A 53804-nucleotide genomic window follows, 5' to 3' on the forward strand; every position below is an offset into this window, starting at 1 on the left:
CGCGCGCTGCAGCAGGTGTGGCTGCGCGCGCTGCATCACGATGGCCAGTTCGACCGCGCCATCGGCTGGACCCTCGAGAACGAGCGGCAGGGACGACTCGACCCGCAGGCCGCCGGCGTGGCCGGGCTCATCGCGATCGATGCCGCCGATTTCGCCGCCGCGCAGCGCTGGTCCGGCCTGAGCCTCTCAAATGGCGACGCCAGCGACCAACCCGTCGAGACCTTCGTCACGCAGGCCTCGCTCGCGCTCGCCGCGCGCAATGCCGAGCGCGCGCGCCAGCTCGCCGAAGTGGCGTTGCAGCGCAATCCCGGCGACGGCCGTGCCTGGTCCACCTGGGGCTTCGCGGCCCTGCTGGGCGGCGACCTCAACGCCGCCACCGACGCCTTCCATCGCGCCCTGGCCGTCATGGGCCAGCACATCGGCACCTGGCATGGCCTGGGCTGGGCCCAGATCCTTCAAGGCAAGCTGCCCGAGGCCCGTGCCACCTTCGAGACCGCACTCAACCTCGACCGCAACTTCGCCGAAAGCCACGGCGGCCTGGCCGTCGTGCTCGCCATGCAATCGGAGCGCGAGAAGGCACAGGAACACGCCGAGCTGGCCCTGCGGCTGGACCGTGCGAACGTCTCGGGTCGCTATGCGCAGGCTTTGCTCTCGGGCGAGGTCAAGGATGCGAAAGACCTGCAGCGGCTCGCGCGCCGGCTGCTGGGCGGGCGGAGCTCGCCGCTGGGCGGGGACATGGGGGAGATGTTTCCGGAGCCGGAGGCAGGGTCGGATGGCACGCCCTCGTCGGCGGCCCCGAACGACGGGCACTGAGCCGCAGTTTCGAGTTCCGCTGGCAGTTACTTGCCGGCCGGCTGGGACTCCGACAACAGCAGCGCACCGGCCTCGCGCAAGGCCGCGTGCAGCTCGGCATCGCCTTCCATGCGCTGCAGCACCGCATCGACCATCTGGTCGAAGCCCTTGTCGTCGAGCCGGTCGCGACCGAAGGCCTGGACCAACACCGATTCGAGGAAGAGCCGGAAGGCCTTGCGCTCGCGCTGGGGATCGTTCGGGGACAGCGCGCGCACGCGCAATGCCACCAACTGCTGCAACTGAGCCGCATCGGCCGGCGCGCCGAAGCCGTCGACACCATCCGCACTGTCGCCAGCGGGATCGCGGCGCGCCTTCTCCGACGCGTCGGCGGGCTTGCGCTGGGCGCCCTGCCCCGCAATGCCGCCACGCCCCGCCGACTGCTGCTGCGACTGCGCGCGGAACTGCGCCGCGAACTGGGCGCGGATCATCGCGGCCAGTTGGGTGGAGGGATCGATCATGGGCGGGGCGAGTTCGGGGCGTGGGGACGGATGCCGAGTCTATCCATCGTCCCCTCCTGCCTCAGTGACCGGGGCCGCTTTGCCGATAGTTGGCCAGGAGCACGTGCGAGGCGGAGGCCTCGTCCGCGGAAGGATCGGCGGGCGCATCGTCGCGCTGGGAGGCCTGCAGCGAGCGGATGCCGGCGATCACCTTCTCGATATCACCCGACAAGGCGGGGTTCTCGGTGTTGCGCTGGAGGCCTTGCTCGTAATAGGCCAATGCTTCATCGAACTGGTCCTGGGCCAGGGCTGCGAAGCCGTTGACGAAGTGAGGCAGTGGGTCGGTGTCAGGCAGTTCGAGCAGAGGCTGCCAGGTCAGCAGGCCCAGCGCGGCGCGGCCCGAGCTGAATTGCAGCAGGCCTAGCTGGTAACGCGCCAGCGGGAAATCCGGTGCCAGTCGGGCTGCGTTGGCGAAGGCGGCTTCGGCTTGGATCATGTCGCCCAGGGCGGCGTATTCAGAACCCAATAGGAATTGCGGCAGTCCCGAGTTGGGATTGAAGGCCTGGGCTCTTTGGAAGTAGTCGATCGCACGCTCGCCGTCGTTCGCACGACTCGCGGCAATACCCGCAGAAAGAAGCTCATCGAGTTGCATTAAAAGTCCCTCTATTGGAAAGATCCGAATTTCTCGCCTTGGCCTTGTGCTGTTGTCATAACTGACGGCGTAACTGGCCTTTTATCTTTCATCGGAGAAGTTCTCTTTGAGATCGAAATTGTGATTGTGCCTACGGCGGGATGTTACCAACGAGACACCACATGCCCATGTACTTCTCGCGCAGAAACCATGCCTGACATCTACCGAAGCACTCCACCGATAGAGGCTATCCGAATTTTTTGTGCGCAAGGCATTACGTAGACTTTTCCACGGCAGCCAGTGTCGCTTGCGAGGAACGAAGCACACGACCCAAGGCCTTTGTGTCAGTTTCGCCAATGGCCGCACGCTGCTGGCACTGCTGTTTGCGGCTGAGCGCGGCCAGGTACGCGGCCAGCAGGTTGGTGTCTTCGCCGACCACGCCCAGGCTCTGCAGGTCGGCGACGATGCGCGCCGGCAGGTCCGGCGCGCGCAGCAAGGCCAGCGCCTGCGCTTCGTCGTCGGCCGAGAGCACGCGCACATCCGATGCATGGCGCTCGCCGCGCGCCTGCGTGAGCAGCTCGTCCTGCAAGGCTTCGAGTCTGAGCAGCACGGCGCCGAGTTCGCGCTTCACGCCGTCTTCGCCCAGGCCCAGCTCGATGGCGGCCTGGCGCACGAAGACCGCGCGTGCCCGTGCCGCGTACAGGTCCAGCGTGTCCATGTGGTAGCCCGCAATCGGCTCGGCATCCGGCTCACCAGCAGGCACACGGCGCACCTGCAGGTTCACGCGCATGGCCTCAGGCGAGGGATTTTTTTCCAGGCACGGATGCGCCACTCGCACGCGCCCGTGGGCATGCGCAGCTCGTCGGGCAGCTCCCCAGGCAGATCGCCAGGGTTGTCGTCGGCCAGCCTGGCCGTGGGCGCCGGCGCTGCGCCAGGCGCACCGGTTCGAGCGGCTAAGGAAGGACGGGCCTCGGGCCGGGTGGCATCGACGGGCTCGGCCTGTATCGACTCCACCGGCGCCGGGCGGCCGCTGCCCATCCATCGGGCCTGACGCAGCACCAGAGCCAAGGCCTGCGCCGCAGGGCTCATCTTCCTGGCGTATTCGTTGGCATCCATCCCCTTGGGGAACACCACCCGCAGCACCTCCAGGCCTTCGCCGATCAGCTGCGCAGCAAGCTTCTCGGCCGCGCGCTCGCCAGCCTCGTCGCGGTCGTAGGCAATGAGCACGCGTTCGATGCCGTGCGCCTTGAAGGCCGCCAGGATTTCGGCGGTGAAGCCCTCGATGCCGTAGCTGCTGGTAACGTTCTGGAAGCCGGCGCACCAGAAGGTGAGCGCGTCGATCAGAGCCTCGCACAGGATCACGTCGCGCTCGCCCTCGAGACACTGGCCAGCGGCCACCACGCCAACCAGGTTGAAGACGCCCGCATGCGGGCCGGGCAGATACAGGTGCTTCGGCGTGCCTGGGCGCAGGTCGTCGCGAAGCTTGCGACCATAGGCCTCGGCAATGTTGCCGGCCGCGTCGAACACCGGAACCACCAACGAACCATTGAAGTGCTCGTGGCCGCTCTCGCGGATCAGACCGATTTTCTGGAGACGCTCGCGGATGGCGGCGCCGTCTTTCCTGTTCTTCTCGGGCAGGCGCAGGCCCGGCGTGCGGTCGGCCACGCCCAGGCGGAAGGTGTCGATGAGCGTGGGGTGCAGCGCGGGGTCCAGGCCTCGGGTTTTGAGATACGCCAGCGCCTCCGGGCTTTCCTTCAGACGCTGGTGGTAGTAGTCCAGGGTCTGCGCGAGCAACGCATGGTCATCAGCATCGAGCGCCACCGGCGCCGGCAGCGCGCGCACCGTACTGCGCTTCACGGGCACCGCATCAGCGGCTAAGGAAGGAACGGATGCAGAGCCCGCCAGCTCTTCCTTGAGCAGTTCCACCGCGTGCCGGAAGCTCACGCCACGGGCCTTGATCACCCAGTCGATCGGACCACCGCCGATCTGGCAGCCGAAGCAGTGCCACAGGTTCTTGTGCGGGGTGATGACCAGGCTCGCGGTGTCGTCGGCATGGAACGGACACTTGCCCGTGAAGTCTTTGCCGCCCTTCCTGAGCGCCACCCCCGAGGCCTCCACCAGACGCTGCACCGAGATCTCTTCCTTCAGCCGCTGCAGGTCGGTATCGGGGATGCGGGGCATGGGCGGGGACGCCTTTTCCCGACCCCGGCGCGGGGGCATTGACGGTGAACAGGTCAAGAAATAAATTCTCGACCGCCACATTATCACGTAATGTGATAACGCCAATCGCATTTCCAGTTTCGAGGATTAAGATATGCGCTCCATTATTGCTTTAAGTCTCCCCACCGTGGCCATCAGTCAGGACGAGCGCGAGTTCTTCGTGGTGCTGGGCGCTCGCATCGCCCAGCTGCGCAAGGGCAGCCAGATCACCCAGGTACAGCTGGCGCAGACGCTGGGCGTTTCTCAGCCCACCGTGAACGCCTACGAGCTGGGGCAGCGGCGCGTGCCGGTGTCGGCGCTGCCGCTGTTGGCGCGCACGCTGGGGGCGAGTGTGGAAGAGTTGATCGGCGAGCCGCAGACGGCGGCGCGCAAGCGCGGGCCTGCGCCCAAGCTGATGCAGCATGTGGAGCGCATCAGCGCACTGCCCAAGACGCAGCAGCGCACGGTGATGAATGTGATCGAGGCCATGCTGGCCCAGCAGGGGCGCTGACCACCAACGACGAACGCGCCAACGAAGAAGCCCTCACGAACCTCAGCCGGCAGCGGCTGGGGTGGTAAGGGCTTTTTTCTTTTAGCAGCTAAGGATTGAGACAGGCGCGTGCACGAGGGCCATCATTTCTTTTCTTGTTGCTCTTGCAACAGCCAACCATCCGGGTCGGCCTTGAAGTCTTCGATGGTGGCGTTCGGGTTGTCTTTGAGCTTCTTGCGCATGGCCTCGTGGCTGCCTGACGCGCGGGCCAGCTCACCGCCGACATTGAGCAATAGCAATATCGCCTCTTCATCGTGTTCCGGGCCTTGACGTACCCATGCCTCGGCCTGCTTGAGCGCATCACGGCAGCGCTCATACATGCCGATGGCTTCGAGTTTGGGACGCACGGCTTCGAGTTCCTCGTAGATGCGGGGGTAGCCTTGAGACAGGTAAAACTCATTGATCCCCCGGCGATACAACGTGACGCCTGACATGCCCATAAAGCTGTTTTCGAACTGGCGCAAAGAGATCTTGGGTTTCATGACTTCACTCACTTCAAACGTTTGGGCGCTGGCGGCATGGGGAACACCCCTTGCGGGGTAGCCATGTAAACACGCGGCGTGACCCAGTTTTGTACACGCTGGATTTGTGCGCCAGAGGCCTGCACCGCCTCCATCGAACTCTTGCCTTCAATGGCCGTGCGCAGAATCAAACCGTTGCTGCGGTTCGGCCCCAAGTCCATCAACAAGTCGATTCGGTTGTACAGCCCGCTACCGCTCGGGTCATAACTCCAGCGATTCATACTCAACAACTGGCCAGCGCCCTCAGGAACGCCAATGTTACGGTTATAGGCAATCACAGTGTCTCTTGCTTGACCATCCCCGTATAGGCCAACCTGCAATTGCCCGGGCATATCCAAGGGGTAGCGGCGCAAATTGCCCGTGTCATATAAGCGCTGACCTTCTTCCAGGCCCGCAGCCAAAGCGCTCTGATACCGCCGCGTGTTCTCCGCCACCCACTGGTCGGGCGTAAGCTTGGCGGTGCCAATGGATGTGATGAGCATGCTGCGGAGGTCAAGCTCGATCACGCCGGCCTTCATCAATTCCACCTTGCGATTGGCATCGCTGTAGCGGTCGATCAAATCCTGCTTGTCATAGCGCGGCACACCGTCCGAACCCAAGCTTCGAACCGCACCCAGATCGGCCTCTGACGGCAGCACCCGCATCATCCCCAACTTGTCTTGCAGGGTACCCTTGAGCCGATCAATCGTGTTCTGCTGCTCCATGTCGCTCATGAGCGGACCAAGGAGTTTGATATCCCGGTAAAGGTCTCCAGCACCTGACAAGGTGGCTCCGAGCTGGAACAGCGCATCGGTGCGCTGGTTCACGCTGACACCGTTAACGGTGGAGGGTACTGGGTCTAACACTTCGACGCCGCCACGACCGACAGCGTTGCCACGCATCACCCGGACGGAGCCTGCGGCGAACTGGTCACCCACATCCCCGCCTTCCAACGGATCACCGAAGTCGTAGACCGGCTTCCGGCCGGTCACGTAGACACGCTGCTGAGCCTTTTCGATGTCGAGCGTCGTACTGCCCGGCGAGGTCGGCGCAACACCACGGAAGTCAGACAGGTTGTAAGGGTCGAGGGCCATTTTCCGCATGGCCGCATCCTGCGAAAAATCCAACCCATTGACTCGCGGAATGCCATCCCCCGGTCCATCTACGAAGTACCCCAGGATGCGCGACCTCTCATCGGCGCTCACCGGCCCAGGGACGCTTCCGTTCGTGTTGGCTGCCGCAATGCTGTCGCCCAACGCATTGCCAATCGTTGACCCGACCACATCCGCCATGATTCCGGGTAGTGCCCTGCTCACACTCCCCCCACGAACCGCCGCATTCACGACCCCGCCGGCCATCTGCGAGGCCAGAGTACGACTGAACGCATCGAGAGACTTCGGCAACACCTGCTGCCCCACCCATGCGGACACGGCACCGCCTGCGGCGGCGGCGGCCACACCCCGCCAGTCGAATTTCTGCTGCAGCCCCGTGACAACAGCGAGCCCCTGCGTGGCTACGCTGCCGACCGCGCCACGAATGGCTCCATCGACAAACAAGTTATCCACCTTCGGCAGCAATCCCTCCACATTCAATACACCCCCTACCGCGCCTCCGATAGCCGCCAGCCCCACAGCCTTCCAACTAAAGCTGTCCTGAACACCCATCGCAATGCCTGCGGTCTGTCCCGCGATGGAGCCTGCCGCGCCAGCCGCCGCCCCACCGGCAACACCCCATCCAAGGTAATAGCCCGTGAAGTACGCCACCACAGCCGTCACCACGACCTGGATGATCTGCCCAAACCCCCCGCATTTCTCCTTGTCCTTGCTAGGCGGGAAGAACGGCTCCGGCAGCGTCGGACTCGTATCCCCCATCGCCTTGCCCGGGTCATAGGGCCTGAAGGTCTCGCTCGTGTTGTGGACGTTTGTGACCCGGTTGGGCACCACCAGCACGGTATTCGCCACCAGCGGCGCCGAAGGCTGCCCGTCGAGGCCGTTGGCGTCGGCCAGCATGTACCACAGTGACGCATCGCCCCACACCGCGCGCGCGATGCTCTCGAGCGTGTCGCCCGCCCGCACCGTGTAGTTGCCCGGCGTGGCGCTCGGGTAGTACGAGTTGATCGGCTGGTAGTTCTCGTCGAAGTCCGCCGAGTTCGTGGGCGTGAACTTCTTGTACTTGCTGTCGGGGCCGGACGCATTGGGCTCGCGCGCGAGTTGCTGCGCATAGTCCTCGCGCTCGGTGCCGTCGTTGCCGACGTTGCCCACGCGCTTGCCATCGAAATAGAAGTAGCGATGGGAGCGGTTCTTGTTCGGCAGCCCCAACGGCATGTAGGCCCCGCTCATGTACTCGTCGCGCTGCAGCACCTGGCCTTCGGCATTGGTCCAGTAGGTGAAGGTGCGCCCGCCGTTCGGATCGCTGGCGGCCTTCACATGGCCATTCACGTCGTACACGAATACCGAGTACCCGGGCATCCACAGCGTGCCCACCGGCACGCCCGTGCTGCCCGCCGCCACCAGGATCTCCTTCTGCTTGGCCGAATCCCACCATTCGTAGGTGTAGCCGGTGTTGCTCTTGCTGACCGTGCCACCCTTGAAATCGTAGTTGTCCGACTTCGTGAACTCGAGCGTGCCATCGGCCATGCGCAGGTACTGCGTGCTCGAGGTGGTCACGCTGTCCACGTCGAAGGTCAGCAGGTTGTCCTTGTCCCAGTACCGGGTCTGGCTCAGGGTCGCTGTCTGGTTCTGCGCGAGTTCCTCGTACAGCGTGACCCGGCCCGCGAGGTCATTGGTGCGACGGCTGCGCAGCACGCCGTTGATCTTCATCGTGGTCAGGTTGCCGGCACCGTTGTAGTCGTAGTCCTCGCGGTGGCCGTCGTTCGCATAGGTCGCGGCCTTGCGCTGGCCGGCGTTGTCGTACTCGATGGTCACGCCGTCGCCCGACGAACCGCGCACGATCTGCCCGTTGACCAGCTGGCCCATGGTCACCGTGAAGCGGTTCATGTTGTCGTAGGTGTACCAGTAGTCCTGCGTCTCGCCGCCGCCGGTGACGGCGTTCTTGTACTGGCTCTTCACGCGCCGGCGGTTGCCGTTCGCGTCGTACTCGTACTCGATGACGTAGCGGTCGTCGACGATTCTCTTGACGCGGTTGAACTCGTCGTAAGTAACGTTGGACTGCTGGAAAACCATCGCGGTGGCGTTGGTCGCGGACTTGTAGCCCTCGAACGTGCGATTGCCGTTGTTGTCGTACTCGAAGTAGCTTTCGGTCGAGGTGCCCGCATCGATCACCTGGCGCAGGTAGCCGTTGGCGTAATAGGCGTAGGTGATGTTCTGGCCCGAGGTGCCGGTCTGGCTGGCGATCAGGCCCGACCAGTTGTAGCCGTAGGTGAACTGGTGACCGCCCAGGTCCTGCTTCCACATCGTGCGGCCGAACACGTCGTTCTTGAGCGTCTGAACGCGGCCGTTGGCATCGGTGGTGGTGTAGACCCAGCCGCCGGTCTTCACGCCGCCAATGGAGCCGATCGTGTTGTCGTAGGTATAGGCATAGCTGGTGGCGCGCCCTTCCGCGGAAACGTAGCGCGTGACCCGGCCCTGGCTGTCGTAGTAGGTGCGCTCACGGAAGCCCAGCGCATTGGCGTGCGCGATGCGCTGGCCGAGTGCATCGTACTCATAGGTGTCGAAGGAACGGCTGCCGTCCGAGTTGACGGGACGATCGATACGCACGAGACGGTTGTTGGCGTCGTAGCTGTTGTTGGTGATGCGTCCGATCTCGTCGGTGACGGTGCGCAGGTTGCCGAACACGTCATAGGCCTTGCGTACAGCGACGGAGCTGCCAGCTGCGACGCCCGGATGCCACTCCGCGGTGGCACGCCCCGCGGCATCGAGCACCAGGGTGCTCTGGTTGCCATTGGCATCGCGCTTGCCGACCAGCTGGCCATTGAGGTTGTAGCTGTAGTGCTCGGTCGGCGTGACCGTCACTGCCTGGCCATTGGCCTGCGTGATGCTGGTGGCCGGTCCGATCTTGTCGACCAGCTGGCCCAGCGCGTTGTAGCTCAGCGTGGTGGCATTGCCGTTGCCATCGGTCTCCTTGGTGATCTGGCCGAAGGCGTCGTAGCTCTGGCTGCGCTGGACCTGCCAGCTGCTGTTGATCTGCGAGGACTGGCCCGGCACGGTGGGGCCGCCCGGCAGGTTGGGGATGATCCATTGCAGGCGGATGTTGGCCGCGTCGTTGCCCGTGCTGTTGTCGGGCCGGAAGTAACCCTCGCCGCTGCCGATGATGGCGCCGGCGGCGTTGTAGATGTCGTAGAGGTATTCGTATTCCTTGTCCTGCTTGAGGCCGGCGGCGGTGGCATCCCACTTGAAGACGCCGCTGGCCGTGCGCGTTGCGACGACCTCCGAGAAGTTTGCCTGAGCGCCGGCGCCCTTTTCGCGATAGCGCAGTTTCAAGGTCTGTGCGCTCGCAACGCCCGGGTCGAAGGTCAGCACCTGCGGCTTGCTGCTGCCGGAGAGCGTTGCGCTGGTGCCTTGCGACATGGCGCCCACGGTGATGTTGCCGGTGGCCTTGATCACCTCGAAGCCGTCGGCGTCCTTGGCCACGAACTTGATCGCATAGCTGTAGAGATTGCGGAAGTCGGGGATCAGGCCCGCGCCGCGCGTGTCCCATTCGAAAGTGGTGGCACCCGGGGCGCGCGTGAGCGTGACCGAGCCGGCCGGCTTGCCCGGGCCCTGCGGCGTGTACTCGATCGTCAGCGAAGTGGCGTTGGTGGGGATGCCCTGGAAGTTGATGGTCGAGGGCAGTTCACGCACGAACTGGAGTTCGTAGAGCGAGGTGCCGGGATCGATCTTGCCGCGCACGCGGTCGATGACGATCCCATCTTTGTCCAGCATCTCGATATAGAGGTCCTTAGTGCCCCAACCGAGATTCATGTCGAAGAGACCCTCGCTCAGCTTGCCAACGGAGACGGAAGTGAAATTGCTGTTCGGCTCCCACCACGAGCGCTGGCTGACCCGGATCGAGGCCGGCCGCAGGCTGCCCGAGGTCTGCATTCCAGAGAAATGCACGATGCCGTCGTGCGTGAAGATCGGCTTCTCGGGCGCGACCGAACCCGACACACCGGTCGGCGGCCAGACCTGGATCGAATCTCGGCGCACAACCGCGCCATCGCTTTTCCGAGTCACGACGAACAGCAACTCCGTCGCTGCACCATTGAGGTTCTCGAGTCGGGTCGTATACCACCCATTGACGCCGACATCGTTCAGGCTCTCGCCCCACTTGCCAGCCTTGAACACTGGCAGGGATGTGCCAAACGGACCGTTCGATCCCAGGGGACGGTCGTAAAGCGTGATCGACATCTCCTCTTCGGAAATACCGCCTTGCGTCAGACGCAGGAAGTTGCCGGTTGGAGACACCACGATGCCGTTCACCACCTGCGCCATCGTGGCGGCTGCGGCTTGGATGTGCTCCCCGCTCGCGGTAATGGCGTAGATCATGGCGCCAGTCGAGTAGCCATCGGCCGCCCCTGTGAGGATGGCCTTCGGCCACGGCCCTCCGCCTTGTGCATAGATGTCGGTGGGCTGGCCTCCGAAGGGCTGAAGAACGATCTTCCAGGTGGAAATCTGTCCGTACAGCGCCTCGAAGGCATTCGAGAACTCGTCGCTTCCGAATGACAAGACCCCTGGTAAATAACCCATGGGGAAACCGGGCAGTTGCACCGCGGTGACATTGCTTCCATGGAGCGCCCCGGTGATCACCGGCGTTCCAGTGGTTCCCTGCGAAGACCCGATCGCGAGATTCAATCCCCCGAACTGCCCCGAGTCCACACTCAGCGGCGTCGCCAGCAGCACGAGGTTGGGCCTGGAGGCCGTGACCTTGGGCTGGATGACGCTGAGGGCCTGGTTGCGCTTGTCGTAGATCGTGATGGTCTGCAGGATGTCGGTGCGCCCGACCAGCGCGCTCATGGTGAGCGTGCGCAGGTCCACGGTCTGCGACTGCATCAGCAGCGTGGCATTGCCCGCGAGGTCGTAGAACCATGCCTTGCTGATGCCATCCTGCGAGTTGGAACGCCACAGGCGGCCGGCGCCGTCGTAGTCGTAGTACTCCTGCGCTGCACCGGCGTTGTTGCCGCTGCCGGTCTTCTTGCTCGCAATCTGGCCGTAGGTGTTGTAGGCGGTCGTCACCGTCTTCGCGACGTCGTAGACCGGCGCATTGGCGGCGTTGCGCGTGCCGGTGAAGCGCGTGGTCTCGCGGTTGGCCGCGTCGTATGCAATGCTCACGATCTCCTTGGAGACCGCACCGTCGGCATCCACACGGTCGACCATCTGCGCAGTCATGTTGCCGTTGGCATCGCGCCCGTAGGTGAAGGTCTCGTTCTTGGCCGTGATCATCGAGGTACGCACGCCCGTGGCGTCGTAGCCATAGCTCACGATCTGGTCGTCTGCTTCCGAGGCATTGTTGGTGCCGCGGCGAATTTCGCGGCGCACGTTGTTGAGGCCGTCGTATTCGTAGTCGGTGGTTTCGCGCACCTGCGTGCCGACTTCGTTCGCTGCCGTGGGTTTCTGCTGCGTGAGCAGGCGACCCAGCACGTCATAGACGAGGTCGGTGCGCTGGTTCAGTGCGTCGATCACCGAGTTCTGGTTACCCATCGCGTCGTAGCCATAGCGCTTGGTCGATGCGGCGGTGGTTTCGCTCAGCGCGCCGGTGCTGGCGTTGACGCTGCCGTAGAACACGGCCAGGCGCGACTCGCTGAGCATGCGGCCGTTGCGATCGTAGGTGTACTCGGTCACGCGGTTGGCCGAGGAGCTCTGCTCCGGGATCTTGGCCAGCACCGCGGTCATCAGGTTGCTCTCGCTGAGCAGCGCCAGGTCGTTCGACGACATCGGCTTGGCATAACGCGTCTCGCGGGAAACCGCGCCGTTGGTGTCTCGCTCCCAACGCACGGCATAGCCCAGCGGATCGACCTCCAGCACCTTCTGGCCGAGTTTGTCGTACCAGGTGTAGACCAGCGCCCCGGCGCCGTTCTTCTGGCGCACCACCTGACCGTTGGCGTCGTAGCCGGTCTCTTGCACCATGTCGCCGTAACCAATCTCGTACTGACCGGTCGTGTCGCTGCGCGAGCCGAAGTACAGGTTGGCCACCGTCGTGGCGACCACGCGATTGTTGGCATCGACTTTGTAGGTGGTCTTGCGCAGGTTGTTCGCATCCACCGGCACGGGCAGCGCATCGCCCGCGGGCAGCGCGACCGGGTTGCCGTAGACGCTCAGCGACAGCACATTGCCGGCCGCGTCATAGGTCCACTGGCTCAGCGTTCCGGTGGCACTGACTTCCGCCACCTTGCGCCCATTGGAGTCGAACCAGCTGCGCGTGCGCCCCCCATTGGCATCTACCGCGACGATCAGGTTGCCGCTCGCGTCATAGGTGTTCGTACGCGTGGGCGCTGCCGTGGTCCAGCCACCGGCAGCGGTATAGACACTCACCGACGCCAGGCGCACCGTCAACTGCCGGTTCAGCCCGTCGTAGGTGTAGGTCGTCAGCCGCTGCTCGGGCAGCCCCGCCGCCTCGGTGGTCGTGAGCTTGTTGCCGAAGGCGTCGTAGGTGGTCAGGTTGACCACCGCAATGAGCTGGCCGCTCGCGTTCTTGCTCGTGATCGGCAGCGTCTCGCTCACCACCCGCCCGAGCCGGTCGTAGACGTAGATGGTCACCCCGCCGCGCTTGTTGGTCAGCGTCTCGCGCTGGCCCAGCGCGTTGTAGGTATAGCTCTCGAACTTGCCCTCCGCGTCGGTGGTGCGCAGCAACCGCCCCGACGCGTCGTAGCCGAACTGCGTGAGCGCGTCGCTCGCATGCGTGGTGGGCAGCGCCGGCGCCTGGGTCACGCTGTAGGTGCCAGTGACCTTGTTGTAGAAGCGCTTCACGCTCAGGGTCTTGCCCAGCGTGTCGTAGGTGGTGGCGGTGGCGTAGCCCTCGGGGTCCACGCTGAGCTTCACGCGCCCGGCCGCATCGAAGTAGTAGAAGGCCGAGTTCTTCAGCGGATCGGTGATCTTCACCACGTTGCCGTTGGCGTCGTAGCTCGACTCGGTCACCCCGCCCAGCGGGTCGGTCACGCTGATCTTGCGCCCGGCCGCATCGTAGGCGTTGGTGGTGGTGTAGCGCGCCGCGAGGCTGTCGCGCTGGGCCTGCGTCAGGTTGGCCTGCAACAGACCACCACCGGCGGCATTGACGATGCCCAGCTGCTGGCGCTGCACCAGTGCCCAGGTGGTGTCGGACTGCGAGAGTTCGACACCACGCGCCTCCACGGTCTTGATCAGCAGGCCCAGGCCGTCGTAGACATAGACCGTGGTGGCCGCCTCGGGCCGCCCGGAGGCCGAGGTCTGGCTGACCTTGCGCCCGGCGGCGTCGTAGACGAAGACCGCGACCTGCGCGGGCAGGGCCGTGGTCACCAGGGCGGCGGCGGCATCCAGCAACGCCTGGTAAGTGTTGGTGGTGGCCGCGGGCACGGGCTTGGGATAGCGCGTGACGCGCGTCAGGCGTCCAAGGGCGTCGTACTCGTTGCGCTGGACGTTGCCCAGCGCGTCGACGCTCAGGGCCACGCGCCCGGCGGCGTCGTAGAAGCTGCGGGTGCGCTGGTCGAGCGCATCGGAGACCGTGGGCGCGGGCACGGTGCCGGGCACCCAACTCGCCATGCTCACGGCGTTGTAGAAGGCGCGCTGCTCGATGACGTTGCCGTTGGCATCGCGCGTGTACTTGACGACGCTGCCCAGCGCGTCGGTGGTGGCATTGACGGTGGCGACCAGGCGCCCGGCCTTGTCGTAGACGCTGTGCTGCTGCTGGTCCTTGGCCGCGGTGGAGGCCGTGGTGGTGGGGACGTAGGTGCCGGCGGTGGCGGCCTGCACGAGCTGGTAGCCGGAGACGCGGAATGGACGCGCATCGTTGGCCGTGTACTTGACGACCCCGAAGTTCAATCCGAGCACCGCGGGCGCGATGGCCGTGGCCGAGATGCGGTAGCGCCCATTTCCGAGGTCCTGCACCACATACTTGTTCGTAGCGATGCCGCCGCCGAACATCACGATCGCGAGTGAGTTCTCGGCCGTATTGACCGTCGGACTTCCGAAGGACGGCGGCAGGCCGTCCTCCATCTCCACAATCACCGACAGGGTGTAAGTCGTCCCAGGCGTGGCCGCGAACGTCTTGTAGGCAAGGGAGTAAGGACCGTTCGGATCAGGCGCGATGCGCAATGCACCTGCCAGGCCCGTCATCGATGCCACCGAGACCACGCCAACCCTGCCTGGCGCATCGGTCAACCCATTGGCGAACTCACTCTGCGTAAAGAGGTTGGTATTGGCCTGCACCAGCGCATCGATCTGCGCGACCGTCGGACTGGCCCCCAACCCCACGGGGTTGAGCGCCTTCGCATAACGCGTGACCAGCGTCACGCGCCCCGCGGCGTCATAGCTGTTCTTCTCCACCTGCCCCTGCGCCCCGACCGTATAGACCAGCCGCCCGGCCGCATCGTAGGCGTAGCGCGTGGTGGAGGTCGCCGCCCCGGCGGCCACCGTGGTCGCGCCCGTGCGCACATAGGCGCCCGCGGCGCTCGCCTGCTCGAGCTGGTAGCCCGTGACCTTGAAGCCGCGCGCATCGTTCTCGATGTACTTGACGATGCCGAAGCCCGTGTAGGTGCCCGTGGCCACCGCCGCGAACGACACCCGGTAGCGACCGCCGCCGAGGTCCTGCACGGTGTACTGCTGCGTGTTGCGCGCGGCGTTGTACATCACCAGCACGAAGGAGTTGGTCGCGTCCTTGAAGGTCGCGCTGCCGAAGGCCGGCGGCTGGCCGTCGTCCATCTGCACGATCACCGAGAAGGTGTAGTTCGTGCCCGGCGTCGTCACCAGCTGCTTGTAGGCGGTGGAGGCGGCCGTGGTCGACGCATCGACCTTGAGCGCGCCCGCATACCCCGTCATCGTCGTCGCCGTGACGGGGCCAGCGCGCACCTGCAGGTCACTCAAGCCATTGGCGAACTCGCTCTGCGTGAGCAGGTTCGCCCCCGAGGGCGTGTAGCCGATGTTGGTGACGTTGCCGTTCTTGTCGTACAGGCGCTGCGTGACCGTGCCCACGCCATCGGTGCTCGCGATCAGCCGGTTGGCGCGGTCGTAGACCATCACCTCGCGCGCATCGCGCCCGGCATTGGCCAGCGGCGTCACCGCCGCCGTCAGCGCCGCGGTGGTGGCCTCGGTCGCGGGCGGTACGGTCACCGCATAGGCGATGCGCTCCACCACATTGCCGTTGGCGTCATAGACATTGCGCTTGACCGCCCCCACCCCGTCGATGGTGAAGGTGGCCCGGTTCAGTGCGTCGTAGACCGTGCGCAGGCGCATGTCGCGCGCCGGATTGGTCGTGGCCGTGGGCGTGGGCACCGTGCCCACGACCCAGCTGCCCAGCGCGATCGGGTTGGCGTAGGCGATGCGATCGATCACATTGCCGTTGCCGTCGTAGGCGTACTTGACCACCTCGCCCAGCCCGTTGACCGTGGCCACGAGCCGCCCGTCCTGGTCCAGCACCCGGTGCTCGGTGCTGTCGCCCGCGCTGGCCACCGGCACCTTGGGGTTCAGCTGATCGAAGGTCAGCGCCGCCGGCATGGCCGGCAGGCCCGTCAGAACGATCGGCGTGGCATAGCGCACGGTGAGCACCACACGCCCTTCGGCGTCGTAGGCGATGCGCTGCAGCCCCGCGGCCGGGTCCAGCGTGAAGACCAGCCGGTCTTCCGAGTCGTAGACGTAGCGCGTGACCTGGTTGTTCGCGTCGGTGGCGCTCGTGACGTTGCCGCCCTTGTCGTAGGTATAGCTGCGCGTGAGGTTCAGCCCCGCGGGGTCGATGCGCTCCTGGACGCGCCGCCCCAGCTTGTCGTACACGTACTGCGTGGTCGTGCCCGTGGGGTCGATCGTCGTGAGCACGCGGCCCTCGGCGTCGTAGCTGTACTGGGTGACCAGGTTCAGCCCCGTGGGGTCGACCTCCTTGCGCGTCACCTGGCCCTCGAGGTCGTACACGATCTTCGTGAGCGTGCCGTTGGGGTCGGTGACGTTGAACTGCAGGCCCTTGGCGTCGTAGGCGTAGGTGGTGACCAGGTTCAGGCCGGTCTTGTCCACGGTGCGGGTGAGCACCCGGTTGGCCGCGTCGTACGTCAGGTCGACCAGGTTGCCGTTGGCGTCCTTGGTCTGGATGAGCCGGTTGGTGCGGTCGTAGGTGCTGCTCGCGACGCTGCCGCCCGAGGTGGTGCTCAGCAGGTTGCCGTTCTTGTCGTAGGCGTAGGTGGTGGTGACGTTGTTGCCATCCAGCACGCTGAGCTTCTGGCCTTGCCGCGTGTAGGTGGTCTTGACGGTGACGTTCTCGGGCGTCTTGACGATGACGGTGCGCAGCGCGTTGTCGTAGGTGTAGCTGGTGGTACGCCCGAGCGCGTCGACCTGCGTGAGCACGCGGTCGAAGGCGTCGTAGGTGGTGGTGCGCACCTTGTTGAGCGCATCGGTGGTGGAGACCGTGCGCCCGAGGCGGTCGTAGCTTTGCTGATGGACGTTGCCGTTGTCGTCGCTGCTGCGCACCAGGCGGGCGAAGGCGTCGTACACGGCGCTGGTGATGACGTTGATGCCCGAGGCGTCCGTCACGGTGCCGGTCACGAGACCGCGGCGGTCCACGCTCATGCTCTGCACGCGCTGGGCGCCTCCACCCAGGTCCTGGGTCACGCCGGTGCGCTCGCCGAAGGCGTTGTAGCTCGACGTGGTGGTGTTGCCCAGCGCATCCTTGGCCGTGCTCACCTGCCCGCGCACGGTGTAGGTGAAGCTCTGCTTGCTGTCCAGCGCGGTATTCTTCAGGGCGTTGAAGGCGGTGGTGTTGGCCGTCGTGAGCAGGCCGCCGCCGCCGAGCGCCGTGAGGGCTGCGCTGGTCAGGCGCGTGCCGATCTGCAGCGTGGCCTCCAGCTGTCCGAAGAGGTTGTACTGCCGCTCGGTGACCTCGCCCAGCGCGTTGACGCTGTGGCTGAGCTGGCCGTTGGTGTCGTAGAAGAACAGGGTCTTGTTGCCGTTGCCGTCGGTGGTGCTGATGCGCCGCCCGGCACTGTCGTAGGCATGGGTGAGGCCGTTCTGGGCCCACACGGTGTCGATCTGGGCCTGGGTCTGGCCGGCCACGAGCAAGGCGCTGCCCACGCCCGTGAGCTCGCCCACCAGGCGCCCCTGGGCGTCGTAGCGCGCATTGGCCACCCGCGCGTCGGTGCTGCCCGCCGCGGTGGTGGTGCTCACGAGGTTGCCCACCGTGTCGTACACGTACTGGGTGATGCTGCCCTCGAAGTTGGTGCGCTGGGTGACGCGGTTGAGCTTGTCGTAGACGGCGGTGGTGGTGCGGTCGCCCGCGTCGGTGCCCGCAGCCTCGCGCAGGCTCGCCAACGTGGTGGCGGTGGTGATGGCCCCCAGGGTGGCGGCGCTCAGCGCCGTGTTGTAGCGCTTGGCGCTGGTGACGTTGCCGTTGGCGTCGTACACGTTCTCGCTGAGGTAGCCCTCGGCATCGATCTGGGCGATGACGCGGTTCTGCGCGTCGTACAGCCAGCGCGAGGTCTGGTTCTGCGCCTGCAGCGGCGCGGAGCTGCCGGCGTTGGTGACCAGCTGCGCGAGGGTGCCCGAGGCGCGCAGGGTGGCGTCGGTGATCTGTGCGGCGTAGCTCACCTGGGTGATCAGGCGGCCCTGGGCGTCGTAGCGCGACTCGGTGAGGTAGCCCTCGGCGTCCAGCGTGCCCACGAGCAGGCCATCGTTGTCGTAGAGGCGGCGGCTGACGCGATCGCCCGTGGGGTTGGCCGTCGGGTTGGTGTCGCCCAGCGTGGGCGTGCCCGAGAGGTTGCCCAGCACGGCGGGGGTCAGCGGGTTGGCGTAGGCGGTGGTGGCCACCAGGCGCGAGGCGCCGTCGTAGCGCATGTCGACCACGGCGCCTGCGCCGTCGACGGTGCGCACCAGGCGCCCGGCGTTGTCGTAGATGCGCCAGCTGTCCTGGTCGGCCGTGCTCGCGACCGGGCGCAGCGCGGCCAGGCGGTTGACGGGCGCGGCGTTCGGGTCGGCGAAGTACGCCGCCAGGGTGGTGGCGTTGACCGACGTCGCATAGACGATCTTCTGCGTGAGCTGGTCGTTCTTGTCGTAGACGTACTCGGTCAGCCGCCGCAGGCTGTCGATCTCGCCCACCAGGCGCCCGACCTCGTCGTACAGCCGCGCGCTGCGCACGTTGGTGGGGTCGGTCTGCTGGTACAGGCGCCCGTTCTTGTCGTAGGCGTAGCTGGTGGTGCCGAGGTTGGTCACCTGCGCGGTGCCCTGGGTGATGCTCACCAGGCGCCCGTTCTTGTCGTAGGCGCTGGTGGTGATCAGGCCGTTGGCCAGGGTGACGATGGTCTTGTTGTTGGCGTCGTCGTAGCGCGTGAGGCTGCTCTGGTTGAGCGCGTTCTGCGTGGACAGCACCCGGCCCTTGCCGTCGTAGGTGTAGGTGGTGGTGCCGGCAGTGGCGCTGACGGTGCTCAGCAGCAGCCCGGCGCGGTCGTACACGTACTGGGTGATCGACTGGCTGGCATCGGCCACGCCGTTGCCGGCGGCGTCCACGCGGCTGAAGACGGTGACCTTCTGCACCTGGCCGCGCGCGTCGTACACGGTGTCGGTGCGGCTGGCCTGGGTGTAATTCTGGGGGGTACCGACCCAGGTGGCCAGGTCGGCCTCGGCGAGGCTCGTGGCGGTGTACCGGGCCGCGGCGTACGTCAGGGCACTGGTGCGCTGGCCGTAGCTGTCGTAGCGGTACTCGGTGACGCGCCCCTCGGGGCTGAGCACGAAGCGCAGCAGGTCCTTGGCGGCGTTGGCGCCTTCGGCGTAGATATAGCGCGTGGTCAGCGGCTGCGAGGGCGCGACGCCCGCATCGGCGGCGTCCGGGTCGGGCACGAGGTACACGCTCTCGCTGAGCAGCCGGTTGCGCGCGTCGAAGGTGCGCGTGATGGTGTTGCCCGCGGCGTCCCGCTGCAGCCGCTGGTTGCCGTTGGCGTCGTAGGCCATGTCCACCGACAGGAGCTTGGGGTCGGTGACCCTGGTCACGTGGCCGTTGGCGTCGTAGGTGAAGGTGGTGATCTGCTGGACGCCGTTCACGGCCGGCGCCTTGATCTGGGTGAGCTGGCCGGCCGCGTCGTACACGTAGACGCTCACCAGCCCCATCGCGTCGGTGACGGTGGTGGTGCGGTTGGCGCTGTCGTAGGCGTAGCTCGTGCTCTGGCCCAGGCCGTCCTTGACCGTGGCCACCCGGTAGTCCGTGCCCACCAACACGTAGGTGAAGGCCAGGCTGGTGCCGTCGCTTTGCGTGACCGAGGCGATGCGGTTGCTCGTGCCGTCGTAGCCGTAGGTGGTGACGTAGGTCTTGCCGTCGGCCACGGCGTTGTCCTCGGGGCTGAGGTCGACGGTGACCGTGGACAGGCGGTTGGCGCTGTCGTAGGCATAGCGCACCCGCGTGGTGGTCGCCCCGCCGGTGGCCACCGTGCGGATCTGCGTGAGGTTGGTGCCGGTGTAGTCGAAGTACGTGGTCTCGCCGTTGGCGTCCACCATGCTCTGCAGCAGGCCGTTGGCCCCGGCGTTGTACGTGTAGGCGACGGTGTTGCCCGCCGGATCGGCCACCGACATCAGCCGGCCCGCTCCGGTGCTCTCGTAGCGCTCCACCAGCCCGGTGGCGCCGTCGGTCCACACGTAGCGTGCCGCCCCCGCGTCGTAGGCAATGGTGTCGAAGGCGCCCGCGCCGGCCGTGCTGATGTACAGGCTCTTGGCCGCGTTCCAGGTATAGGTCGCGCTCGCGCCATCCCGATCGGTGCGCACCAGCGTGCTGCCCGCGGTGGCCACCGTGCCCGTGAGCACCACCTTCTGGCCGAAGGCGCCCACCACCCAGTTGTCTGCGTTGTCGTCGTTCAGCAAACCCTGGCTGTTGTACGTGCGAACCACACCGATGTCCGCGCCCCGCCCCACCAGCTTGTCTTCCAGGTCCTGCAGCACCAGGTTGCCGTTGGCGATGTTCACATACGCCTGCTCACCGTTGCGACCCTGCCCCGCCACCCCCAGCCCGCCCCGCGGCCCCAGAACCCCCAGCGACGTCAAACTCAGGCCCAGGCTATTGCCACTGACGATTGCAACCATTTTTTCTACCCGTTCGAATCAGATTCATGAAACGAACCGTGTTCCGAAGGGCACTGGATTGCACTCCAATCGCTCGGGCCCGCCGCACACGCGGCGGGCCCGGCGCTCCTCTTCCCCCGAAACGCAGTTCTCGGCAATACATCCGCGCGTTTCCGGTTCTGTTTAGTAAACCCAAGATCTAAAAGGGAATTCGCTGGCCGGGCCTGGTAACAAGTTCGCGCCAACCTCCGCGAGCCGTTTGCTAAGCTGCCGGACCCACAGAATTCGCCGCCCCCCATGAAGATCGCCACCTGGAACGTCAACTCCCTCACCGCCCGCCTGCAGCACGTGCTCGACTGGCTGATCGCCAACCCGGTCGACGTGCTGTGCCTGCAGGAACTCAAGATGAGCGACGACAAGTTCCCGCTCGAGATCCTCAAGTCGGCCGGCTATGACGCGGCGGTGTTCGGCCAGAAGACCTACAACGGGGTCGCGATCCTGAGCCTCGCGCCGGTGCGCGACGTGGTGAAGAACATCGGCGGCTTCACCGACGACCAGTCGCGCGTGATCGCCGCCACCATCGACACGCCGCGCGGGCCGGTGCGCGTGGTCAACGGCTACTTCGTGAACGGCCAGGCGCCGGGCTCCGACAAGTTCGCCTACAAGATGAAATGGCTGGACGCGCTGCGCGAGTGGCTGCGTGCCGAACTCGCCGCGAATCCGAACCTGGTGCTGCTGGGCGACTTCAACATCACGCCCGAGGACCGCGACAGCTTCGACCCGGTGGGCCTGAAGGAAACCATCCACCACACGACCGAGGAGCGCGACCACTTCAAGCAGTTGCTCGGCCTGGGCCTGACCGACAGCTTCCGGATGTTCGAGCAGCCCGAGAAGAGCTACTCGTGGTGGGACTACCGCATGCTCGGCTACCAGAAGAACCGCGGGCTGCGCATCGACCACGTGCTGGTGAGCGACGCGCTCAAGCCGCAGGTCAAGGGCTGCGTGATCGACCGCGTGCCGCGCAAATGGGAAAAGCCCAGCGACCATGCGCCGGTGGTGCTCGACGTGGACCTCGGTGGCTGAGGCCGGAAAGCGCCGCGCCGCGGCGATCGCCAAGGCCGTGGCCACGGCCGCGCTGGCACTGTCGCTCGCGGCCTGCGGCGTGTTCGACAAGAAGCCCGCGAGCGGCGGCGAGAGTCCCGCGAGCCCCGGCACCACCGCCACCGCCACCGCGCCCGACGACGGCCCGCCCGCGAAGTCCGACGTGCCCACGGTGCGCCTCATCACGACGCAGACGCCCGTGGTGCGGGCCTACCGCAAGATCGGCGCGCGCCACATCTACACGAAGTACGCGCAGCGCATCTACAAGGGCAAGATCCCGCCGCTGGTCTACGCGGTGGTGGTGGTCGAGACGGACATCGACGCGAACGGCAAGGTCACGGGCGTGACCTTCAGCCGCATACCGAGCCATGCGCCCGAGGTGCCGCCGATGATCGAGGAGCTGATCAAGGCGGCCTCGCCGCTGCCCAACCCAGGCAAGCTCGGCGGCCACACCTACATCGACACCTGGCTCTGGGACAAGAGCGGGAAGTTCCAGCTCGATTCGCTGACGCAGGGACAACGCAGCCGCTGAGTCTCCGGCGAGAAGACGAGCCGCGCGGCGCCGAGGCCGCGGGCTCGCCGGGCATCACTCGATGCCGAGTTCCTGGATCTTGCGCGTGATGGTGTTGCGACCGATGCCGAGCTTCTGCGCGGCCTCGATGCGGCGGCCGCGCGTGCTCGACAGCGCCGTGAGGATCAGGCGCGATTCGAAGCGGCGCGACAGCACGTCCCACACGTCGGTGCGCCCGGCCGCGAGCAGCGCCTGGGCTTCGGCCTCGAGACCGCTTTCCCAATTGCCGGAAGCCTCCGCAGGAGCCGGCGCCGCAGCGGCAGGCGCCAGCACGGCACTGTCGGCCACCGCGCCTGCGAAAGGCGTGGACGCATGCGGCGTCACGGGCACGGCAGCCGTCGCATACGCCACGGGCTCGCCCGCGTGGCTGTCGGGCGCCAGCAGCGGCGCGGCACCCGATGCCAGCACCTCGGGCGGCAGGTCCTTGGCCTCGATCAGTTGCGCCGGCGCCATCACGGTCAGCCAGTGGCAGATGTTCTCGAGCTGGCGGACGTTGCCGGGGAAGTTGAAGCCCGCGAGCTTGGCCAGCGCCGCATCGGAGATGCGCTTGGGCTCGACGCCGAGCTGCCGCGCGCTCTGCTGCAGGAAGTGGCGCGTGAGCGCGGGCACGTCCTCGCCGCGTTCGCGCAGCGCGGGCAGCCGCAGGCGGATGACGTTGAGGCGGTGGAACAGGTCTTCGCGGAAGCCGCCGAGCTTCACGCGCTGCTCGAGGTCCTGGTGGGTGGCCGCGATGACGCGCACGTTGGCCTTGACCGAGTTGTGGCCGCCCACGCGGTAGAAGTGGCCGTCGCTGAGCACGCGCAAGAGGCGCGTCTGCAGGTCGAAGGGCATGTCGCCGATTTCGTCGAGGAACAGCGTGCCGCCCTCGGCCTGCTCGAAGCGGCCGCGCCGCATGGTCTGCGCACCCGTGAAGGCACCGCGCTCGTGGCCGAAGAGTTCGCTCTCGAGCAGGTCCTTGGGGATGGCGGCGGTGTTGATGGCGACGAAGGGGCCGTTGGCGCGCGGCGAGTGCTTGTGCAGCGCGCGGGCCACGAGCTCCTTGCCCGAGCCCGATTCGCCCGTGATCAGCACCGTGACGTTGCTTTGCGAGAGCCGGCCGATGGCGCGGAACACGTCCTGCATCGCGGGCGCCTGGCCGAGCATCTCGGGCGCGGCGACCATGCGCTCCTCGGCCACTTCCTCGCGCTGGCTCTCGTCGACGGCGCGGCGGATCAGCTCGACCGCGCGCGGCAGGTCGAAGGGCTTGGGCAGGTATTCGAAGGCGCCGCCCTGGAACGCCGAGACGGCGCTGTCGAGGTCGGAGAAGGCCGTCATGATGATGACCGGCAGGCCCGGATGCTTGGCCTTGATCTTGTCGAGCAGCTCGAGCCCGGAACCGCCGGGCATGCGGATGTCGCTCACCAGGACCTGCGGGCCCTGCTGCTCGTCCTCGGCGGCCTGTTCGAGAGCCGCCAGCACTTCGCGCGTGTTGGTGAAACTGCGGGTCGGAAGGTCCTCCCGCAGCAAGGCCTTCTCCAGCACGAAGCGGATCGATTGGTCGTCATCAACTATCCAGATCGGCTTCATGCATCTCCTTGTTGCCGGTGGCTGCTAGGGCAGCGGAATCAATATCTTGAAATCGGTTCGGCCCGGGACACTGTCGCACTCGATCACGCCGTGATGCTGTTGCACAAAAGTCTGTGCGAGCGTCAAACCCAGCCCTGTACCACCCTCTCTACCCGACACCAGCGGATAGAAGATTCGGTCCTTGATCGCGTCCGGCACGCCCGGTCCATTGTCGATGACATGCAATTCCAGTGCCAATCGATACCACTGCTTGTTGAAGATCACCTGGCGCGCGACCCGGGTCTTGAAAGTGATGCACGCATCGCCGGCCGCGCGGCGCTCGGCCAGGGCCTGCGCGGCGTTGTGGACGATGTTGAGCGTGGCCTGGATCAGTTGCTCGCGGTCGCCACGGAACTCGGGGATCGAGACGTCGAAGTCGCGCTCGATGTGCAGGTCGCGCGGGAACTCCGCGAGGATCACCGAGCGCACGCGCTCGCAGACCTCGTGGATGTTGACGTCGCCCACCACGTGCGGCCGGCGGTGCGGCGCCAGCAGGCGGTCGACCAGCGTCTGCAGCCGGTCGGCCTCGTGGATGATGACCTGGGTGTATTCGATGAGGTCGCGCGACTCGACCTCCATCTGCAGCAGCTGCGCGGCGCCGCGGATGCCGCCGAGCGGGTTCTTGATCTCGTGCGCGAGGTTGCGGATCAGTTCCTTGTTGGCCTGCGCCTGGTCGAGCAGCCGCTCCTCGCGGTCCTGCCGCACCTGGTGCTCGAGCGGCAGCATCTCGACGATCAGTTCGCCGGCCTTCTCGCCCTTGGCCAGCGTGACCTGCACCGGCATCAGTTCGTGGTTGACGCGGCGCAGGAAGGCCTCGTAGCGCAGGGTGGCGAAGTCGTTGGCGCTCGCGCCGTCGATGGCGGTGCGCAGCACCTGGGGTTCGTGGAAGCAGGCGCCGAACTGCGAGCCCTCGAGCGTGCGGCGCGAGGTGCCGAGCGCGTCTTCGAGGCCGGCATTGGCGAACAGCACCGAGCCCTTGCTGTTGACGACCGCGATCAGGGTCGACAGCAGGTCGAAGGCCTGAAAGCGCGGACTGGCGCTTGCCGCCTTCTTTCCGAAAGCCATGGAAATCCTGTGGTGTTCGTCCTGCCGATGCAGGAACGGGTTAGTTCTTGGGTGCCGGCAGGCGGCTGATCTCGCGGCGGATGCCGGCGATGTCGCTTTCGTTGCGGGCCAGCTCGGCCTTCATCTCGGCCACGCGGTCGAGGTACTTCTGGTAGTTGCGGCCTTCGCTGCCCTGCTTCTCGGGCTCGCCGTTGTTGTATTCCTTCTGCAACTCGGCCTGGCGGGACTCGGCCTTGCGCAGCTCGGACTCGAGCACCGAGCGCGCCTCGCCGTCGCGCGCGCGCTGGTCGGAACCCTCGACGCGCGGGCTGCCGGCCGGCGAGCGGGCCGCGGAGGTCGAAGCGGCGGCACCGCCGAGCGCGGCGCGCGAGGCGCCCTGCACGACGGTGACGTTGCCGCCCTCCATCACCTTGCAGCCGCGCTGCTGTGCGACGGTGGCGTTGTTGGTGTATTCGTTCCCGCAACGCCAGACGCGCTCCTGGGCAAGCGCCGGCAGGGCGAAAAGGGAAGCGGCCAGGAGGAGAAGTGGTGCGGCAGTCTTCATGGGATCTTGGGGGCCTCGAGGGCCCGGGAGAGCGCGAAAAGGCGCATTTTCATGCAATTCGACGCCCCCGATGACAGGATGTTCCGGCCCCAATGAAAAGGACGGCCGAGGCCGTCCTTTCGTGTTACTCCGAGCGGGAAACCGCGATCAGAGCGAGTAGTACATGTCGAATTCGACCGGGTGCGTGGCCATGCGGAAGCGCGTGACTTCCTGCATCTTCAGGTCGATGTAGGCATCGATGTACGCATCGGTGAACACGCCGCCCTTGGTCAGGAAGGCACGGTCCTTGTCGAGGTACTCGAGGGCCTGGTCGAGGCTGTGGCAGACGGTCGGGATCAGCGCGTCTTCTTCCGGCGGCAGATGGTAGAGGTCCTTGCTCGCGGCTTCGCCCGGGTGGATCTTGTTTTCCACGCCGTCGAGACCGGCCATCAGCAGCGCTGCGAAACCGAGGTACGGGTTCATCAGCGGATCGGGGAAGCGCGCTTCGACGCGGCGGCCCTTGGGGTTCGCCACGAACGGGATGCGGATCGAGGCCGAGCGGTTCTTGGCCGAGTAGGCCAGCTTCACCGGGGCTTCGAAGCCGGGGACCAGGCGCTTGTAGCTGTTGGTGCCGGGGTTCGTGATGGCGTTCAGGGCACGGGCGTGCTTGATGATGCCGCCGATGTAGTGCAGCGCGAAGTCCGACAGGCCTGCATAGCCGTCGCCGGCGAACAGGTTCTTGCCGTCCTTCCAGACCGACTGGTGCACGTGCATGCCCGAGCCGTTGTCGCCGACGATGGGCTTGGGCATGAAGGTGGCGGTCTTGCCGTAGGCGTGGGCCACGTTGTGAATCACGTACTTCTGCAGCTGGACCCAGTCGGCGCGCTGGATCAGCGTGCTGAACTTGGTGCCGAGTTCCATCTGGCCGGCGTTGGCCACTTCATGGTGATGCACTTCGACCGGGATGCCCAGCGATTCGAGCACCAGGCACATTTCCGAACGCATGTCCTGGAAGCTGTCGACCGGGGGAACCGGGAAGTAGCCGCCCTTGACGGCGGGACGGTGGCCGCTGTTGCCGTGCTCGTATTCCTTGTCGGTGTTCCACGAGGCTTCTTCGGAATCGATCTTCACGAAGCAGCCCGACATGTCGTTCTTCCAGCGCACGCCGTCGAACACGAAGAATTCGGGTTCCGGACCGAAGTAGGCCGTGTCGCCCAGGCCCGAGGCCTTCATGTAGGCTTCGGCGCGCTTGGCCAGCGAACGGGGATCGCGCTCGTACGGCTTGCCGTCGGTCGGGTCGATCACGTCGCAGGTCAGGATCATCGTGGTCTCTTCAAAGAAGGGATCGATGTTCGCGGTGTTCGGGTCGGGCATCAGCTGCATGTCCGACGCCTCGATCCCCTTCCAGCCGGCGATGGACGAGCCGTCGAACGCGTGGCCCGAGCTGAACTTGTCTTCGTCGAAGTGCGACACGGGCACGGTCACGTGTTGTTCTTTACCGCGGGTGTCGGTGAAACGGAAGTCGACGAACTTGACCTCGTTTTCCTTCACGAGCTTCATGACGTCGGCGACGGTCTTTGCCATCAATTTCTCCTGAGTTGGATGGGTGGTTGGGAATACAGGGATGCGGGATGCAGTTTCTGTGCCATTGTCGCCTGCGATGAACGGCCGGCGACGCGCACTTTGGCGGCCTGAAACACGGCCGAATTCACCAAATTGGTGCGATCAAAATCAACGCACCAATTCTGGGCCAAGTTGCGCATTAAAAGTGTGCAGGCCTTCGATGAGCTGGCCGTAGGCCGCGTCGAGCAGTTCCGGGTCACCCTTGACGCCGAGCTCGATATGACGGCCGTACTGGGGGTGATCGACGCTCGGCAGGCTGAAAACCTTGATGCGCGCATGCCGTTCCTCGATCGCCTGCATCAGGGGCGTGAGGGTGGCTTCCATGGCACCGAAAACGATCACGGACTTCTCCAGGACCCGGGTCCGGACGAAAAGATCGGCATAACGGGCGTCGAGCACCGACTCGATCATCGGCCAGGCCATGACCGGGAAACCGGGCACGAAATGGACGTCGCCCACGCTGAAGCCCGGGATCTTGTTGTAGGGGTTGGCGATGATCCGGGCGCCCTCGGGAAACACGCCCATGTTGAGCCGGTGGATGTTGTCGGGCCGGTCGGGCTCGTAGGCCACGCCCTGCTCGCGCGCCGTGTCCTGCATGCGCTCGCGGATCAGCAGCTCGGCCTCGGGATGCAGCGCCAGCGGCACGCCCAGCGCCTTGGCGGCGCACTGGCGGGTGTGGTCGTCGGGCGTGGCGCCGATGCCGCCGGTCGAGAAGACGACGTCGCCCGAGGCGAAGGCGCGCGCCAGCGCGGCCGTGATGCGCTCGGGCACGTCGCCCACGTATTCGGCCCAGCCCAGTTGCAGGCCGCGCGCCGCGAGCAGCTCGATCACCTTGGGCATGTGCTTGTCGAGGCGCTTGCCCGAAAGGATCTCGTCGCCGACGACGATCAGGCCGAATTCACGGGTCATGGGGATTTCCATTGGGAGAGAATGGCCTGGTCGGCCTCGATGGCGGCGGCGTCGCCCGGGATGGCGGCCGCCGCGGCGGCCGCGCGCTGGCCGCGCAGCTGCGCCAGCGCATCGAGGCAGTAGTGACCGAACCACAGGGCCGAGAAGGCGAAGACCAGGGTGTAGATCCAGATCGCGAGCGGCACCAGCACGAAGAAGGCGGCGGCGAACAGCAGGCCCGAGGCCCAGACGATGCTCGGCGCCGCGCCCAGGTAGCCGCAGAGCACGCCGATGCACAACAGCGGCAGCCGGTGCGCGCGCAGCAAGGTGGCGCGCTCCTCGGCGCTGGCGTGCTCGGCCAGCGCGTCGAAGCTCATCACGCGGTAGGTGAGCCAGCCCCAGATCAGCGGCGGCAGGATCAGCACCAGTGGGGGAATCAGCCACAGCGGCATCGACACCACCAGCGCGAGCAGCGCCAGCACGGTCAGGCCGATGGAACGCGCCACGCTGCCAAAGAAGGAGGCGCCCTTCTTGCGCTCGAGCGAGGGAAAGCGGCGCTCGGCCACCAGCCGCGTGAGCGCCGGCGCCATGAAGCCCGCCACGATCAGGAGCGACAGCACCACGATCAGCGGCGTGGCCGCGAACACCACGGCGAGCGGCGCCAGCACCGAGGTGACGTCGCCCGAGAACAGCCGCCCGATCCATTCCCAGAAGCTGGCCAGCAGCGGCCAGGATTCGAGCGCGCCGCGCGTCCAGGCGACCGCGGCGTCCCAGTAGAAGTAGCCGAAGACGGCGGCCAGCAGCACCATCAGGCCCAGCGGCACCAACGACAGCACGATCACGCGCGGCAGCATGCAATAGGCCACCGCGCGCCAGAAGGAGTCGAGGAGCAGGCGCATCGGGCCGGAGGATAACCCGGCGCGCCCCGCGTGGCCGTGAAGCCAGAGCCGGCGGCCGGGCGATTCGCCGGTTCGCGCGCACGCCGCGCGCAAGTGAGGCAGCTGGAGAGAAGCCGCCGCGCTCAACCGCGGCCGACCATGCGCTTGAGCCCCAGCCACTGCTGGGCCCAGAAACCCTGGCCGTAGTCGCGCACCTTGCCCGCGGCATCGGGCTCGACCTGGTCGCGCACGCCGGTCGGGTCGTAGCGGTTCTCGAAGTTGGCGGTCCCGAACATCATGTCCCACCAGGGCAGCAGCACGCCGAAGTTGTGGCCGCCGAGCGTGCTCTTGCCGTTCGACTCGTGGCCCAGCCCGATGCTGTGGTGCAGCCGGTGGAAGCGCGGGCTGATCCACAGCCGCTCGCCGAGGGCGCCGAAGCTCAGGCGCAGGTTGGCGTGCTGCAGGCTCTCGCTGAGCTGGGTGAAGGCGACGAAGGCGATGAACTGCCCGGGCGCCACGCCGATCAGCTGCGCCACGATCACGATCAGGGTGTCGTGCAGGATGTCGTCGAGCAGGTGGTTGCGGTCGTCGCTCCACATGGTCATCTGGCGCTGCGAGTGGTGCAGCGAATGCAGCCCCCACCACCAGTTGAACTGGTGCTGGCCGCGGTGGATCCAGTAGCCGACGAAGTCGAGCACCACGAGGTAGATCGCGAACGCGATCACCGGCACGTCGGTCACGCCGGGCCAGAGTTCGTCGAGGTGCAAGGTGCCCCAGCCGGCCGCGCGCAGGCTGCCCATGAGGTCGTCGAACACCGGCTGCAGCGTGAAGAACATCGCGAGCCGGAACAGGCCCAGCCGGTGGATCAGCGTGTAGAGCACGTCGATGCGGATCGCGCGCCGGTCGGTCACCGGCTCCACGGCGCGCCAGCGTTGCAGCGGGCCGATCAGCGCGACCAGCACCACGATCTGGATCAGGCCGACCAGCAGCCAGCCGGTGGCGTCGAAGGCGTCTTCGGTCCAGCCGCCGAGGCCGATCGCATAGACGAAGGGCTGCACGACGGTTTCGAAGAACCAGCCCTGCAGCGAGGAGAAGAGATCCGTCAGCCAGTCGATCACGGAAGCCGCCTCAGGGGTGCGATGCGATCCAGGCGCGGTAGTCGGGATGCTGGCGCAGCGTCTGGAAGCAGAAGCCCTTGGCCTTGAGCCCGACGATCAGCGGCTCGAGGTTGGCCGGCGCCCACGGATCCTTGCGCGACCAGATCCCCAGGTGCGCGAGCAGGATGTCGCCGGGGCGGATGGTGTCGAGCGCCTGCGTGAGCAGCTTCTCGTTGCTGAACTTCTCGCTCGGCAGCTCGTCGCCGAGGAAGCCCGCGGGCGCCCAGCCCACGTGCGCATAGCCGCAGTCGCGCGCGGCGGCCAGCAGCTTGGGCGAGGTCTTGCCGCCGGGCGCGCGGTACAGCGGCAGCGGTTTCTTGCCGGTGATCAGCTCGAGCCGCTCGGAGGACTTGCGGATGTTGGCGCAGTACTCGGCCGCGCTCCAGGTGAACTCGCGCCCGGCCAGCGCGCCCGCCGAGGGCTTGACGCGGAAGCTCGGCGTCACGCCCTTGAGGTCGGCGCGCCAGTAGACGTGGTCGTAGGTGTGGGAGCCGAACTCGTGGCCCTCGGCCGCCCTCGCCTTCCACCAGGCGGCCCAGTGGTTGTCGAGGCTGTCGCCCTCGGTCTGGGTGCGCTCGGCGGCGGCAAAGAAGGTGACGTGCACCTGCTGGCGCTTGAGCACCTCGGCCACCAGCGGCGCGATGCCCATGTGGCCGGTGTCGAAGGTCAGGTAGACGGGTTTCTCGCAGCTCGCCGCGGCACTCTGGGCCCCGGCGGGAATCGCCACCGCGACGGCCAGCAGCGCGGCGAGCCCCGCGGCCGCACGCCGGCGCGGGCTAGATGCGCTTCGCATGGTCGAGCGTCCAGACGCCGTGCGGCGAACGGCCGACATTCACCTGCCGCACCACCTTGCCGCTGGCCAGGTCGACCACGCTGAGCTTCTTGGCCCAGCGCGAGGTGACGTAGAGAGTCTTGCCGTCGGCCGACACGTCCATGCAGTCGGGGCCGCCGGGCACCGGGTAGGTGTCGGTGACCTTGAGCGTGGCGAGGTCGATGCGGCTGATCGAATTGGCGACCCGGTTGCTCACGAACACGCTCTTGCCGTCGCCGGCCGAGCGGAAGGCGTGGGCGCCCTTGCCGGTCGGGATCTTACCCACCAGCTTCGGCTGCGCGCCCGCCACGTCGAACACCTGCACGCCGTCGCTGCCGGTCAGGCCCACGAGCAGCGTCTTGTCGTTGTGCACGCCGTAGATATCGGCCGGCATCGGGCCGGTGGCCACGCGCCAGCGGATGGTCTGCGTCGGCAGGTCGACGGCGATCATCTCGTCGCTGTCCTGCATCGTCACGTAGGCGATGGTGCTGGTGTTGTCGATCCAGATGTGGCTGGGCGTCTTGCCGGTGGCGATGCGCTTGGCCAGCTTCAGGTCCTTGCCGTCCCAGCGGTAGACGTCGACGTGGTTGAGCCGGTTGGCCGCGGTCACGAACCACTTCATGTCGCGCGAGAACTGCAGCTGGTAGGGGTCGATGATCCCGTAGACCACGCGCTGCACCTCGGCCGTGCGCGGGTTCACGAAGGTCAGCGAATCGCCGGCCGAATTCGCCACGATGACCGACTTCTCGTCGGGCGTCATGTAGATGTGGTGCGGCTCCTTGCCAGTCGGAATGCGCTGCTTCTCGGTCCAGTCGACCGGGTTGATCACGCTGACGCTGGCATCGAGCGAGTTGAGCACGAAGATCGGCGGGGGTTCCGGGGGAGCCGCGTTGGCGGCGAGCGGCGCCGTGAAGGCGATCGCGCCGAACAGGCAGGCGGACAGCAGGGCCGCGGCGCGGCCGGTCGAACGGGAAAGAAAGCGCAAGGGAAGTTCCGGAAAAGGGCTTCGAATGTTAACGATCCGAACCGACGGCTGGCTGACCGCCAGCCGCCGAAAAGGCGGCCAGTTGACAGTTATTTCGCAGGCGCGCGCAGGGCGGCGACCTCGTCGGCCGCCAGCCAGCGCCATTGGCCGGGCGCCAGGTTCGCGGGCAGCGCCACGGTGCCGATGCGCGAGCGGTGCAGCGCCTCGACGCGGTTGCCCACCGCGGCCAGCATGCGCTTGACCTGGTGGTACTTGCCCTCGGTCAGCGTGAGTCGCAGGTGCAGCGGGCTGTCGGACTCGCAGGCGGCCGCGCGCACCGGCTTCGGATCGTCGTCGAGCACCACGCCGGCCAGCAGGCGGGCGATCTGCTTGTCGTCGATCGGGTGCTTGGCCGTCACTTCGTAGACCTTGGGCACGTGGTGCTTGGGCGAGCCCATCTTGTGGATGAACTGGCCGTCGTCGGTCAGGAGCAGCAGGCCGGTGGTGTCCTGGTCGAGCCGGCCGATGGCCTGCACGCCCTGCACCGCGCCCTTGTTGGGCCGCAGCCGCAGCGGCGACGGCAGCAGCGTGTAGATGCTCGGATAGGTCGAGGGCTTCTGCGAGCACTCGGTGCCGGCCGGCTTGTGCAGCATCAGGTAGGCCTTCTCGTGGTAGGCCCAGGCGGTGCCCTGCACGGTGAACTGCAGGCCTTCCGCGTCCAGATCGGTGGCGGGATCGTCGACCACCGCGCCGGCGATGGTCACGAGGCCCTGTTGAACCAGGCCGGCGCACACGCGCCGCGTGCCGAAGCCCTGGGAATAGAGGATGTCTTGCAGTTGCATGGCGAAAAGAAAAGGCGGCCGCGCTTCGCATGCGGCCGCCCTGGAGTGTCTCAGAAGGCGCGGACCGGTCCGGCGCCTTCCTGTCGGCGGGTCAGTAGCCCGCGGCCAGCCCGGTGTTGCGGCGCGGATCGTTGGCGCCGTAGAAGCGGTTGTTGCCCACCGGCTTGCCGCCCAGGGTGGGCGCGCCCACGATGATCGCGGCCAGGTGGTTGGCCGGCTGCGGCACGCCGAGGTTGTGGCCCATGTCGGTCAGGATCTTGCGGGTGTCGGGGCTCAGCGCGAAGGTCTCGACGTTGGTGACGTCGGGCAGCCATTGCTGGTGGAAGCGCGGCGCATCGACGGCTTCCTGCACGTTCATGCCGTAGTCGACCACGTTGAGGATGGTGTGCAGCACGGCCGTGATGATGCGGCTGCCGCCCGGCGTGCCGACCACGAACACCGGCTTGCCGTCCTTGGACACGATGGTCGGGCTCATCGAGCTCAGCGGGCGCTTGCCCGGGGCGATGGCATTGGCCTCGCCCTGCACCAGGCCGTACATGTTCGGCACGCCGACCTTCGAGGTGAAGTCGTCCATCTCGTTGTTGAGCAGCACGCCGGTCTTGGCGGCCGTGACCTTGGCGCCGAACCAGTCGTTGAGCGTGTAGGTGACCGAGACCGCGTTGCCCCACTGGTCGGTGATCGAGTAGTGGGTGGTGTTGCTGCCCTCGTGCGGCGCGACGCCGGGCTTGATGTCCTTGGAGACGCCGGCCTTCTTCGGGTCGATGGCGGCGCGGATCTTCTCGGCATAGCCCTTGTCGAGCAGGCGATCGAGCGGGTTCTTCACGAAGTCGGGATCGCCCAGGTAGCTGTTGCGGTCGACGTAGGCATGGCGCATGGCCTCGATCTGGTAGTGCACCGACTGCGCCGAACGGAAGCCCAGGTCCTTGAGCGGATAGCCCTCGAGGATGTTGAGCATCTCGCAGATGATCACCCCGCCCGAGCTCGGCGGCGGTGCCGACACCACGCGGTAGCCGCGGTAGTCGCACTCGACCGGCGCGAGTTCGCGCGTCTTGTACTGGTCGAGGTCGGCCTGCGTGATGATGCCCTTGCCGGCCTGGCTAGAAGCCACGATGGCCTGGCCCACCCAGCCCTTGTAGAAGCCGTCGGTGCCGTTCTGGCTGATCGCGCGCAGCGTCTTGCCCAGGTCCTTCTGCACCAGCTTCTGGCCGACCTGGAACGGCTCGCCCTTGTTCAGGAAGATCGCGCCGGAGACCGGGTCCTTCTGGAAGTCGGCGGTCGAGGTCCAGAGCATGTCGATGTCGCCCTGCTCGAGCGCGAAGCCCTTCTCGGCGAGCTGGATCGACGGCGCGATCAGCTCGGCGCGCTTCTTCGTGCCGTACTTCTCGCGCGCGTACTCCATGCCCGACACCGTGCCGGGCACGCCCACGGCCAGGTGGCCGTTGGTGCTCAGGCCCTTGATGACGTTGCCGTCCTTGTCGAGGTACATGTTGGCCGTGGCGGCCAGCGGCGCCTTCTCGCGGAAGTCGAGGAAGGTCTTGCGGCCATCGGCCAGTTGCACCGTCATGAAGCCACCGCCGCCGAGGTTGCCCGCGGCCGGATAGACCACCGCGAGCGCGTAGCCCACGGCCACGGCCGCGTCGACGGCATTGCCGCCGCGCTGGAGCACGTCGACGCCGACCTTGGACGCGAGGTGCTGGGCGCTCACCACCATGCCGTGTTCGGCCGCGACCGGCGCCTGCGACGCGGCCTGCGAAGCGCCGGCGGCCAGCGCGAGCACGGCGGCGATCGCCGCGCGCAGTTGGGGGGTCGATGGAAGTCGATGCATCTGGAAGTCTCCTCTTGAGATGTCGTTGGTTGCGGAGTTTGGGTGTGTCTGGCGAGGGTTCAGCCGGCGAGCAGTGCCTTGCGCCGCAGGTCGCGCAGCGCCAGCGCCACCTGTTCGCGGGCGAAGGCGCTCAGCGCCTCGGGATCGGTCATCTGCTCGTCGTTGCGCACGAAGCGCAGGCGGTCGGCGCGCACTTCGGTCTCGAGGTGTTCGACCAGCGCCTCGTGCGAACGGGTGCCGTCGAGCAGCGGCAGCAGCGCGCGCTCGAGCAGCGACAGAGCCACGGTCTCGTGCCAGCCGTTGCAGACCGTGACCGACGGTGCCTGGCCCGGTGCCAGGCCCGGCGCGTTGCGCACCGAGGCCGCGGCCTGCGGCCGCGCGGGCACCTGCGCGACCGAGGGCACCGGCGTGCGGCGGATGCGCAGCGCGCCGAGGATCAGCATCTCCTCGAGCATCGCCATCACCGCGGGCTCGACCGCCTCGCGCGGCTGGCCGAGCAACGGCAGCACGCAGGCGATCAGTGCGTCGGCACTCAGCGCCAGCGGATAGTGGCTGTCCAGCACATGCGCCACCGCCTTATGCACCGGCTGGCGCAGGGTGACCGTCACGTTGCGGATCGCGGTGCAGTTCTGCTCGCGCGTGTCGAGTGTGAACGGCGCACCGTTCTCGCCATGGAACACGCCCGCGAACAGCAGGCCGCGAATGCGCGTGGCGTCGAGCCGATAGCGGATGTGGCGCGCCTGCTCCTGCTTCACCAGCAGCGTCTGGCGGAAGGTGCGGTTGACCAGGAAGTCGAGGTACTGCTCCATCAGCACCTGGCTGCCGCCGCATTCGCGCAGCAGCGGATCGCGGACCTGGGCGCCGTAGTTCTGCACGAACATCGTCGAGGGTTCGGCCTCGGCCAGGTAGGCCAGGCCGTGGCCCTCGGCGCGCGCGACGAACTCCTTGAAGTAGCAAGGCGCGTTGCAGGGCTCGAGGAACTCGTGCAGCAGGTACGAGGTGGCGCCGTCGCGCACGATCGGCGCGGTTTCGTCGAGCGTCTTCTTGAGCACGCTGTCGGGACGCGCCGACTGCGCGAGGAACTCGATCATCCCGCGGGCATAGGAGAGCTTCTCCTCGGGCGTGTCGCGCGGGCCGCCGCGCAGGATCATCGCGTCGCGCACGATCTCGCGCGCCTTCCAGCCCGGGTAGACGTTGTAGCTCACGTAGGCCACGCCGTTCGGCGCGAGGTTCTCGGAACACACGCGCAGGATCGCGTCCTGCACCGGCCCGGGCACCCAGCTGTAGACGCCGTGGCAGACGATGTAGTCGAACTGGCCGAGCGAGGCGTCGACCTCGGCGATGTTGAAGGCCTTCACCTCGACGTTCGACAGGCCCAGCCGCTCGATCGCCTTCACGCCCTGCGCGATCTGCACCGACGACAGGTCGAGGCCGAGCGCGCGCGCGCCGGGGTGGCGCTCGGCGAAGGGGATGATGTTGTTGCCCGCCGCGCAGCCCAGTTCGAGCACGCGCGCGCCGGCGGGCGGGGGGGTTTCGAGGCCGAAGAGAAATGCCGTGGCTTCCAGGTGCTCCACCGCCGTCTGAGGGAACGGGTGCGAGTCGTAGGGCACCGCGTCGTAGTAGCTCGTCAGAACCGAAGTCAGGGAATCGGACACGGGCAGCCTTTTTTAGGAAGATGCGAGGGAGAGAACGCGCGCGATCGGAGCGCGCCAGCGCCCGCCGAATATAGCCCTGCGTGACAGCGAAAAGAGCCGGGGTCGGGTTGTCCAGGAGGGCCTCCGTTCCGCCGCACAGCCGCATGTAAGACAATGCCGCGACCTTCCGCGCCAGCGGCGCTCGGTGCGGTCTTTGGGTGTACAAATCGGCGTTCTGACACCATGCAGCTCTCCGATCCATCCTTCGTTCTGTCGGTCTTCCTGGCCGGTGTCGCCGTCGGGGCGATGCTGGTTGCCGTCATGTCGGCCATCCGCGCCGAACGCGGGCCGAACGGCCCGATGCCCAAGCCGGGCAGCGACAGCGACCGACTGGCGCGATAGCGCCCCTGGCCGACGGCCACCTGGGCTCGACATCGTCGAGGCCAGGCATGCGGCCTTGCCGTTCCCCCTCTAGCTCTTCTGACGCACGAACGCGCGCTTTCACGCAGGTGAAACGCGTGCCGGATCCATGGAGGGTGGGTTTTGGCCGTGGCCGACCCGGGAATGCCTCCCGGGTCGCCAAGCCCGGATCGGTCCGGGCCAGCCTCAGGCAATGTGGTGGAGCTGGGGGGATTTGAACCCCCGTCCGCAAGCCTTCATCGCGCAGTTCTACATGTTTAGCGATCTGATTTAAGTCTCGCTTCCGGAGTCGCGCAGTCGCACGCTACACCGGACGCCAGCACCCTATTTTCTTGCCCCGACCCAAGGTACCCGGATCGAAGCCAGCCGATGTAATTATCCTTGCAGCCGGGAGGCACTGATTGCTCAGAACCCCCTTGCCCAGCCCATCGGCCTGCTGTTGCAAGGCTCACTGGCAATTAAGCAGCGAGTGCGAAACGTTCGTCGTTTGCAGTTAGTTTGTTTGAATCTGTTTTACGAGCGCATTCAGCTCGACATGCCCCGCTGCGACTCCGAACCCGCGTCGAAACCAGTGCAGCCCCAAGGGGGCGTATTTTAGGCGCTATCCAGCAGTTTCAAGAGCTCGCCCGGAGAAGTTATCAAGGCATCGGCTTCCCAGCGGGTCGCATCGGCCTGCGCGCCCATGTAGCCGTAGGCCGCGGCCACGGTCCGCATGCCCGCCGCGCGGCCCGCGATGATGTCGCGCTCGTCGTCGCCGACGTAGATGCAATGCTCGGAGGGGATGCCCAGCCGCCGGGCTGCTTCGTGCAGCGGCTCGGGATGCGGCTTGGCATGCGGCGTGGTGTCGCCGCTCACCACCGCGCCCGCGCTCGCGAACAGCGGCATCGCCTGCGTGAGCGGCTCGGTGAAGCGCTTCGACTTGTTCGTGACCACGCCCCAGCGCAGCCCGCGCGCGACCAGCGCCTCGATCAACGGCGGGACGCCATCGAAGGCCTGGGTGTTGAACATGCAGCGCTCGTAGGTCACGAAGAACTCCTCGCGCAGCGCATCGAACTCCGGCGCATCGGGCGTGATGCCGAAGGCCACGCCGAGCATGCCGCGCGCGCCCGCGCCGGCCATGGGGCGGTAGCGCTCGAGCGGGTAGGAGGCCAGTCCCCGGGTGGTACGCATCTGGTCCGCCGCGGCGCCCAGGTCGGGGGCGCTGTCGATCAGCGTGCCATCGAGGTCGAACAGCACGGCGCGGGTCGGCACGCCCTTCACGCCTGGGCCTCCGCCGGCTTCTGCGTGGCGAACATGTAGTTGACGCTGGTATCGGCACTGAGCCAGTAGCGCCGCGTGATCGGGTTGTGCTCGAGGCCGCGCGTGTGCCGCACGTCGAGGCCGGCAGCACGGCAGTAGGCCGCCAGCTCGCTGGGCCGGATCAGCTTCGCGTACTCGTGGGTGCCGCGCGGCAGCATGCCCATCACGTACTCGGCGCCGACGATCGCGAGCATGAAGGACTTGAGGTTGCGGTTGATCGTCGAGAAGAAGACCCAGCCGCCGGGCTTGACCAGCGTGGCGCAGGCCTGGATGACCGAGGCCGGGTCCGGCACGTGCTCGAGCATCTCCATGCAGGTGACGACGTCGAAGCTGCCGGGCTGCTCGGCGGCGAGCGCCTCGGCGCTGACCTCGCGGTACTTCACGCCGCGCGTGCCGGCCTCGAGCGCGTGCAGTTGCGCCACTTTCAGGGCCTTGCCCGCGAGGTCGGCACCGAGCACGTCCGCGCCCTTGCGGGCCATCGAATCCGAAAGAATTCCGCCGCCGCAGCCTATATCCACGACGCGCCGTTGGGAAATCGGCGCAATACCTTCAATCCATTCCAGGCGCAAAGGATTGATTTCGTGCAAAGGGCGAAATTCGCCTTCCATATCCCACCACTTGTGGGCCAGCTCCGAAAATTTGGCGAGTTCGGCGGGATCGGCATTCACGTTTTCTGTCATATGACGGATTATGAAACGGACGATGACCGGCCCATGACGAATGGGCCTCTTTGAAAACTTTCAGCCTGCATTGATTCAGGCATAAAAAAACCCCGCCGAGGCGGGGTTTTAGGGTCGATGGAATCGAGCTATCAGTTGGCGCGGGTGCCGACCACTTCGATTTCCACGCGACGGTTCTTGGCGCGGCCTTCCTTGGTGCGGTTGTCAGCCACAGGCTGCTTCTCGCCCTTGCCTTCGGTGTAGACGCGGTTGCGTTCGATGCCCTTCGAGACCAGGAAGGCCTTGACGGCTTCGGCGCGACGCACCGACAGACGCTGGTTGTAGGCGTCCGAACCGATCGAGTCGGTGTGGCCGACGGCGATGATCACTTCGAGGTTCACGCCACGGATCTTCTCGACCAGGTCGGTCAGCTTCGCGCGGCCTTCAGGCTTCAGCACCGACTTGTCGAAGTCGAAGAATGCGTCAGCAGCGAAGGTCACCTTCGAAGCGGCAACAGCCGGGGGTTGAGCGGGAGCGACGGGCGGGGGAACCGCGCCAGGAGCCGTGGGAACGGCGGCAGCCGGGGGAACCAGAGCGCCGTCGCAACCGGCAGCAGCCGTGGCGGGCGTCCAGTTGGCATCGCGCCAGCACAGTTCGTTCGTGCCGTTCTTCCAAACCAGTTCGCCGGTGCCGTTTTGCCAGTTGTCGATCGTAGGACCGCCATTCGCAGCGGTGACACGGGTCTGCGCGCCGGCGGCAGTGGCGAGCGCAGCGACTGCAAACATCATCGCCACTTTATTCAGTTTCTTCATGGTTCTCCTCTTGGGGAAAAAGCCGCAGCCGCGCTGCGAATCAAGGACGCTTTAAGTGACCACCACCCAAAACGTTGAGGCGATTGTGCCATAGGGTCTTTGGCAAACAGGCCGCACGGCGGCCACGAAGCGTAGGACGGAGGCGGAATAGAGCCCTTGTGTTGCGGCGGTGCGACACCCCTCACAGCGTAAAATTTCGCCTTCCTGCCGCCAGCCTCTCGCTCAATGACGTCCTTCGCCAAAGAAACCCTGCCCATCAGTCTCGAAGAGGAAATGCGCCGCAGTTATCTCGATTACGCCATGAGCGTGATCGTGGGCCGCGCCCTTCCCGACGCGAGGGACGGCCTCAAGCCGGTGCATCGCCGCGTGCTCTACGCGATGCACGAGCTCAACAACGACTGGAACCGGCCGTACAAGAAGTCGGCCCGTATCGTCGGCGACGTGATCGGCAAGTACCACCCGCACGGCGACCAGTCGGTCTACGACACCATCGTGCGGCTGGCCCAGGACTTCTCGATGCGGCACATGCTGGTCGACGGCCAGGGCAACTTCGGGTCCGTGGATGGCGACAACGCGGCCGCAATGCGGTATACGGAAATCCGGCTGGCCAAAATCGCGCATGAAATGCTGGCCGATATCGACAAGGAAACGATCGATTTCCAGGACAATTACGACGGCTCCGAAAAGGAACCGGCCGTGCTGCCGAGCCGGCTGCCGAATTTGCTGGTCAATGGCTCCGGCGGTATTGCGGTCGGCATGGCCACCAATATTCCGCCGCACAACCTCAATGAAGTGGTGGACGCCTGCCTGCACCTGCTGCGCAACCCGCAGGCCAGCATCGACGAGCTGATGGAGATCGTGCCGGCGCCCGACTTCCCCACGGCCGGCATCATCTACGGCATCAACGGCGTGAAGGACGGCTACCGCACCGGCCGCGGCAAGGTCGTGATGCGCGCCAAGTGCCACTTCGAGGACATCGACCGCGGCCAGCGCCAGGCGATCATCGTCGACGAGCTCCCCTACCAGGTCAACAAGAAGACGCTGCAGGAGCGCATGGCCGAGCTGGTTCACGAGAAGAAGATCGAGGGCATCAGCCACATCCAGGACGAGTCCGACAAGTCGGGCATGCGCCTGGTGATCGAGCTCAAGCGCGGCGAAGTGCCCGAGGTGGTGCTCAACAACCTGTACAAGCAGACCCAGCTGCAGGACACCTTCGGCATCAACATGGTGGCGCTGGTCGACGGCCAGCCGAAGCTGTGCAACCTCAAGGACCTGATCGAGGTCTTCCTGCAGCACCGCCGCGAAGTGGTGACGCGCCGCACGGTCTTCAACCTGCGCAAGGCCCGCGACCGCGGCCACGTGCTCGAAGGCCTGGCGGTGGCGCTGGCGAACATCGACGACTTCATCGCCATCATCCGCAACGCCCCGACCCCGCCGGTCGCCAAGGCCGAGCTGATGGCGCGCAGCTGGGACAGCAAGCTGGTGCGCGAGATGCTCACCCGCACGCGCGCCGATGGCGGCGTGATCAGCGCCGACGACTACCGTCCCGAAGGCCTCGAGCGCGAGTTCGGCATGGGCAACGACGGCCTCTACCGCCTCTCGGAAACGCAGGCCCAGGAAATCCTGCAGATGCGCCTGCAGCGCCTGACCGGCCTGGAGCAGGACAAGATCGTCGCCGAGTACAAGGAAGTGATGGCCGAGATCGACGACCTGCTCGACATCCTGGCCAAGCCCGAACGCGTCTCGACCATCATCGGCGACGAACTCGGCGCCCTCAAGCAGGAGTTCGGCCAGTCGAAGGTGGGCGCGCGCCGCAGCCTCGTCGAGCACAGCGCCTTCGACCTCTCGACCGAAGACCTGATCACCCCCACCGACATGGTGGTGACGCTCTCGCACAGCGGCTACATCAAGAGCCAGCCGCTCGGCGAATACCGGGCGCAGAAGCGCGGCGGCCGCGGCAAGCAGGCCACCACCACCAAGGAAGACGACTGGATCGACCAGCTCTTCATCGCCAACACGCACGACTACATCCTGTGCTTCTCGAACCGCGGCCGGCTCTACTGGCTCAAGGTGTGGGAAGTGCCGGCGGGCTCGCGCGGCTCGCGCGGCCGCCCGATCGTCAACATGTTCCCGCTGGCCGAGGGCGAGAAGATCAACGTCGCGCTGCCGCTCACGGGCGAGAAGCGCAACTTCCCGGCCGACCAGTACGTGTTCATGTCGACCTCGATGGGCACGGTCAAGAAGACCACGCTCGACGAGTTCAACAACCCGCGCAAGGCCGGCATCATCGCAGTCGACCTCGATGCGGGCGACTACCTGATCGGCGCCGCCCTCACCGACGGCAAGCACGACGTGATGCTGTTCAGCGACGGCGGCAAGGCGGTGCGCTTCGACGAGAACGACGTGCGCCCGATGGGCCGCAACGCGCGCGGCGTGCGCGGCATGATGCTCGAGGAAGGCCAGGGCGTGATCGCCATGCTGGTGGCCGAGGACGAGCAGCAGAGCGTGCTCACGGCCACGGAAAATGGTTACGGAAAGCGAACAAGCATTACGGAATACACGCGCCACGGCCGTGGAACCAAAGGCATGATCGCGATTCAACAGAGTGAGCGAAACGGCAAGGTCGTTGCCGCCACACTCGTGCATTCGGACGATGAGATCATGCTCATCACCGACAAGGGCGTGCTGGTGCGCACCCGAGTCGCCGAGATTCGTGAACTGGGTCGCGCGACGCAAGGCGTTACGCTGATCGGGCTCGACGAAGGTGCCAAACTCAGCGGGCTGCAACGTATCGTCGAAAACGATGCCAATGGCGAACCCGAGCCCGGCGCAGACGACACTTCCACATCTTCAACGGAGAATCCTCAGTGAAAAAACAAATCAAGCTCGCACTCCTGACCATCGCCCTGGCTGGCAGTTCGATGGGCGCCCTGGCCCAGGACAAGGCCACGCTCATCAAGCAGTTCCTCGACCTGCAGCGCCCCGGCATCGAAGCCCTGGCCCGCGGCCTGGTCGAGCAGTCGAGCGCCCCGATCGCGCAGGCCGGTTCGCAGTACCTGCAGACCCAGGTGCCCGAAGCCAAGCGCGAAGCCGCTGCCAAGGCCGCCGATGCCGAGCTCAAGAAGTACTACGACGAGGCTTACCCGATCGTGCGCGACAAGGCCGTGCAACTGGCCCCGACCACGCTGACCCCGCTGCTCGAGCAGTCCTTCACCGAAGACGAACTCAAGCAGCTGCTGGCCTGGATCAACTCGCCGCTGAGCAAGAAGTACCAGGACCTGAACCCCAAGATGCAGACCGCGCTGACGGAAAAGCTGGTGGCCGAAACCCGCAGCTCCATCGAGCCGAAGATGCAGGCGCTCGACACCAACGTCGCCAAGGCGCTGGGTGCCCCGACCGAAGCGCCGTCCGCGCCCGCCAAGGCACCGGCCAAGGCTCCCGCCAAGAAGTGACGTGAACGCCCCGCAGAAGCCGGCCGGCCCGCGCCCCTACAACTTCTCCGCGGGCCCCGCCGCCATGCCCGAGGCGGTGCTGCAACGCGCCGCCGCCGAAATGCTCGACTGGCACGGCAGCGGCATGAGCGTGATGGAGATGAGCCATCGCGGCAAGGAGTTCGGCGAGATCTACGCGCAGGCCGAAGCCGACCTGCGCGCGCTGCTGGCGGTGCCCGCCAACTTCCGGATCCTGTTCATGCAGGGTGGCGGCCTCGGCGAGAACGCGATCGTGCCGCTGAACCTGTCGCGTGGCGGCACGGTCGACTTCGTGATCACCGGCAGCTGGAGCATCAAGTCGCACAAGGAAGCGCAGCGCTACTGCAGCGCGCGCGTGGCCGCGAGCAACGCCGACGACCAGCACACGCGCCTGCCCGATCCCGCGAGCTGGCAGCTGTCCGGCAACGCCTCGTACGTGCACCTGTGCAGCAACGAGACCATCAACGGCATCGAGTTCCACGAGCTGCCCGACCTCGCCGCCCTCGGCAGCAAGGCGCCGCTGGTGATCGACTTCTCCTCGCACGTCGCCTCGCGCGGCGTCGACTGGAGCCGCGTCGGCCTGGCCTTCGGCGGTGCGCAGAAGAACCTCGGCCCGGCCGGGCTCACGATCGTCGTCGTGCGCGAGGACCTGCTGGGCCATGCCCTCGAGATCTGCCCGAGCGCGTTCAACTACAAGACCGTGGCCGACAACCAGTCCATGTACAACACCCCGCCGACCTGGGGCATCTACATGGCGGGGCTCACGTTCCAGTGGCTGCGCGAGCAGACCGAGGGCACGGCGACCGGCGTGGCCGCGATGGAGCAGCGCAACATCGCCAAGGCGAAGCTGCTGTACGACTTCATCGATGCGTCGTCCTTCTACCTGAACAAGATCGACCCGGGCTGCCGCTCGCGCATGAACATCCCGTTCTTCCTGCGCGACGAGGCCCGCAACGAGGCCTTCCTGTCGGGCGCCCGCGCGGCGGGGCTGCTGCAGCTCAAGGGTCACAAGTCGGTGGGCGGCATGCGTGCCAGCCTCTACAACGCCATGCCCCTGGAAGGCGTGCAGGCCCTGGTGAGCTACATGCGAGAATTCGAGCGGTCGCACGCCTAGACGCGCGCGAACCTCACCGATGACCGCCCCAGCTCCTACCCAGCCCTCCTCCCCCGACCATTCCGAAAGCCTCGCCGATCTGCGCGTGCAGATCGATTCGCTCGACCAGCAACTGCTGCGCCTGCTCAACGAGCGGGCCCACGTGGCGGAGCTGGTCGGCGAAGTGAAGAAGCGCGAAGGCACGCCCTTCTTCCGCCCCGACCGGGTGGCCCAGGTCATCGACAAGATGCAGAAGGGCAACGGCGGTCCGCTCAAGGACCTGCACGTGGCCGCCATCTGGCGCGAGATCATGTCGGCCTGCCTGGCGCTCGAGTCGCCGCAGCGCGTGGCGGTGCTCGGCCCCGAAGGCACCTTCTGCGAGCAGGCGGCCATCGAGTACTTCGGCGGCGCCGCCGACCTGATCTACTGCGCCAGCTTCGACGAGGTCTTCCACGCCACCGCCGCCGGCAGCGCCCAGTACGGCGTGGTCGGCGTCGAGAACTCGACCGAGGGCGTGGTCACGCGCTCGCTCGACCTGTTCCTGCACTCGCCCACCCACGTGGTCGGCGAAGTCAGCCTGCTGGTGCGCCACCACCTGCTGCGCAGCAGCAATTCGCTCGAGGGCATCGAGGCCGTGCTGGCCCATCCGCAGGCGCTGGCCCAGTGCCAGGGCTGGCTGACCAAGCACCTGCCGCATGCCGAGCGCCGCGCCGTGTCGAGCAATGCCGAGGGCGCGCGCCTCGCGGCCGCCAACCCGGCGTTCGCGGGGCTGGCCGGCGAACGTGCCGCCACGCGCTTCGGGCTGCATATCGTGGCCCACGCGATCCAGGACGACTCCTACAACCGCACCCGCTTCTCGGTGATCTGCCTGCCGCAGACGCTCGCGATGCCGCCCGCCTCGGGCCGCGACTGCACCAGCCTGATCGTGTCGGTGCCCAACCGGCCGGGCGCGGTGCACGACCTGCTGGTGCCGCTGAAGGTCAACAACGTGTCGATGACCCGCTTCGAGTCGCGCCCCGCGCGCACCGGGCAGTGGGAGTACTACTTCTACATCGACCTCGACGGCCATCCCTCGCAGCCCAACGTGGCCGCGGCGCTGGCCGAACTGCGCGGTCTCTGCGCGTTCTACAAGGTGCTCGGCGCCTACCCCGTCAAGGCCTGAGTCCGTCGCAAGCAAGCACATGTTCGAGCAACTGGGATTGATCGGCTGCGGCCTGATAGGCGGCTCCTTCGCGCTGGCGCTGAAGCGCGCCAAGCTGGTGAAACGGGTGGTGGGCTACAGCAAGTCGCCCTCCACCACGGAACGAGCCCGGCAGCTCGGCGTGATCGACGTCGCCGCGCCCTCGGCGCTGCTGGCGGTGTCGGGCGCCGACATCGTGCTGCTGGCCGTGCCGGTGGCGGCCTCGGAAGCCACCTTCAAGGCGATCCGCCACGGCATCGGCAGCGACGCGCTGGTGATGGACGTCGGCTCCACCAAGGGCGATGTCATCGAGGCCGCGCGCCGCGGCCTGCAGGGCCAGCTCGGCAACTTCGTGCCGGCACACCCGATCGCGGGCAAGGAGGTCTCGGGCATCGAACATGCCGAGGCCTCGCTGTTCACCGGCCGCCACGTGGTGCTCACGCCGATCAAGTCCACGCTGCGCTCGAACGTGCAGCGCGCCTCGCAGGTCTGGAGCGGCATCGGCGCCAACGTGCTCACCATGACCCATGAGGAGCACGACAGCACCTTCGCCGCCGTGAGCCACCTGCCGCACCTGCTGGCCTTCGCCTATGTCAACGGTCTCGCCGGCCAGCCGCAGGGCGAGCGCTTCCTGAGCCTGGCCGGCCCGGGCTTTCGCGACTTCTCGCGCATCGCCGCGAGCGACCCCGTGATGTGGCGCGACGTGCTGCTGGCCAACCGCGAGCAGGTGCTGGCGCAGTCGCGCGCCTTCCGCGCCGCGCTGCTCGAGATGGAGAACGCCATGGCCGAGGGCGAATCGCAGGCTCTCGAGCAATCGATCGAGCGCGCCCGCCGCGTGCGGGCCGCCTGGCAGCCCGGCGCCTCGTCGTCGCACGATTCGCAGCAGGACGCCTGAGATGTACGCCTCGGCCTTCCTCGATCTCCCCGCGCTCACCGGTGCCTCGGGCACGGTGCAGCTGCCCGGCTCCAAGAGCATCTCGAACCGCGTGCTGCTGCTGGCCGCGCTCGCGAGCGGCACCACCACCCTGCACGACGTGCTCGACTCGGACGACACCCGCGTCATGCTCGATGCGCTGCGCGCGCTGGGCTGCGGCGTCGAACCCGCCGGCACGCTGGTGCGCATCACCGGCATCGGCGGCCGGGCGATCGGCAACACCGAGCTGCTGTCGCTGTTCCTCGGCAATGCCGGCACGGCGATGCGGCCGCTGACCGCGGCGCTGTCGCTGCTGGGCGGCGAATTCGAACTGCGCGGCGTGCCGCGCATGCACGAACGCCCGATCGGCGACCTGGTCGATGCCCTCACCCAGTTGGGTTGCCGCATCGACTACCTCGGCAATCCCGGCTATCCGCCGCTGCGCATCCACCCGGTGCCGCACGGCGAACTGGTGCTCGACGCCCCGATCCGCGTGCGCGGCGACGTCTCGAGCCAGTTCCTGACCGCCCTGCTGCTCGCGTTACCCCTCGCAGCGGCAAGCGACATCACGATCGAGGTCGTCGGCGAGCTGATCTCCAAGCCCTACATCGAGATCACGCTGAACCTGCTGGCGCGCTTCGGCATCGCGGTGCGGCGCGACGGCTGGGAGCGCTTCACGATCCCCGCCGGCAGCAGCTACCGCTCGCCGGGCGACATCCATGTCGAGGCCGACGCCTCGTCCGCCAGCTATTTCATCGCGCTGGGCGCCATCGCAACGGCCGCTTCCGGGCCCGAAGGCATCCGGATCGAGGGCGTGGGCGCCGATTCGATCCAGGGCGACATCCGTTTCGTCGACGCCGCGCGCCAGATGGGCGCCGAGATCGACAGCGGCCCGAACTGGCTCGCGGTGCGCCGCGGCGCCTGGCCGCTCAAGGCCATCGACCTCGACGCCAACCACATCCCCGACGCGGCGATGACGCTGGCCGTGATGGCGCTCTACGCCGACGGCCCCAGCACCCTGCGCAACATCGCGAGCTGGCGCGTCAAGGAAACCGACCGCATCGACGCCATGGCCAACGAGCTGCGCAAGCTCGGCGCCACGGTCGAGGCCGGGCCCGACTTCATCCGCGTGCATCCGCTGGCGCCGGCCGGCTGGCGGCCCGCGAGCATCCACACCTACGACGACCACCGGGTCGCCATGTGCTTCTCGCTCGCCGCCTTCAACCCGGCACGGGTGCCGGTGCGCATCCTCGAGCCGCACTGCGTCGCCAAGACCTTCCCCGACTACTTCGAGACCCTGTTCTCAGTCTCCACGGCCGCCGACATCCCGGTGATCAGCATCGACGGCCCGACCGCCTCGGGCAAGGGTACGCTGGCCTCCGAAGTCGCGCGCCTGCTGGGCTACCACTACCTCGATTCGGGCTCGCTCTACCGCGTGACCGGGCTGGCCATGCGCCGCGCCGGCCTGAGCGCCGACGCCGCGCACGAGGCGCAGATCGCCGCGCTGGCCACCGCCCTGCCGCTGCAGTTCACCGAGGGCAAGGTGCTGCTGGACGGCGAGGACGTCAGCGAGCTGATCCGCTCCGAGGCCGCCGGCATGGACGCCTCGCGCGTCTCCACGCTGCCGGCCGTGCGCGAGGCGCTGCTGGGCCTGCAGCAGCGCTTCCGCCAGCTGCCGGGCCTGGTGGCCGACGGCCGCGACATGGGCACGGTGATCTTCCCCGACGCCGCGCTCAAGGTGTTCCTGACCGCGAGCGCCGCCCAGCGCGCCGAGCGGCGCCATAAGCAGTTGATTTCAAAGGGTATTTCGACTACACTCGACAGTCTTCGCTCCGATCTGGAGGCGCGTGACGCCCGGGACTCGTCCCGCAGCGTCGCCCCTTTGAAGCCGGCGCAGGACGCGCGCCACCTCGACAACTCCCAGCTCTCGATCGAGCAATCTATCGACACGGTGTTGGACTGGTGGCGACAAGTGCAGCCTTTCGAGTCCGCTTGAAAGGCTCGCGCCCACCGGGTGTTCCGGGGGGCGCCTACCGCTCCAGAAGGCTCCCTTCGCGCGACAGCGCACCGGCCTTCTGGTTGTTCAACCAACCGGGCTTCCGCCCACAACCAACCGCCGTCTCCAGATCCAGCGCAGTCGCATGCAATGTCGCTAGAGCGCCTGCCAACCCTGCCTGACGGAAGGAACCATAAATGTCTGAATCTTTTGCCGACCTATTCGAAGAGTCCCTGAAGCGTTCCGAAATGCGCACCGGCGAGGTCATCACGGCCGAAGTCGTGCGCGTCGAACACAACCACGTCGTCGTCAACGCCGGTCTGAAGTCCGAAGCGTATGTGCCGATCGAAGAGTTCAAGAACGACAAGGGCGAGCTCGAAGTCCAGGCCGGCGATTTCGTTTCCGTTGCCATCGGCAGCGTTGAAAACGGCTACGGCGACACCATCCTCTCGCGCGACACCGCCAAGCGTCTCGCTTCGTGGCTGGCCCTCGAGAAGGCGCTGGAATCGGGCGACTTCGTCACCGGCACCACCAGCGGCAAGGTCAAGGGCGGCCTCACGGTGCTCGTCAACGGCATCCGCGCGTTCCTGCCGGGTTCGCTGATCGACACGCGTCCGATCAAGGACCTGACCCCGTACGAGAACAAGACCCTCGAATTCAAGGTCATCAAGCTCGACCGCAAGCGCAACAACGTCGTGCTGTCGCGCCGTGCCGTGGTCGAAGCCAGCATGGGCGAAGAACGCGCCAAGCTGATGGAAACCCTGAAGGAAGGCGCTGTTGTCCGCGGCGTGGTCAAGAACATCACCGAGTACGGTGCGTTCGTGGACCTCGGCGGCATCGACGGCCTGCTGCACATCACCGACATGGCATGGCGCCGTGTCCGCCACCCGAGCGAAGTCGTTCAGGCCGGCCAGGAAATCACCGCCAAGATCCTCAAGTTCGACACCGAGAAGAACCGTGTCTCGCTGGGTCTCAAGCAAATGGGTGACGACCCGTGGATGGGCGTTTCGCGCCGCTACCCGCAATCGACCCGCCTGTTCGGCAAGGTCACGAACATCGCCGACTACGGCGCGTTCGTCGAGCTCGAACCCGGCATCGAAGGCCTGGTGCACGTCTCCGAAATGGACTGGACCAACAAGAACATCGCTCCGAACAAGATCGTCTCGCTGGGCGACGAAGTCGAAGTCATGGTCCTGGAAATCGACGAAGACAAGCGCCGCATCAGCCTGGGCATGAAGCAGTGCAAGGCCAACCCGTGGCAAGAGTTCGCTCAGAACACGAAGCGTGGCGACCGCGTCAAGGGCCCGATCAAGTCGATCACCGACTTCGGCGTGTTCGTGGGTCTGGCTGCCGGCATCGACGGCCTGGTTCACCTCTCGGACCTCTCGTGGAACGAAGCCGGCGAAACCGCCGTTCGCAACTACAAGAAGGGCCAGGAAGTCGAAGCGATCGTGCTGGCCGTCGACGTCGACCGCGAGCGCATCTCGCTGGGCATCAAGCAGCTCGACAGCGACCCGTTCACCACCTTCACCACGGTCAACGACAAGGGCCAGATCGTGACCGGCAAGGTCAAGACGGTCGACGCCCGCGGCGCTGAAATCGACCTGGGTGAGGACATCATCGGCTACCTCCGTGCTTCGGAAATCTCGCGCGACCGCGTCGAAGATGCCCGCAACGTGCTGAAGGAAGGCGACGAAGTCACCGCCATCGTCGTGAACGTGGATCGCAAGACCCGCAACATCCAGCTGTCGATCAAGCAGAAGGACATGGTCGACGAGCAAGGCGCCATGGCCAACCTGAGCCAGCAGTCGGCACGCGAAAACGCGGGCACGACGAGCCTGGGCGCCCTGCTGCGCGCCAAGCTCGACAACAGCGACAACAAGTAAGCCGTCGCCCGAAGACAGAGCAGGCCCTGGTGGCCTCTCTGTCTTTTTTTTCGCCCCTGCTTTTTGCTTTGACCTATGACCCGCTCTGACCTCGTCGAAGAACTCGCAGCGCGCTTTGCGCAACTCACCCACCGGGATGCCGAATACGCCGTCAAGACCATCCTCGACGCGATGAGCGATGCCCTGGTGCGCGGGCACCGGATCGAGATCCGCGGCTTCGGCAGCTTCTCGGTCAACCGGCGTCCGCCGCGCATCGGCCGCAACCCGCGCTCGGGCGAGAGCGTGCAGATTCCCGAGAAGCGCGTGCCGCACTTCAAGCCCGGCAAGGCCTTGCGCGAGGCGGTCGACGCCCGCAGCGCCGAACTCGGCATCAAGACGACGCCGAAGGCCTGAGTCCAGCCGCCAACGGCCCCTCCATCGGCGCGGACCGTCCGGCGCAGGTGCAAACGTAGAATCGTCCCGCCAACGGGACCGCGCATGAAATACCTCCTGTGGCTGCTCAAGGCAGCCATTTTTTTTACGCTCTTCGCCTTCGCGCTGAACAACCAGCACGACGCGACCGTCTATTTCTTCTTCGGCACCTACTGGCGCGCGCCGCTGGTGCTGGTCGTGCTGGCCGCCTTCGCGGGCGGCCTCGTGGTGGGCGCGCTCGGCATGCTGCCGGGCTGGTGGAAGCACCGCAGCGCCGCCGCGCAACTGCCGGCCACGACCGCGGGCAGCGCCGCCGCCTCCTCCGCCCCGGCCGCCGCGCCGGCGGCAGCCCCGGCACCGACCATCGCCGCCACCGACCTTCCCGCCGTACGCCAACATGGACTTTGATCCCAGCTGGTTGCTGATCAGCCTGCCCGTCGCCTTCGTCCTGGGCTGGCTGGCCTCCCGCTTCGACATCCGCCAACTCAAGCTCGAGAACCGCCAGGCCCCCAAGGCCTACTTCCGCGGCCTCAACTTCCTGCTCAACGAGCAGCAGGACCAGGCCATCGACGCCTTCATCGAGGCGGTGCAGAACGACCCCGACACGCAGGAGTTGCACTTCGCGCTCGGCAACCTGTTCCGCCGCCGCGGTGAATACCAGCGCGCGGTGCGCGTACACGAGCACCTGCTCGGCCGCGGCGACCTGAGCCGCAGCGACCGCGAGCGTGCCCAGCATGCGCTGGCACAGGACTTCCTGCGCGCCGGCCTGCTCGACCGCGCCGAAGCCGCGCTGCAGAAGCTCGAGGGCACGCGCTACGAGAACGAGGCGCGGCTCGCGCTGCTGGCCATCTACGAACGCTCGCGCGAATGGAGCCAGGCCGCCGACGTGGCGCGCAAGCTCGACGAGTCCGACCAGGCCAGCTACGGCACGCGCCGCGCGCACCACCTGTGCGAGCAGGCCGCCGAACAGGTCGGCATGGGCGACCTCGCGGCCGCGCGCCGCCTGCTCGAACAGGCCGTGGCCCAGGCACCGCAGGCACCGCGCCCGGCGATCGACACCGCGACCCTGCAGCTGCGCAGCGGCGAAGCCGGCGCTGCCTTCGACACCCTGGTGACGCTGAGCGACACCGCGCCGCTCGCGCTGCCGCTGTATGCCGCCGCGCTGCAGCAGGCCGCCGTGGCCGCCCACCGCGAACCCGAGGCGCTCGCGCTGCTGCAACGACGCTATGCCGAATCGCCGTCGATCGACGTGCTCGAAGCACTGATCGCGCTCGGCGGCGCGCCCGCCGGCACCACGCCCGAGGCCGAGGGCGAACCGCCCGTGCCGCGCGACGGCTACATCGCGCACCTCGCGCACCAGCCCTCGCTGGTCGCGGCCTCGCGCTGGCTCGCGGGCGAACGCTTCGAGCACGAGCAGTTCCATCCGCAGGTGCAGCGCGCGCTCGACCAGGCCACGCGGCCGCTGATGCGCTACCGCTGCGCGGCCTGCGGCTTCGAGGCGCACCAGTACTTCTGGCACTGCCCCGGCTGCCAGGCCTGGGACAGCTATCCGCCGCGCCGCGTCGAAGAGCTCTGATCGGCCTCGGAGGCGAGACCTTCGATCACCTTGCTGAACAATGGTGGCCGCTGGCGCGCGGCCGTCAACGCCCTGTTCCGAGCCCTCGTTGAGCCGAAGCCGACGTCTTGTCGGCGCATCAAAAGCATCAACGAGGGAGTTCAAACATGTTCAAGAAAATCGTGGCCACGGCCGCCATGCTGTTCGCTGTCGCATCGTTCGCGGCGGTCGATGTCAACAAGGGCAGCGAAGCCGATCTCGACGGCTTGAAGGGCGTGGGACCCGCGCTCTCCAAGCGCATCCTCGACGCGCGCAAGCAGGGCGAGTTCAAGGACTGGGCCGATCTCATGCAGCGCGTGAAGGGCGTGAAGGAGAAGGCCGCGGCCAAGCTCTCGGCCGAAGGCCTCACGGTCAACGGCAAGGCCTACGCGGGCGGCGAGGCGCCCGTGGCCGCCAAGAGCGACAAGGCGACCAAGAGCGCGGCCAAGCCGTAAGGAGCGAGGCCGATCGAGACCCGCATCGGCAGGTCCATGACGGGTTCGCGAGGCCGCGCGGCGGGCCTCGCCAGGGCCGCCCGCGGAGCTTCCGCGCGGCGGCTTTCTTCATCCCGAAGCCACCCCGCGCACGCGACGCCCGCGCGCGCCATGACAGGGAAATGCCTCAGCAAGTGGCCCGGAATTTGCACGTATGCTCGCTTTCGTTTTCACTTTCACACGTACCGGAGCGCTCATGAATCACAAGTTCGGCATTGCCCTCGCGGGCCTCACCCTCGGCGCCGCGGCCTTCGCCCAGACCAAGTGGGACCTGCCCACCGCCTATCCGGCCAGCAACTTCCACACCGAGAACATCACGCAGTTCGCGAGCGACGTGGACAAGGGCAGCGCGGGCAAGCTCAAGATCACGGTGCATTCGAACGCCTCGCTGTTCAAGGCGCCCGAGATCAAGCGCGCGGTACAGGGCGGCCAGGCGCAGCTCGGCGAGATCCTGCTGGTGAACTACCAGAACGAGTGGCAGCTCTTCGGTGCCGACGGCATCCCCTTCCTGGCCGACAGCTACGACGCGGCCTGGAAGCTCTACCAGGCGCAGAAGCCCGCGCTCGAGAAGAAGCTCGCCGAACAGGGCATCCAGCTGCTCTACACGGTGGCCTGGCCGCCGCAGGGCATCTTCGTCAAGAAGGAGATCGCCTCGGCCGCCGACCTCAAGGGCGTGAAGTGGCGCGCCTACAGCCCCGCCACCGCGCGCATCGGCGAACTGGTCGGCGCCCAGCCCGTGACCGTGCAGCAGGCCGAACTCTCGCAGGCCATGGCCACCGGCGTGATCGAGTCGTACATGTCTTCGGGCTCGACCGGCTACGACACCAAGACCTACGAGTACATCAAGAACTTCTACGACACCCAGGCCTGGCTGCCGAAGAACGCGGTGCTGATGAACAAGAAGGCCTTCGACGCGCTCGACAAGCCCACGCAGGACGCCGTGCTCAAGGCCGCGGCCGATGCCGAGAAGCGCGGCTGGGACCTGTCGAAGAAGAAGAACCTCGAGTACCTCGACCTGCTCAAGAAGAACGGCATGACGGTGCACGTACCCTCGGCCCAGCTCAAGTCCGACATGAAGAAGGTCGGCGACACCATGATCAAGGAATGGACCGAGAAGGCCGGCGCCGAGGGACAGGCCGTGGTCGAGGCCTACAAGAAGATGTGAGCGGACCTCCTGACGGCACCCGATGCGCAAGACGCTCGACTTTCTCTACATGAGCGCCGCCGCCCTGGCGGCGCTTTTCATGGTGGGCCTGCTGGTGGCGGTGCTCCTGTCCATCATCGGCCGCCAGCTCCACTTCAACATCCCCGGCATCGACGCCTACGCCGGCTACCTGATGGCCGGCGCGGGCTTCCTCGCGCTGGCCCATACGCTCAAGCGCGCCGAGCACATCCGCGTGACGCTGGTGCTGCAGAACCTGCCGCCCGCCGCGCAGCGCTGGCTCGAACGCTGGGCCATGGGCGCGGCGGCGCTGCTGGCGCTGCTGTTCGCCTGGTACAGCGTGCGCCTGGCCTGGCAGTCGTTCGACTACCACGACATCTCCACGAGCAACGACGCCACCCCGCTGTGGATTCCGCAGCTGTCGATGGCGCTCGGCGTCATCGTCTTCGCGATCGCCGCGATCGACGAGTTCGTGATCGAGTGGCGCGGCCGCCCGGCCAAGGTGGCGGGCACGGAGGCGCTGCGCCATGAGTGACATCGCCATCGCCGGCTTGCTGATCCTCTCGCTGTTCCTGATCCTGGGCAGCGGCGTGTGGATCGGCCTCACGCTCTCGGG

General features: G+C 66.8%; 39 protein-coding genes and 1 other RNA gene (1 of these 40 cut by a window edge). 18 read left to right on the forward strand and 22 right to left on the reverse strand.

Annotation, left to right across the window (positions count from 1 at the left end; translation table 11 throughout):
• Positions 1-813 carry the 3' portion of a tetratricopeptide repeat protein gene (locus BM109_RS13250; protein WP_093343366.1) on the forward strand. It extends 474 nt beyond the left edge of the window, so 813 of the gene's 1287 nt are visible here — the last part of the coding sequence; the start codon falls outside the window, past its left edge; it ends in the stop codon at positions 811-813.
• Between the two features lie 26 nt (positions 814-839).
• Here BM109_RS13250 and BM109_RS13255 read toward each other — a convergent pair whose 3' ends face one another.
• From BM109_RS13255 to BM109_RS13270, 4 genes are all read right to left on the reverse strand, one after another.
• Complete coding sequence (locus BM109_RS13255) at positions 840-1310, reverse strand: hypothetical protein (protein ID WP_093343367.1); 471 nt, start codon at positions 1308-1310, stop codon at positions 840-842.
• A gap of 61 nt (positions 1311-1371) precedes the next feature.
• A complete protein-coding gene (locus BM109_RS13260; RefSeq protein WP_093343369.1) occupies positions 1372-1941 on the reverse strand; it encodes a tetratricopeptide repeat protein in 570 nt (189 codons plus the stop codon).
• 253 nt (positions 1942-2194) lie between these two features.
• A complete protein-coding gene (locus tag BM109_RS13265) occupies positions 2195-2704 on the reverse strand; it encodes a hypothetical protein (RefSeq protein ID WP_143129158.1) in 510 nt (169 codons plus the stop codon).
• Positions 2701-4101 (reverse strand): CHC2 zinc finger domain-containing protein, encoded by a 1401-nt coding sequence (locus tag BM109_RS13270; protein ID WP_093343372.1) that lies wholly within the window; start codon positions 4099-4101, stop codon positions 2701-2703. Before BM109_RS13270 ends, BM109_RS13265 begins: the two co-directional genes overlap by 4 nt.
• A gap of 166 nt (positions 4102-4267) precedes the next feature.
• On the opposite strand from BM109_RS13270, the gene BM109_RS13275 reads away from it, so the two are divergent.
• Positions 4268-4630, forward strand: a complete 363-nt coding sequence (locus BM109_RS13275) for a helix-turn-helix domain-containing protein (protein WP_093343373.1) — start codon at positions 4268-4270, stop codon at positions 4628-4630.
• A gap of 122 nt (positions 4631-4752) precedes the next feature.
• Here BM109_RS13275 and BM109_RS13280 read toward each other — a convergent pair whose 3' ends face one another.
• Positions 4753-5151 carry a hypothetical protein gene (locus BM109_RS13280; RefSeq protein ID WP_093343375.1) on the reverse strand — a complete coding sequence of 133 codons (399 nt, stop codon included), beginning with the start codon at positions 5149-5151 and terminating at the stop codon, positions 4753-4755.
• A gap of 8 nt (positions 5152-5159) precedes the next feature.
• On the reverse strand, positions 5160-20333 hold the full coding sequence (locus BM109_RS13285; protein ID WP_093343377.1) for a phage head spike fiber domain-containing protein: 15174 nt from the start codon (positions 20331-20333) through the stop codon (positions 5160-5162).
• Between the two features lie 276 nt (positions 20334-20609).
• Here BM109_RS13285 and xth point away from each other — a divergent pair, with 276 nt between their 5' ends.
• Together xth and BM109_RS13295 are read left to right on the forward strand one after the other, a co-directional pair.
• Positions 20610-21395, forward strand: a complete 786-nt coding sequence (xth, locus tag BM109_RS13290; RefSeq protein WP_093343378.1) for an exodeoxyribonuclease III — start codon at positions 20610-20612, stop codon at positions 21393-21395.
• Entirely contained in the window at positions 21388-21945 is a 558-nt protein-coding gene (locus BM109_RS13295) for a hypothetical protein (protein WP_256222546.1), read from the forward strand. Before xth ends, BM109_RS13295 begins: the two co-directional genes overlap by 8 nt.
• Positions 21946-21999: 54 nt before the next feature.
• On the opposite strand, the gene ntrC is transcribed toward BM109_RS13295, so the two are convergent.
• The 12 genes from ntrC to BM109_RS13355 form a co-directional block, all read right to left on the reverse strand.
• A complete protein-coding gene (ntrC, locus tag BM109_RS13300; protein ID WP_093343380.1) occupies positions 22000-23550 on the reverse strand; it encodes a nitrogen regulation protein NR(I) in 1551 nt (516 codons plus the stop codon).
• A 24-nt stretch (positions 23551-23574) separates the two neighbouring features.
• Positions 23575-24654, reverse strand: a complete 1080-nt coding sequence (glnL, locus tag BM109_RS13305) for a nitrogen regulation protein NR(II) (protein ID WP_093343381.1) — start codon at positions 24652-24654, stop codon at positions 23575-23577.
• 40 nt (positions 24655-24694) lie between these two features.
• Complete coding sequence (locus BM109_RS13310; protein ID WP_093343383.1) at positions 24695-25198, reverse strand: hypothetical protein; 504 nt, start codon at positions 25196-25198, stop codon at positions 24695-24697.
• A gap of 147 nt (positions 25199-25345) precedes the next feature.
• Positions 25346-26761: a type I glutamate--ammonia ligase gene (gene glnA, locus BM109_RS13315; RefSeq protein WP_093343384.1), complete on the reverse strand. Its 1416-nt coding sequence runs from the start codon at positions 26759-26761 to the stop codon at positions 25346-25348.
• Positions 26762-26908: 147 nt separating this feature from the next.
• Complete coding sequence (locus tag BM109_RS13320; protein ID WP_093343386.1) at positions 26909-27709, reverse strand: competence/damage-inducible protein A; 801 nt, start codon at positions 27707-27709, stop codon at positions 26909-26911.
• Entirely contained in the window at positions 27706-28587 is an 882-nt protein-coding gene (locus BM109_RS13325) for an EI24 domain-containing protein (protein ID WP_093343387.1), read from the reverse strand. Before BM109_RS13325 ends, BM109_RS13320 begins: the two co-directional genes overlap by 4 nt.
• Before the next feature lie 122 nt (positions 28588-28709).
• Positions 28710-29684 carry a sterol desaturase family protein gene (locus tag BM109_RS13330; RefSeq protein ID WP_093343389.1) on the reverse strand — a complete coding sequence of 325 codons (975 nt, stop codon included), beginning with the start codon at positions 29682-29684 and terminating at the stop codon, positions 28710-28712.
• Between the two features lie 10 nt (positions 29685-29694).
• Positions 29695-30516 (reverse strand): polysaccharide deacetylase family protein, encoded by an 822-nt coding sequence (locus BM109_RS13335; RefSeq protein WP_093343390.1) that lies wholly within the window; start codon positions 30514-30516, stop codon positions 29695-29697.
• On the reverse strand, positions 30500-31519 hold the full coding sequence (locus BM109_RS13340; RefSeq protein WP_093343392.1) for a YncE family protein: 1020 nt from the start codon (positions 31517-31519) through the stop codon (positions 30500-30502). The genes BM109_RS13335 and BM109_RS13340 overlap by 17 nt, the downstream gene beginning before the upstream one ends.
• 89 nt (positions 31520-31608) lie before the next feature.
• Complete coding sequence (locus tag BM109_RS13345) at positions 31609-32340, reverse strand: pseudouridine synthase (RefSeq protein WP_093343394.1); 732 nt, start codon at positions 32338-32340, stop codon at positions 31609-31611.
• A gap of 91 nt (positions 32341-32431) precedes the next feature.
• Positions 32432-34165 (reverse strand): gamma-glutamyltransferase, encoded by a 1734-nt coding sequence (ggt, locus tag BM109_RS13350; RefSeq protein ID WP_093343395.1) that lies wholly within the window; start codon positions 34163-34165, stop codon positions 32432-32434.
• A 59-nt stretch (positions 34166-34224) separates the two neighbouring features.
• On the reverse strand, positions 34225-35820 hold the full coding sequence (locus tag BM109_RS13355; RefSeq protein WP_093343397.1) for a methyltransferase regulatory domain-containing protein: 1596 nt from the start codon (positions 35818-35820) through the stop codon (positions 34225-34227).
• Positions 35821-36042: 222 nt separating this feature from the next.
• On the opposite strand from BM109_RS13355, the gene BM109_RS41195 reads away from it, so the two are divergent.
• The gene (locus BM109_RS41195; protein ID WP_177239329.1) at positions 36043-36201 is read left to right on the forward strand and encodes a hypothetical protein; all 159 of its coding nucleotides are present in this window, start codon (positions 36043-36045) and stop codon (positions 36199-36201) included.
• 214 nt (positions 36202-36415) lie between these two features.
• Here the strand turns inward: BM109_RS41195 and ssrA are convergent.
• The 4 genes from ssrA to ompA all read right to left on the reverse strand — a co-directional run bounded on the left by ssrA (position 36416) and on the right by ompA (position 38989).
• Positions 36416-36800, reverse strand: a transfer-messenger RNA (tmRNA) gene (ssrA, locus tag BM109_RS13360).
• A gap of 13 nt (positions 36801-36813) precedes the next feature.
• Entirely contained in the window at positions 36814-37479 is a 666-nt protein-coding gene (locus BM109_RS13365; protein ID WP_093343398.1) for an HAD-IA family hydrolase, read from the reverse strand.
• Positions 37476-38198, reverse strand: a complete 723-nt coding sequence (gene ubiG, locus BM109_RS13370) for a bifunctional 2-polyprenyl-6-hydroxyphenol methylase/3-demethylubiquinol 3-O-methyltransferase UbiG (RefSeq protein ID WP_093343400.1) — start codon at positions 38196-38198, stop codon at positions 37476-37478. The genes BM109_RS13365 and ubiG overlap by 4 nt, the downstream gene beginning before the upstream one ends.
• Positions 38199-38329: 131 nt before the next feature.
• Entirely contained in the window at positions 38330-38989 is a 660-nt protein-coding gene (gene ompA / locus BM109_RS13375; protein WP_093343401.1) for an outer membrane protein OmpA, read from the reverse strand.
• 225 nt (positions 38990-39214) lie between these two features.
• Between ompA and gyrA the strand changes: the two genes are divergently transcribed.
• From gyrA to BM109_RS13440, 13 genes are all read left to right on the forward strand, one after another.
• Entirely contained in the window at positions 39215-41860 is a 2646-nt protein-coding gene (gene gyrA, locus BM109_RS13380; protein ID WP_093343403.1) for a DNA gyrase subunit A, read from the forward strand.
• Positions 41857-42441 carry a DUF2059 domain-containing protein gene (locus BM109_RS13385; RefSeq protein WP_256222547.1) on the forward strand — a complete coding sequence of 195 codons (585 nt, stop codon included), beginning with the start codon at positions 41857-41859 and terminating at the stop codon, positions 42439-42441. Before gyrA ends, BM109_RS13385 begins: the two co-directional genes overlap by 4 nt.
• Before the next feature lies 1 nt (position 42442).
• Positions 42443-43573 carry a 3-phosphoserine/phosphohydroxythreonine transaminase gene (serC, locus tag BM109_RS13390; RefSeq protein ID WP_256222548.1) on the forward strand — a complete coding sequence of 377 codons (1131 nt, stop codon included), beginning with the start codon at positions 42443-42445 and terminating at the stop codon, positions 43571-43573.
• Between the two features lie 19 nt (positions 43574-43592).
• Entirely contained in the window at positions 43593-44714 is a 1122-nt protein-coding gene (gene pheA, locus BM109_RS13395; RefSeq protein WP_093343406.1) for a prephenate dehydratase, read from the forward strand.
• A 19-nt stretch (positions 44715-44733) separates the two neighbouring features.
• The gene (locus BM109_RS13400; protein ID WP_093343407.1) at positions 44734-45627 is read left to right on the forward strand and encodes a prephenate dehydrogenase; all 894 of its coding nucleotides are present in this window, start codon (positions 44734-44736) and stop codon (positions 45625-45627) included.
• A 1-nt stretch (position 45628) separates the two neighbouring features.
• Entirely contained in the window at positions 45629-47641 is a 2013-nt protein-coding gene (locus BM109_RS13405) for a bifunctional 3-phosphoshikimate 1-carboxyvinyltransferase/cytidylate kinase (RefSeq protein WP_093343409.1), read from the forward strand.
• A 197-nt stretch (positions 47642-47838) separates the two neighbouring features.
• Positions 47839-49527: a 30S ribosomal protein S1 gene (gene rpsA / locus BM109_RS13410; protein WP_093343410.1), complete on the forward strand. Its 1689-nt coding sequence runs from the start codon at positions 47839-47841 to the stop codon at positions 49525-49527.
• 75 nt (positions 49528-49602) lie between these two features.
• Positions 49603-49920 (forward strand): integration host factor subunit beta, encoded by a 318-nt coding sequence (locus tag BM109_RS13415; protein WP_057589604.1) that lies wholly within the window; start codon positions 49603-49605, stop codon positions 49918-49920.
• A gap of 84 nt (positions 49921-50004) precedes the next feature.
• Positions 50005-50346 (forward strand): LapA family protein, encoded by a 342-nt coding sequence (locus tag BM109_RS13420; protein ID WP_093343411.1) that lies wholly within the window; start codon positions 50005-50007, stop codon positions 50344-50346.
• A complete protein-coding gene (gene lapB / locus BM109_RS13425) occupies positions 50336-51514 on the forward strand; it encodes a lipopolysaccharide assembly protein LapB (RefSeq protein ID WP_093343412.1) in 1179 nt (392 codons plus the stop codon). The genes BM109_RS13420 and lapB overlap by 11 nt, the downstream gene beginning before the upstream one ends.
• Positions 51515-51660: 146 nt before the next feature.
• Positions 51661-51987 carry a ComEA family DNA-binding protein gene (locus tag BM109_RS13430; RefSeq protein WP_093343414.1) on the forward strand — a complete coding sequence of 109 codons (327 nt, stop codon included), beginning with the start codon at positions 51661-51663 and terminating at the stop codon, positions 51985-51987.
• Between the two features lie 235 nt (positions 51988-52222).
• On the forward strand, positions 52223-53191 hold the full coding sequence (locus tag BM109_RS13435) for a TRAP transporter substrate-binding protein (RefSeq protein WP_093343415.1): 969 nt from the start codon (positions 52223-52225) through the stop codon (positions 53189-53191).
• Between the two features lie 22 nt (positions 53192-53213).
• A complete protein-coding gene (locus BM109_RS13440) occupies positions 53214-53723 on the forward strand; it encodes a TRAP transporter small permease (protein WP_093343416.1) in 510 nt (169 codons plus the stop codon).
• The last annotated feature ends 81 nt before the right edge of the window (positions 53724-53804 follow it).

The sequence above is a fragment of the Variovorax sp. PDC80 genome, assembly GCF_900115375.1.
Lineage (GTDB): Bacteria > Pseudomonadota > Gammaproteobacteria > Burkholderiales > Burkholderiaceae_C > Variovorax.

Coding starts and splice junctions, on each gene's coding strand:
- ompA (WP_093343401.1), bottom strand. CDS start 38,989: ATGAAGAAACTGAATAAAGTGGCGATGATGTTTGCAGTCGCTGCGCTC.
- lapB (WP_093343412.1), top strand. CDS start 50,336: ATGGACTTTGATCCCAGCTGGTTGCTGATCAGCCTGCCCGTCGCCTTC.
- BM109_RS13280 (WP_093343375.1), bottom strand. CDS start 5,151: ATGAAACCCAAGATCTCTTTGCGCCAGTTCGAAAACAGCTTTATGGGC.
- glnL (WP_093343381.1), bottom strand. CDS start 24,654: ATGGCTTTCGGAAAGAAGGCGGCAAGCGCCAGTCCGCGCTTTCAGGCC.
- BM109_RS13335 (WP_093343390.1), bottom strand. CDS start 30,516: ATGCGAAGCGCATCTAGCCCGCGCCGGCGTGCGGCCGCGGGGCTCGCC.
- BM109_RS13325 (WP_093343387.1), bottom strand. CDS start 28,587: ATGCGCCTGCTCCTCGACTCCTTCTGGCGCGCGGTGGCCTATTGCATG.
- BM109_RS13435 (WP_093343415.1), top strand. CDS start 52,223: ATGAATCACAAGTTCGGCATTGCCCTCGCGGGCCTCACCCTCGGCGCC.
- ubiG (WP_093343400.1), bottom strand. CDS start 38,198: ATGACAGAAAACGTGAATGCCGATCCCGCCGAACTCGCCAAATTTTCG.
- BM109_RS13255 (WP_093343367.1), bottom strand. CDS start 1,310: ATGATCGATCCCTCCACCCAACTGGCCGCGATGATCCGCGCCCAGTTC.
- ggt (WP_093343395.1), bottom strand. CDS start 34,165: ATGCATCGACTTCCATCGACCCCCCAACTGCGCGCGGCGATCGCCGCC.
- BM109_RS13415 (WP_057589604.1), top strand. CDS start 49,603: ATGACCCGCTCTGACCTCGTCGAAGAACTCGCAGCGCGCTTTGCGCAA.
- BM109_RS13420 (WP_093343411.1), top strand. CDS start 50,005: ATGAAATACCTCCTGTGGCTGCTCAAGGCAGCCATTTTTTTTACGCTC.
- glnA (WP_093343384.1), bottom strand. CDS start 26,761: ATGGCAAAGACCGTCGCCGACGTCATGAAGCTCGTGAAGGAAAACGAG.
- BM109_RS41195 (WP_177239329.1), top strand. CDS start 36,043: ATGCAGCTCTCCGATCCATCCTTCGTTCTGTCGGTCTTCCTGGCCGGT.
- BM109_RS13310 (WP_093343383.1), bottom strand. CDS start 25,198: ATGAAGACTGCCGCACCACTTCTCCTCCTGGCCGCTTCCCTTTTCGCC.
- BM109_RS13345 (WP_093343394.1), bottom strand. CDS start 32,340: ATGCAACTGCAAGACATCCTCTATTCCCAGGGCTTCGGCACGCGGCGC.
- gyrA (WP_093343403.1), top strand. CDS start 39,215: ATGACGTCCTTCGCCAAAGAAACCCTGCCCATCAGTCTCGAAGAGGAA.
- BM109_RS13405 (WP_093343409.1), top strand. CDS start 45,629: ATGTACGCCTCGGCCTTCCTCGATCTCCCCGCGCTCACCGGTGCCTCG.
- BM109_RS13320 (WP_093343386.1), bottom strand. CDS start 27,709: ATGACCCGTGAATTCGGCCTGATCGTCGTCGGCGACGAGATCCTTTCG.
- BM109_RS13285 (WP_093343377.1), bottom strand. CDS start 20,333: ATGGTTGCAATCGTCAGTGGCAATAGCCTGGGCCTGAGTTTGACGTCG.
- pheA (WP_093343406.1), top strand. CDS start 43,593: ATGACCGCCCCAGCTCCTACCCAGCCCTCCTCCCCCGACCATTCCGAA.
- BM109_RS13270 (WP_093343372.1), bottom strand. CDS start 4,101: ATGCCCCGCATCCCCGATACCGACCTGCAGCGGCTGAAGGAAGAGATC.
- BM109_RS13440 (WP_093343416.1), top strand. CDS start 53,214: ATGCGCAAGACGCTCGACTTTCTCTACATGAGCGCCGCCGCCCTGGCG.
- ntrC (WP_093343380.1), bottom strand. CDS start 23,550: ATGAAGCCGATCTGGATAGTTGATGACGACCAATCGATCCGCTTCGTG.
- BM109_RS13400 (WP_093343407.1), top strand. CDS start 44,734: ATGTTCGAGCAACTGGGATTGATCGGCTGCGGCCTGATAGGCGGCTCC.
- rpsA (WP_093343410.1), top strand. CDS start 47,839: ATGTCTGAATCTTTTGCCGACCTATTCGAAGAGTCCCTGAAGCGTTCC.
- BM109_RS13260 (WP_093343369.1), bottom strand. CDS start 1,941: ATGCAACTCGATGAGCTTCTTTCTGCGGGTATTGCCGCGAGTCGTGCG.
- xth (WP_093343378.1), top strand. CDS start 20,610: ATGAAGATCGCCACCTGGAACGTCAACTCCCTCACCGCCCGCCTGCAG.
- BM109_RS13430 (WP_093343414.1), top strand. CDS start 51,661: ATGTTCAAGAAAATCGTGGCCACGGCCGCCATGCTGTTCGCTGTCGCA.